46 protein-coding genes and 1 pseudogene are annotated in these 46,751 nt (G+C 70.3%); 17 read left to right on the top strand and 30 right to left on the bottom strand.

From position 1 onward, the window contains the following. The first annotated feature begins 140 nt into the window (after nt 1–140). Nucleotides 141–689 (top strand): GNAT family N-acetyltransferase, encoded by a 549-nt coding sequence (locus Asi03nite_RS32685; RefSeq protein ID WP_203684374.1) that lies wholly within the window; start codon nt 141–143, stop codon nt 687–689. A 222-nt stretch (nt 690–911) separates the two neighbouring features. On the opposite strand, the gene Asi03nite_RS32680 is transcribed toward Asi03nite_RS32685, so the two are convergent. From Asi03nite_RS32680 to Asi03nite_RS32615, 14 genes are all read right to left on the bottom strand, one after another. Next, nucleotides 912–1,682, bottom strand: coding sequence for a DUF427 domain-containing protein (locus Asi03nite_RS32680; RefSeq protein WP_239103089.1), 771 nt, complete (start codon nt 1,680–1,682; stop codon nt 912–914). Then, nucleotides 1,679–2,680, bottom strand: coding sequence for a 2OG-Fe(II) oxygenase family protein (locus Asi03nite_RS32675; RefSeq protein ID WP_203684373.1), 1,002 nt, complete (start codon nt 2,678–2,680; stop codon nt 1,679–1,681). Before Asi03nite_RS32675 ends, Asi03nite_RS32680 begins: the two co-directional genes overlap by 4 nt. Further along, nucleotides 2,677–3,321, bottom strand: coding sequence for an alpha/beta fold hydrolase (locus Asi03nite_RS32670; RefSeq protein ID WP_203684372.1), 645 nt, complete (start codon nt 3,319–3,321; stop codon nt 2,677–2,679). The genes Asi03nite_RS32675 and Asi03nite_RS32670 overlap by 4 nt, the downstream gene beginning before the upstream one ends. After that, the gene (locus tag Asi03nite_RS32665; protein WP_203684371.1) at nt 3,318–5,237 is read right to left on the bottom strand and encodes an ABC transporter ATP-binding protein; all 1,920 of its coding nucleotides are present in this window, start codon (nt 5,235–5,237) and stop codon (nt 3,318–3,320) included. Before Asi03nite_RS32665 ends, Asi03nite_RS32670 begins: the two co-directional genes overlap by 4 nt. Then, on the bottom strand, nt 5,234–6,073 hold the full coding sequence (locus Asi03nite_RS32660; RefSeq protein ID WP_203684370.1) for an ABC transporter permease: 840 nt from the start codon (nt 6,071–6,073) through the stop codon (nt 5,234–5,236). The genes Asi03nite_RS32665 and Asi03nite_RS32660 overlap by 4 nt, the downstream gene beginning before the upstream one ends. After that, the gene (locus Asi03nite_RS32655; protein WP_203684369.1) at nt 6,070–7,020 is read right to left on the bottom strand and encodes an ABC transporter permease; all 951 of its coding nucleotides are present in this window, start codon (nt 7,018–7,020) and stop codon (nt 6,070–6,072) included. The genes Asi03nite_RS32660 and Asi03nite_RS32655 overlap by 4 nt, the downstream gene beginning before the upstream one ends. A gap of 7 nt (nt 7,021–7,027) precedes the next feature. Beyond that, nucleotides 7,028–8,662 (bottom strand): ABC transporter substrate-binding protein, encoded by a 1,635-nt coding sequence (locus Asi03nite_RS32650; protein WP_203684368.1) that lies wholly within the window; start codon nt 8,660–8,662, stop codon nt 7,028–7,030. Nucleotides 8,663–8,782: 120 nt separating this feature from the next. After that, on the bottom strand, nt 8,783–10,093 hold the full coding sequence (locus tag Asi03nite_RS32645; RefSeq protein ID WP_203684367.1) for an NtaA/DmoA family FMN-dependent monooxygenase: 1,311 nt from the start codon (nt 10,091–10,093) through the stop codon (nt 8,783–8,785). Nucleotides 10,094–10,212: 119 nt separating this feature from the next. Beyond that, nucleotides 10,213–10,455: a hypothetical protein gene (locus tag Asi03nite_RS32640; RefSeq protein WP_203684366.1), complete on the bottom strand. Its 243-nt coding sequence runs from the start codon at nt 10,453–10,455 to the stop codon at nt 10,213–10,215. Nucleotides 10,456–10,460: 5 nt separating this feature from the next. Beyond that, on the bottom strand, nt 10,461–11,468 hold the full coding sequence (locus tag Asi03nite_RS32635) for an ABC transporter substrate-binding protein (protein ID WP_203684365.1): 1,008 nt from the start codon (nt 11,466–11,468) through the stop codon (nt 10,461–10,463). Between the two features lie 2 nt (nt 11,469–11,470). Continuing rightward, nucleotides 11,471–11,830 (bottom strand): 4Fe-4S dicluster domain-containing protein, encoded by a 360-nt coding sequence (locus tag Asi03nite_RS32630; RefSeq protein ID WP_203684364.1) that lies wholly within the window; start codon nt 11,828–11,830, stop codon nt 11,471–11,473. After that, entirely contained in the window at nt 11,830–13,422 is a 1,593-nt protein-coding gene (locus tag Asi03nite_RS32625; protein ID WP_203684363.1) for an FAD-dependent oxidoreductase, read from the bottom strand. Before Asi03nite_RS32625 ends, Asi03nite_RS32630 begins: the two co-directional genes overlap by 1 nt. Further along, nucleotides 13,419–14,129, bottom strand: a complete 711-nt coding sequence (locus tag Asi03nite_RS32620; RefSeq protein ID WP_203684362.1) for an ABC transporter ATP-binding protein — start codon at nt 14,127–14,129, stop codon at nt 13,419–13,421. Before Asi03nite_RS32620 ends, Asi03nite_RS32625 begins: the two co-directional genes overlap by 4 nt. A 1-nt stretch (nt 14,130) precedes the next feature. Beyond that, nucleotides 14,131–14,970 carry an ABC transporter permease gene (locus tag Asi03nite_RS32615; protein WP_203684361.1) on the bottom strand — a complete coding sequence of 280 codons (840 nt, stop codon included), beginning with the start codon at nt 14,968–14,970 and terminating at the stop codon, nt 14,131–14,133. A gap of 209 nt (nt 14,971–15,179) precedes the next feature. Here Asi03nite_RS32615 and Asi03nite_RS32610 point away from each other — a divergent pair, with 209 nt between their 5' ends. Genes Asi03nite_RS32610 through Asi03nite_RS32600 form a run of 3 tightly spaced genes read left to right on the top strand, consistent with a single transcriptional unit; the run spans nt 15,180 to nt 17,677 of the window. After that, nucleotides 15,180–15,410 (top strand): hypothetical protein, encoded by a 231-nt coding sequence (locus Asi03nite_RS32610; protein WP_203684360.1) that lies wholly within the window; start codon nt 15,180–15,182, stop codon nt 15,408–15,410. 51 nt (nt 15,411–15,461) lie between these two features. Then, nucleotides 15,462–16,973, top strand: coding sequence for a sensor histidine kinase (locus Asi03nite_RS32605; RefSeq protein ID WP_444978652.1), 1,512 nt, complete (start codon nt 15,462–15,464; stop codon nt 16,971–16,973). Further along, nucleotides 16,970–17,677 carry a response regulator gene (locus Asi03nite_RS32600; protein WP_239103088.1) on the top strand — a complete coding sequence of 236 codons (708 nt, stop codon included), beginning with the start codon at nt 16,970–16,972 and terminating at the stop codon, nt 17,675–17,677. Before Asi03nite_RS32605 ends, Asi03nite_RS32600 begins: the two co-directional genes overlap by 4 nt. Here Asi03nite_RS32600 and Asi03nite_RS32595 read toward each other — a convergent pair. Then, a complete protein-coding gene (locus Asi03nite_RS32595) occupies nt 17,625–18,434 on the bottom strand; it encodes a CPBP family intramembrane glutamic endopeptidase (RefSeq protein ID WP_203684358.1) in 810 nt (269 codons plus the stop codon). The genes Asi03nite_RS32600 and Asi03nite_RS32595 overlap by 53 nt on opposite strands. Nucleotides 18,435–18,977: 543 nt before the next feature. Here Asi03nite_RS32595 and Asi03nite_RS32590 point away from each other — a divergent pair. Beyond that, nucleotides 18,978–19,394, top strand: coding sequence for an SgcJ/EcaC family oxidoreductase (locus Asi03nite_RS32590; RefSeq protein WP_203684357.1), 417 nt, complete (start codon nt 18,978–18,980; stop codon nt 19,392–19,394). Nucleotides 19,395–19,627: 233 nt separating this feature from the next. Here Asi03nite_RS32590 and Asi03nite_RS32585 read toward each other — a convergent pair whose 3' ends face one another. After that, nucleotides 19,628–19,897, bottom strand: a complete 270-nt coding sequence (locus Asi03nite_RS32585) for an Imm8 family immunity protein (protein ID WP_373872196.1) — start codon at nt 19,895–19,897, stop codon at nt 19,628–19,630. 247 nt (nt 19,898–20,144) lie between these two features. Here Asi03nite_RS32585 and Asi03nite_RS32580 point away from each other — a divergent pair. The 3 genes and pseudogenes from Asi03nite_RS32580 to Asi03nite_RS32570 all read left to right on the top strand — a co-directional run. After that, a pseudogene (locus Asi03nite_RS32580) lies at nt 20,145–20,356 on the top strand (IS5/IS1182 family transposase); the annotation flags it as partial. 29 nt (nt 20,357–20,385) lie between these two features. Continuing rightward, the gene (locus Asi03nite_RS32575; protein ID WP_203684355.1) at nt 20,386–22,140 is read left to right on the top strand and encodes a DNRLRE domain-containing protein; all 1,755 of its coding nucleotides are present in this window, start codon (nt 20,386–20,388) and stop codon (nt 22,138–22,140) included. Between the two features lie 375 nt (nt 22,141–22,515). Beyond that, complete coding sequence (locus tag Asi03nite_RS32570; RefSeq protein WP_203684354.1) at nt 22,516–23,133, top strand: hypothetical protein; 618 nt, start codon at nt 22,516–22,518, stop codon at nt 23,131–23,133. A 235-nt stretch (nt 23,134–23,368) separates the two neighbouring features. On the opposite strand, the gene Asi03nite_RS32565 is transcribed toward Asi03nite_RS32570, so the two are convergent. Continuing rightward, nucleotides 23,369–24,064 (bottom strand): TetR/AcrR family transcriptional regulator, encoded by a 696-nt coding sequence (locus tag Asi03nite_RS32565; RefSeq protein WP_203684353.1) that lies wholly within the window; start codon nt 24,062–24,064, stop codon nt 23,369–23,371. A gap of 79 nt (nt 24,065–24,143) precedes the next feature. Here Asi03nite_RS32565 and Asi03nite_RS32560 point away from each other — a divergent pair, with 79 nt between their 5' ends. Beyond that, on the top strand, nt 24,144–25,559 hold the full coding sequence (locus Asi03nite_RS32560; protein WP_203684352.1) for an NAD(P)/FAD-dependent oxidoreductase: 1,416 nt from the start codon (nt 24,144–24,146) through the stop codon (nt 25,557–25,559). Between the two features lie 76 nt (nt 25,560–25,635). Next, nucleotides 25,636–28,410, top strand: a complete 2,775-nt coding sequence (locus Asi03nite_RS32555; protein ID WP_203684351.1) for a M14 family zinc carboxypeptidase — start codon at nt 25,636–25,638, stop codon at nt 28,408–28,410. On the opposite strand, the gene Asi03nite_RS32550 is transcribed toward Asi03nite_RS32555, so the two are convergent. Continuing rightward, on the bottom strand, nt 28,369–29,355 hold the full coding sequence (locus Asi03nite_RS32550; protein ID WP_203684350.1) for a glycoside hydrolase family 113 protein: 987 nt from the start codon (nt 29,353–29,355) through the stop codon (nt 28,369–28,371). The two genes, Asi03nite_RS32555 and Asi03nite_RS32550, sit on opposite strands and share 42 nt — an antisense overlap. Nucleotides 29,356–29,469: 114 nt before the next feature. On the opposite strand from Asi03nite_RS32550, the gene Asi03nite_RS32545 reads away from it, so the two are divergent. Beyond that, nucleotides 29,470–30,057 carry a TetR/AcrR family transcriptional regulator gene (locus tag Asi03nite_RS32545; protein ID WP_203684349.1) on the top strand — a complete coding sequence of 196 codons (588 nt, stop codon included), beginning with the start codon at nt 29,470–29,472 and terminating at the stop codon, nt 30,055–30,057. A gap of 92 nt (nt 30,058–30,149) precedes the next feature. Here the strand turns inward: Asi03nite_RS32545 and Asi03nite_RS32540 are convergent, their stop codons facing one another. After that, entirely contained in the window at nt 30,150–30,539 is a 390-nt protein-coding gene (locus Asi03nite_RS32540; RefSeq protein ID WP_203684348.1) for a TIGR03668 family PPOX class F420-dependent oxidoreductase, read from the bottom strand. Next, nucleotides 30,536–31,366 carry an LLM class F420-dependent oxidoreductase gene (locus tag Asi03nite_RS32535; protein ID WP_203684347.1) on the bottom strand — a complete coding sequence of 277 codons (831 nt, stop codon included), beginning with the start codon at nt 31,364–31,366 and terminating at the stop codon, nt 30,536–30,538. The genes Asi03nite_RS32540 and Asi03nite_RS32535 overlap by 4 nt, the downstream gene beginning before the upstream one ends. Before the next feature lie 351 nt (nt 31,367–31,717). Here Asi03nite_RS32535 and Asi03nite_RS32530 point away from each other — a divergent pair, with 351 nt between their 5' ends. Both Asi03nite_RS32530 and Asi03nite_RS32525 read left to right on the top strand, forming a co-directional pair. Next, entirely contained in the window at nt 31,718–32,713 is a 996-nt protein-coding gene (locus Asi03nite_RS32530) for a zinc-dependent alcohol dehydrogenase (protein WP_203684346.1), read from the top strand. A gap of 20 nt (nt 32,714–32,733) precedes the next feature. Then, on the top strand, nt 32,734–32,898 hold the full coding sequence (locus Asi03nite_RS32525) for a hypothetical protein (protein WP_203684345.1): 165 nt from the start codon (nt 32,734–32,736) through the stop codon (nt 32,896–32,898). 42 nt (nt 32,899–32,940) lie between these two features. Here Asi03nite_RS32525 and Asi03nite_RS32520 read toward each other — a convergent pair whose 3' ends face one another. From Asi03nite_RS32520 to Asi03nite_RS32505, 4 genes are all read right to left on the bottom strand, one after another. Beyond that, nucleotides 32,941–34,173, bottom strand: a complete 1,233-nt coding sequence (locus tag Asi03nite_RS32520) for a flavin monoamine oxidase family protein (RefSeq protein WP_203684344.1) — start codon at nt 34,171–34,173, stop codon at nt 32,941–32,943. A 297-nt stretch (nt 34,174–34,470) separates the two neighbouring features. Further along, entirely contained in the window at nt 34,471–34,929 is a 459-nt protein-coding gene (locus tag Asi03nite_RS32515) for a 2'-5' RNA ligase family protein (RefSeq protein WP_203684343.1), read from the bottom strand. Between the two features lies 1 nt (nt 34,930). Then, nucleotides 34,931–35,158, bottom strand: coding sequence for a hypothetical protein (locus Asi03nite_RS32510; protein ID WP_239103087.1), 228 nt, complete (start codon nt 35,156–35,158; stop codon nt 34,931–34,933). A gap of 150 nt (nt 35,159–35,308) precedes the next feature. Next, nucleotides 35,309–38,323, bottom strand: a complete 3,015-nt coding sequence (locus tag Asi03nite_RS32505; RefSeq protein ID WP_203684342.1) for a discoidin domain-containing protein — start codon at nt 38,321–38,323, stop codon at nt 35,309–35,311. Nucleotides 38,324–38,473: 150 nt separating this feature from the next. Here Asi03nite_RS32505 and Asi03nite_RS32500 point away from each other — a divergent pair, with 150 nt between their 5' ends. After that, entirely contained in the window at nt 38,474–39,016 is a 543-nt protein-coding gene (locus tag Asi03nite_RS32500; protein ID WP_203684341.1) for a DUF305 domain-containing protein, read from the top strand. A gap of 29 nt (nt 39,017–39,045) precedes the next feature. On the opposite strand, the gene Asi03nite_RS32495 is transcribed toward Asi03nite_RS32500, so the two are convergent. Beyond that, nucleotides 39,046–40,431: a DUF1996 domain-containing protein gene (locus Asi03nite_RS32495; protein WP_239103086.1), complete on the bottom strand. Its 1,386-nt coding sequence runs from the start codon at nt 40,429–40,431 to the stop codon at nt 39,046–39,048. A gap of 197 nt (nt 40,432–40,628) precedes the next feature. On the opposite strand from Asi03nite_RS32495, the gene Asi03nite_RS32490 reads away from it, so the two are divergent. The 3 genes from Asi03nite_RS32490 (at nt 40,629) to Asi03nite_RS32480 (ending at nt 42,556) form a co-directional block, all read left to right on the top strand. Next, nucleotides 40,629–41,654: a LacI family DNA-binding transcriptional regulator gene (locus Asi03nite_RS32490; RefSeq protein WP_203684339.1), complete on the top strand. Its 1,026-nt coding sequence runs from the start codon at nt 40,629–40,631 to the stop codon at nt 41,652–41,654. A 118-nt stretch (nt 41,655–41,772) separates the two neighbouring features. Further along, the gene (locus Asi03nite_RS32485) at nt 41,773–41,979 is read left to right on the top strand and encodes a hypothetical protein (RefSeq protein ID WP_203684338.1); all 207 of its coding nucleotides are present in this window, start codon (nt 41,773–41,775) and stop codon (nt 41,977–41,979) included. Nucleotides 41,980–42,025: 46 nt separating this feature from the next. Further along, the gene (locus tag Asi03nite_RS32480; RefSeq protein ID WP_203684337.1) at nt 42,026–42,556 is read left to right on the top strand and encodes a flavin reductase family protein; all 531 of its coding nucleotides are present in this window, start codon (nt 42,026–42,028) and stop codon (nt 42,554–42,556) included. Nucleotides 42,557–42,721: 165 nt separating this feature from the next. Here Asi03nite_RS32480 and Asi03nite_RS32475 read toward each other — a convergent pair whose 3' ends face one another. The 5 genes from Asi03nite_RS32475 to Asi03nite_RS32455 form a co-directional block, all read right to left on the bottom strand. Then, on the bottom strand, nt 42,722–43,387 hold the full coding sequence (locus Asi03nite_RS32475; RefSeq protein ID WP_203684336.1) for a DUF2267 domain-containing protein: 666 nt from the start codon (nt 43,385–43,387) through the stop codon (nt 42,722–42,724). A gap of 346 nt (nt 43,388–43,733) precedes the next feature. After that, nucleotides 43,734–44,783, bottom strand: coding sequence for a YihY/virulence factor BrkB family protein (locus tag Asi03nite_RS32470; RefSeq protein WP_203684335.1), 1,050 nt, complete (start codon nt 44,781–44,783; stop codon nt 43,734–43,736). 73 nt (nt 44,784–44,856) lie between these two features. Beyond that, nucleotides 44,857–45,495 carry a DUF3618 domain-containing protein gene (locus tag Asi03nite_RS32465; RefSeq protein WP_203684334.1) on the bottom strand — a complete coding sequence of 213 codons (639 nt, stop codon included), beginning with the start codon at nt 45,493–45,495 and terminating at the stop codon, nt 44,857–44,859. Continuing rightward, nucleotides 45,471–45,887, bottom strand: coding sequence for a phage holin family protein (locus Asi03nite_RS32460; RefSeq protein ID WP_203684333.1), 417 nt, complete (start codon nt 45,885–45,887; stop codon nt 45,471–45,473). The genes Asi03nite_RS32465 and Asi03nite_RS32460 overlap by 25 nt, the downstream gene beginning before the upstream one ends. Next, the gene (locus tag Asi03nite_RS32455) at nt 45,884–46,636 is read right to left on the bottom strand and encodes a hypothetical protein (protein WP_203684332.1); all 753 of its coding nucleotides are present in this window, start codon (nt 46,634–46,636) and stop codon (nt 45,884–45,886) included. Before Asi03nite_RS32455 ends, Asi03nite_RS32460 begins: the two co-directional genes overlap by 4 nt. Between the last annotated feature and the right edge of the window lie 115 nt (nt 46,637–46,751).

The raw sequence follows: 46,751 nt of genomic DNA, 5'->3' as shown, positions 1-46,751 counted from the left end.
GACGAGCGCGCCGGCACCCGACGAGCCGTCACGCTGCATGTACCCCGCTCCGCGCTGAGCGACGCACCACCATGCCGAGTTGCGCGCGTCGGGGCGGCCCGCCCGGGGCGAGTTCGTTCGACAGCGCGAGAATGTCGCCTGTGACGGTGATCTTGTCCGCGCCGGGCCCCGGATCCGCTCTGCTGCTCAGGCCGTGGCGGTTCGAAGACCTGCCGACGCTGGTCGCGGCGCATCAGGATTCAGGGCTGCGCCGCTGGCTGTCCACCACACTGGCTGACGAGGCCCGAGCTCAACAGTGGCTCGGCGAACAGGCCGCCGGCTGGGCCGCGGCAACGCGGTTCAGTTTCGCCGTGGTGACCGACGTGGATGACCATTCGCCGCTCGGTCACGTGGCGGTGACGGTAGGGGCCGCCGACGTGGCGGAGGTCGGCTACTGGACTGCGGCCCACGCCCGGGGGCAAGGTGTGGCCCCGCGCGCCCTGCAGACCGTGTCCCGATGGGCGCTCAGGACGCAGGAGATCGTCCCGCTCACCCGCTTGGACTTGTTCCACGCGGACGACAACCAGGCATCCTGCCGGGTGGCGATCAAGTGCGGCTACCTCTTGCACGATCTACTCCCGGCCGCACCGCCCGCGTTCCCGAACAGCGGGCACCTACACGTGCACACAGCGGCCGGTCAGGCAATCTGATCCGCGTACAGCAACAGTCGAACCCAGGACAGGGCCATCACTGACGTCACCCTTTGGCCTCCGTCATCGCGGCCAGCATCCGGATCTGCCGCCGATAGCGCGCGTATGGCCCGGTCTCTACCGCGCCCCCGCGGGTGGCCGACACTCGCTGTAGTCGCCGCTGACGACCCAGTGGGCTGCTCCGCCGTGGGGCCAGGTGGGGGTCGGAGGTTAAACGGCAAGTTAACGCCGCAGCCGCTCGGTGAACGAGGTGTGCGGGCGTTCGAGCCGTTCGCCGTCGACCGTGATGTCAGCGACCTCGTTGTAAAAGGCGATGTGCCCGGCGATCGCCCCGACCGCCGGGAGCGGATCCGGATAGCTCCAGGCGATGTTCGGTGGCACCTGATCCGCGTCGTTCAGGGACCAATACCCGGCGGTGCCTTTGTACGGACACCCCGTGCTCAGATCAGTGGGGGTGAGCAGGTCCAGCCGTACGTCGTCGCGTGGCAGGTAGTAGCGGGTCGGCAGACGGGTCTCGAAGACCAGCACCGGCCGGCGCGATTCGGCGACGACGCGGCCACCGATCTCCACCGTCACATGCCGGGAGCTGTGGATCGCGTCGACCCGCTTGTACGGGTCACGCGGGTGCACGAAGATCTCCTCGTCCTCCTCGTACCAATGGTCAAGCCCACGGCCGGTGCGCTCGAACCACTCGAAGGCGAGAAACGCGGCCAGTTGCGGTTCGGCGAACCGCCACGCCGCCGCCTCGCGTACTTCCGGACCCAGAACGAGGTCGTACGAGGTGGCACCCGCCGGACGCAGCAGATCGACGCGCACGTCCTGCTCGGGAAAGGCGTACAGCGGCACAGCTTGACCGGGTAGCCAGATCAGGATCGGACGCCGGCTGTCCACGATCGTCTCGTCGCCGGCCAGGCCCCGGACCCGGCGCTCACTGGGCTCCCAGGTGATGACTCCGTCCGCAACCGGGTGCCGGCGCTTCACAACCGCGGTCACGACTCGTTCACCGCGGCCACATACGGCCGGCCCTGGCGCCACGCGGCCACCTGCTCGGGACGGCCGAACACGGTCAGGTAGTCCTCGACCGCTCGCAGAGCCTCTCCACCGACGTCGTACGGCTCGAACTCGGGGCCGTCCTCGCCGACGAACGCCGGTATCGGCTCGACCACCGTGTCGAGGCTCGGATAGACGAACACGGCCGAGGAACGTCGAGTCACCGTGCCTCCGGCCGCGACCCGGTGCCGCCCTGGGCTGAGTCGGCCGTTGGTCCAGCGGGCGAACAGCGACCCGGTGAAAATCTGCAGGGCGCCGGGAACGATCGGGACCGGGCCCCAGGATCCGTCCGGCCGCTGGGCCTGCAGGCCGGCGTAGTCACCCTCCTGGTGCAGCACGGTCAGCACCGAGTTGTCGGCGTGCTCGAGCAGCAGGAGCTTGTCAGCGGGGTCGTCGTCGTAGGTCCAGGTCGGATAGTTGTTGATCACAAACGTGGTGTACTGCGGGTCCCCGATCGGGAACGTCGAGGCGGGCACCCCGAGCAGCCGGGCGTAGAGGCCGAACACCCGCAGGGCCAGCCCGTGCAGCGCCTCCTGATAGGCGAACGCGACCTCCCGCAGGCCGGGTTCCTGGGACGGCCACACGTTGCCGTGGGCGAAGACCTCGGCGTACCGCTCGGGGACCCCGGCTGCGCGGGCATCCCCGGCGTTGTCGAACTGGCCGATGCTGAAGCGCTCGAGCTCGAGCCGGCCGAAGTCGTCCGGCCATTGCCGCCAGCCCCGGTACGGGTGGCCGGTCGGGCTGGCCAGCGTGGCCTTCTCGGCCCGGGGCAGGTCGAGGACGCGGCCGATACGCCGGTGGAAGTCGGCGATCAGCTCGCCCGGAACGCCGTGGTTGACGACCTGGACGATGCCGATCTGCTCGATGGTCCGGAGCAACTCGGCGGACTCGGCCGAGGGGGCGTCGTCGCGCAGGAGTGCGTCGAGGTCGAACGTGGTCATGAGCTGGCCTCCTGGTCGGTGAGCGCCGCGGCGATCGCGGCCGCCGGCGCCTCGGTTCGTTCGGTGGCGATGTCGTTGATGCGGCCGGCCGGGACCTGCTGCCGGAATCGGGCGAGCGCGTCCTCGCCGACCACGCCAAGGCGGGCCAGGATGAGCAGAGGTGGTTCGGAGAGCGCGGCCAGCGCGGCCCAGTGCCGGTCGTCGGCCGATGCGTCCGGAAGCGTGTCGATCAGTACGAGCCGATGGACGGCGGCCGGGGCCCGTTCGGCCGCGGCCAAGGCGACGAGAGCGCCGAGCCCCTGCCCGGCGATCACGCGATGGTTCGGCGCGAAGGATCGGATGGCCTCGATCACCGGGCGGGCGGCCCGTGCCGGGCGGTCGTCGCCGGCCGGGCCACTGTTTGACCGGCCGTGGCCGGGCAGGTCGATGGCGACCGCCGGAAGGTCGAGGCGCGACAACACGGCATCCCACGAGCGCGCGCTGCCGCCGGCGTCATGGAGCAGGACGACCTCCGGGGCGCCACGGCCCCAGAAGACGCCGCTGAGGTGGCCGCCGGTGACCACGTTCACCCAGCGCCGGTGGACGGCACGGCCGGGCGGCAGGCCGGCGAACTCGTTCTCGATCTGCGTGGGCAGGGTCATGCATACCTCCGGGTGCGGCGCGGAAGGAGGGACGGTTCGAGATGGCAGCGGACGGTGTGGCCGGCGCCGAGGCTGACGACCGGCGGCGGGGTGTTCTCGCACAGGCCGGGAACACGTTGAGGGCAGGCCGCGACGAATCGGCAGCCGCCGGCCACCGGGACGGTTCGGGTCGCGCCTCCCGGCGCCGCCAGCAGCGTCTGGGTGTAGGGGTGGTGCGGACCCTCGAGCACGTCGGCGGTGGTTCCTTGCTCGACGATCTGCCCCCGGTACATCACGGCGACACGGTCGGCGAGATAGTCGACGACCGCGAGGTCGTGCGAGACGAACAGCAAGGACGTGCCGTTGCGGTCACGCTCGGCGGCGAGAAGCTCCAGCACTCCCGCCTGCACACTGAGGTCGAGAGCCGAGACCGGCTCGTCGCAGACGATCACCGACGGATCGCCGGCCAGGCTCCGGGCGATCGCGACGCGCTGCTTCTGCCCGCCGGAGAGCCGCTCCGGGCGCCGATCGAGAAGGCTGGGGTCGATCTGCGTCCGGTCGGTGAGCAGCCGCAGGTCGCGGTCGCCGTGCAGGGTGCGGATCGCCCGCTCGAGGATGTGGCGGATCCGGTGGGCCGGGTTGAGCGCGGCGTCGAAGTTCTGGAACACCATCTGCACCCGCCGGCGCACGGCGACCGGACGCCGGGACAGCCGGGCCGGCAGGGGCACACCGTCGAGCAGCAGTTCGCCGTCGCCGTCCGGGGCCAACCCGGTGATCGCCCGGGCCAGCGTGGTCTTGCCGCTGCCCGACTCGCCGACCAGGCCGAGGATCTCGCCCGCGCCGATGGTCAGATCGACGTGGTCGACCGCCACCGTGCGTCCATACCGGCGGACCAGACCACGAATTTCCAGGAGCGGTTTCGGTTCGGCGGCTTCGGCCGGCGCCGGCTCATCGCCGACCGGTGATGCGCCCGTACGCGGTGAGCTACCCGGACGAATGCAGCGAACTGCCCGCCCGGCCACGGCAGCCTCGTCGAGCACCGGTTCGGCCGCGGTGCACCGGTCGTCTGCCACCGGACAGCGCGCCGCGAACGCGCAGCCGGCGATCGGTTCGCCCGGCGCGGGTGGGCTCCCGCCGATCGGCCGCAGCCTCCGAACCGTCCGCGGGACACCGATGCGGGGCACGCCGTCGAGCAGCCCGGCGGTGTACGGATGGGCCGGCTCGCGCAGCACGTCGGACGCCGCTCCGACCTCGACCAGCCGGCCCGCGTAGAGCACGCCGACCCGGTCGCACACCTGCCCCACCAGCTCGACGTCGTGACTGATCAGCACCACCGCCGCGGACAGGTCGGCAACCAGCTCGACCAGCAGCGCCAGCACCTCACGCTGCACCGACGCGTCCAACCCGGTGGTCGGTTCGTCGAGCACGAGCAGCCGGGGGCGCCCGGCCAGCGCGCAGGCGATGACCACCCGCTGCTGCTGACCGCCGGAAAGCTGATGCGGATAGCGGCGGGCGAGCGCGGCGGCGTCCGGCAGCCGCACCTGCCGCAGCAGCTCGAGCGCCCGCGCCGCGGCCTCCCGGCGGCCGAGCCCGTGCGCGCGGAGCACCTCTTCGACCTGTCGTCCGACCCGCATCGTCGGATCCAGGGAACTGGACGCCTCCTGGTGCACGAACGCGATGCCGGTCGATCGCCAGCGGCTCAGGGCGGCTCCACGCAGCGACAGCACATCGACGCCGTCGACCTCGATCCGGCCGCCGAGTACCCGGGCGCCCGGGTGCAGGTGGCCGCCGAGCAGGTAGCCGAGTGTCGACTTGCCGCAGCCGGACTCGCCGACCAGCCCGAACATCTCCCCCGGCGCCACTGTGAACGACACCTCGTGCAGCGCCGGCGCGTCGCCGTACGCCATCGACAGCCCGTCGACCCGCAACCCGCTCATCGTCCGTCCCATCGCTGACGAAGCACGTCGGCCAGCAGCGCGACGGCGATGACCAGCGAGCCGATGGCCAGCGCGGGGGCCAGCACGGTCCAGGGGGCCAGTTGCAGCCAGACCCGGTTCTCCGACACCGAGGCACCCCATTCCGGCGACCCGGGCCCTTGTCCCAGTCCGAGGAATGACAGGGTCGCGGCGGCGAAGATGGCGTCGCCGAGCCGGGATGTCGCCTCGACCAGCAACGTGCCCCGGATGTTGGGCAGGATCTCCCGCAGCATCAGCGACGCGCGCGGCTCGCCCCGCAGCAGCGCCGCCTCGACGTAGGGCCGCTCCCGCTCGACCAGGGTGGCAGCGCGTACGCTGCGGGCCACGATGGGCACGAACGCCGCCCCGATGACCAGCACCAGGACCACCGTCGAGTGGCCGAGCAGGGCGACGAACAAGACCGCGGCGATCACCGCCGGGAAAACCACGGCCGCATCCAGGACCCGCATGACGATGTCGTCGACCCAGCCGCGCAGCGTACCGGTCGTCAGGCCGATCGCGGCGCCGGCGGCGACGCCGAGCGCCGTCGCCAGCGGCGCCACCGTCAGCACCGGGCGCGAACCGGCCAGCATCCGGGCGAAGACGTCCCGGCCGAACTGGTCGGTGCCCAGCCAGTGGGCCGCGCTCGGCGACCGGAACCGTTCGGCCGGCACCTGCAGAGCCGGGTCCTGGGGCACGAGGTGCGGCCAGAACAGCGCGGCGCCGACCCACAGCAGCAGGACCAGCGCGGCGAGCGCCGCCGCCGGCTGCCCGCGGAGGCGCAGCCGGGCGGACGCGGCGGCCGTCAGGGCGGTCATGCAGCGGCCACCCGCACCCGCGGGTCGAGCAGGCGGTAGGCGAGGTCGGCCACCAGGACCACCGCCATGTAGAGGGCACCGAGAATCATCGCGGTCGCCTGGAGCGTCGGCAGATCCTTGTCGATCGCCGCCTGCAGCAGCAGGGCGCCGACCCCGGGATAGTTGAAGAGCAGCTCGACCACCACGAGGCCGCCGAGAAGGAACTGCAGCTGCACCCCGAGCGCGCTGGTGGCCGGCACGGTCGCGTTGCGCAGCACATGGCGCAGCACCACCTTGGCCGGCGAGGTGCCGCGCAGCCGGGCGGCGCGTACGTACGGTCCCTCGACCACCGCGACCGTGCTCGCCCGCACGTGCCGGGCGACGTAGCCGGTACACAGCACGACCAGCGAGACCGCCGGCAGCGTCAAATGCCAGAGCACCAGCAGCGGCCCGTCACCCGGGGCCGGGAGCGCCGACGCGGGGAACCATTTGAGGTCGACGGCGAAGACGACCAGCAGGACGACGCCGGTGACGAACTCGGGGGTCGCGCCGAACGCCAGGCTCAGCCCGCTGACCAGGCGGTCCAGTAGGGTGTCGTGCCGCACGCCGGCGGCCAGACCGAGCGTCAACGCGACCGGGAGCAACAGGACGAAGGTATAGACGGCCAGCGTGGCGGAATTCTCGAGCCGGGTCGCCACCAGGCCGGTGACCGGCTGGTGCAGGGTGTACGAGTCGCCCCAGTCACCGGTGAGGAAGCGGCCGAGCCACCGCAGGTACCGGACCGTCACCGGCTGATCGAGCCCGAGTTGATGGTCGAGGGCGGCGACCGAGGCGTCGGACGCTTCGCGACCCAGAATGGTCCGGCCGACGTCGCCCGGCAGCACGGTGGTGGCCAGAAAGACCAGCACCGACACACCCAGCAGGGTCAGCGGGATCGCGGTGAGCCGGCGCACCAGGAAGGACCGCATCGGCCGACTACTTCTGTGAGACGGTGCTGAAGTCGACGAACGAGGACGGATGCGCCTGGATCCCGTCGAATTTCTTGCCGTTGTACGCCCGGACCGCCCCGGACCAGTAGGCGATCACGATCGGAACGTCCTCGTGGAGGATCGTGGCGATCGTCTCGGCCTGCGCCTTACGGTCGGCGTCGGTCGAGGCCCGATCGTACGCATCGGCCGCGGCGTCCAGCGCCGGGCTGGCGTACTTCGACCCGTTCCACACGGCCTTCGACTTCACCATCGGGGTGATGAACTGGCTCGGCACCGGGCGTCCCGCCCAGCCGACCAGGTTGGCCGGGGTGAACAGCCACGGGGTGTCCTTGGCCTGGTCACCGCCGTAGAAGTCGGTCGACGAGCGCTGATCGAGGTGGACGGTGATGCCGACCTGTTCGAGCTGGTTCTGGATGGTGACCGCGTAGTCCTTGCTCGGCGGATCGAACGTAAGAGTGAAGCTGAGCTGCGGCACGCCGGCCGCCTGCAGCAGCTGGGCCACCTTCTGTTTGTCCTGGGCGCGCTGCGGGATGCCGGCCGGCGCGGCCGGGAACAGCGGTGCGAGAAGGTGGTCGTTGCCCAGGTCGCCGATGCCGGTGCCGATCGCCTGGAGGATGTCGGGCCGGGCCAGGCCGTACGCGACGGCCTGGCGCACCTCTTTCTTGTCGAACGGCGCCTGGTCGACCCGCAGGCTCAGCACGGTCACCCCCGTACCCTTGACCGTGTCGACGGTGACCACGCCACTCGCCCCCAGTGGCTCGACCAGGGCGGCCCGGCTGAGGATCTGGGTGTCGATGTCGCCGCTCTGCAGGGCGAGCAGATCGGCCTGGTCGTCGGCGTAGAACTTGATCTCTACGCCGTCGAGGTAGGGCTTTCCGCCGTCCCAATACTTCTCGTTCCGCGTCAGCGACGCGCCGGTCGCCGAGTCGTACGACTTGAGGATGAAGGGGCCGGTGCCGATCGCGTTCTTGGTGAAGTCGCCGCCGTAGTCCGCCTTGAGGATGACGGCGTTGTAGTTGCCGGCCGAGACCAGGTAGGGAAAGTCGGAGAACGGCCGGTCGAGGGCGAAGGTCACCGTGGCAGTGCCATCGGTACTCACCCCGCCCGCGCTGAGGATCGACTCGAAGGCCGACAGAGCCGCCGACTTGCTCTTCGGATCCAGCAGCCGATCGAAGGACGCCTTGACGGCTGCCGCGTCCACCAGGGTGCCGTCCGAGAACGTGACGCCCGGCCGCAGCTTGAACGTCCACCGCTTGCCGCCCTGATCGGACGACCACGACTCGGCCAGCTTCGGTACGAGCTTGAAGTCGCGGTCGAGCCAGATCAGATATTCGGCGACCAGCTGGACGATCGCGATCGCGCTGCCGTCGTACATGGTCACCGGGTCCACCGCGGTCGGCGGCGGCGGCGATCCGGCCCGGAGAACGCCGCCCCGCCGCCCGGGTGCACCGGAGGAGGCCGTGGTGGCGGGTGCGGAGCCGGCTGCGTTGCAGGCGGCCAGCACAGCCAGCAGCCCGGCCCCGGCGACCCCGGTGAGCAGACCACGCCTACTCAGCTCGGGCCGGCTCAGCTCAGGGCCCGCGCCCGGCTTAGGCCAGCCCTGACGCGAAGGCGAAACCATCTCGATCCCCCCGGGGTCGACGGGTCGGCGATCTGCTCGACCGGGCGACCATAACCCAGAAAGGCTATCGAATTAATATGCTATTGCGATTCTTATATTTCTACACACATGTATCGAAGATCAGCCGACGGCCGGGCGGGGCAGACCAAGGTTCTCGCGCAGCGTCCGTCCCCGGTACTCGGTACGGTAACGGCCACGCCGTTGCAGCAGGGGCACCACATGGTCGGTGAAGGCCTCGAGCTCGTACGGCAGCGTCGAACCCATGATCGTGAAGCCGTCGGCACCCCCGGCGTCCTGCCAGGTGATGATCTGTTCGGCCAGCTGTTCCGGCGTGCCGACGAAGTGCAGCTGCCCGGCACCGCCGTCGAGGCCCCGAAGGATCTCCCGCAACGGAGCCTCCGGACGCGCGTGGGCGGCCGCGAACAGCCGCTGGGCCCGGCTCGACGGCGCCTGTCCGTCGCGCAGCTCGGCCGGGAACGGCTTGTCCGGATCGAACCCGTCGGGGTCGAATCCGGCGGTGTAGAGAGCGTTCTGCCAGCGGAACTCGTCGCTCGCGAGCTCTTCCAACCGGCGCGCCTTCGCGGTTGCCTCGGCCTCGGTGCCACCCAGGGTGACCATGAGGGCCGGCAGCACCGAGACCTGCTCCGGGTCGCGGCCGGCCGCCGTCACCCGGGCGCGGAGGTCGGCGCGGAAAGCGACCCCGGCATCGAGCGATCCCGGACCGGAGAAGACGAGTTCGGCGTAGCGGGCGGCGAGCCCGAGGCCCGCCGGCGACTGTCCGGCCTGCACCAGCACCGGGTGGCCCTGCGGCGAGCGGGGGAAAGGCAGCACCCCCTCGACGTCATGGAACCGGCCGTGGAAGTGCGGGGCTCCCAGGCGTGCGCGGTCGGCCCAGACGCCCCGGTCACGGTCGCCGACCACGGCGTCGTCGGCCCAGCTGTCCCAGCACCGCTGGACGACCTCGACGAATTCGTGTGCTCGGGCATACCGGTCGTCGTGCCCGAGATGGCCGCGCTCGCCGAAGTTCCCGGCCGCCAGCGGCGTGACGGTGGTGACGATGTTCCAGCCCGCGCGGCCACCACTGAGATGGTCCAGCGTCGCGAACCGGCGGGCGAGGTCCCACGGCTTGCTGTACGTGGTCGACCCGGTCCCGATCAGCCCGATGCGGGACGTCACGGCGGCCAGCGCGGACAGCACCGCGATGGGATCGAACTGGGTTTGGGGCAGATACGTCACCCGGTATTCGGCGATGGCGATGTTGTCGGCCAGGAAGATCGCGTCCATCAGACCCCGCTCGGCGATACGCGCGATCTCGGCGTAGTAGTCGAGCCCGAGGACGCCGTGGACGTCATCGCCGACCACGCGCCAGGCGGACTCGTGATAGCCGTTCGGCCAGATGAAAGCGTTGAAACGCAGCGGACGTACGGTCATGACAGCTACTCCCCGGCGGATCGGCCATATCCCCATTTCCTATCCACATGGTAGGCTATCGGGTCCCCTCGAGCACGAACCGGATCGGATAGCGGTCGACGAACGGGTCCAGCCCGGCCTTATCCAGCGGCAGGAAGTAGTTGGGCTGGGCCCGCCGGGCGAGCGAGCTCGCGCAGTTCCGGCGGAGCCTGGTCGAGGCGCGCGTAGAGCGGTTCGCCGGCCGCCGCCCGCCGGGCCAGGCCCTCCCGGTCCGGCGGCAGCCGTTCGCCCGCCTCGTCGTAGTAGGTGGCGAACTGCATCATCAGGCCTTTGGTGTGGTTGCCGAAGGCCGGCGACAGCGCATAGGCGGCCGAGAACTCCATCCCGCTCAGCTCGGCGCCCACTCGCTCCGCGCGCCGGGGGCGATCCAGTCATCGATCGAGAAGTCCTTCTTCATGATCTTCTGGGCGACCAGGAAGTCCTTGGTGCCGTTGAGCAGTTTCACCCCGTTGTCGGTGAACGGCGTGTCCGGGAGTTGCTCCGGCAACACCGTCTTGGCGACCAGGCCGCGCGGAAACGCCCCGAGCGACGTGTTGAAGTCGAGGTAGTCGCCCCAGTTGGCCTTCGCCCGCTTGGTCGCCTCGTTCTGGGCGTGCTGCCACGCCTCAACGATGCCGGGCTGGTTCTTGAGTACCGCTTCGGTGACGATGGTCGCGCTGGTGCCGAGGTATTGCGGGCGGTTCCTGGACGCCAGTTCGAGCAGTGGGTATCCCTTGCCCTGAAAGAGAAGCGCGTAGTTGGCGGGCACCGCCGCCGCGTCCACGCTCCTCTTCTCCAGCGCCGCCTCGGTGTCGGTGCCGTAGACGTGCACAATCTGCTTCGGGGTGATCTTCAGGTCCTGCAGCGCGCCGAGCAGGTACCGGTGAATGTAGGAGCCGGTCTGGGTGGCGATCACCTTGCCCTGCAACTGCTGCAGCGAGACGACACCGCTCTTCACCGTGACGATGCCGGCGTCGTTGGCCACGTTGGCCTGGCTGATCAGCCGGGTCGGCTGGCCGGCACCCCGGGCGATCAACGCCGGGGTGTCGCCGTAGCTGGCGATGTCCAGCCGGTTGCCGACCAGCGCCTGATTGAGGTCGGGCCCGTTCGGGAAGGTGTAGACCTCGATCGCACCGACCTTGGCCGAGGCGAGCAGCGGTAGCAGCTGGTTCTTGGCGTGCAGGTAACCGGTCGGGCTGGTGAGCTGGTTCTTGCTGCCGATCGTGCCGATCCGCAGGGTCCAGTTGTCGCCGCTGCCGGCCTGCCCTGCGCGGTCCTTCGCCCCGCACGCCGCGGCCACGGCGGCGGCGCCGAGCACGCCGAGGGACAGGACGGACCGGCGGGTCAGGGAGGTCATTATCAGGGGCCTTTCGGTGTGGTTGCGGTCGGTCGGTGAAGGTCCGGCCCGACGGCCAGACGAGCTCCCGGCGTACGGCCATGGCCCCAGCCGATTTCGGCGCGGTAGCTGCCGAGGAGCCCGGCCGATTCCAGGTATTGCTCGTCGCGGAGCGGATCCCCCTCGGCCAGCGGGGCGACGTTCGGCGCGACGAACAGCGCGTCGGTCGGGCAGTACGCCTCACACATGAAGCAGGTCTGGCAGTCGGACTGGCGGGCCACGACCGGCACGCCGTCGGGGCCGCGGTCGAAGACGTTGGTCGGGCAGGCGGCGATGCACCGGTCGCAGGTGATGCACCGGCCCCGGCTGACCAGCTCGATCATCAGGCCACCGCCAGGTCGAGCGGGGTGTGCGGCCGGACCGGGTCGGGCGAGCTCCAGAGCTCGTCGAGGCCGCCGACGATCAGCCGGTGCCGGCGGCCGGGATCGGACTCGGGATGGTCGAGCCGCTTGTGCATGCCGCGCGACTCGGTGCGGGCCAGCGCAGCGGTGTACATCCAGCGGGCGTGGGCAAGCATGGCCGCGGCCTGCCGGGATGCGAGCCGGTCGGCGCCGCGCAGGTGCGCGCGGGCGTCCGCCCAGTGCTCGTTGAGGGTGGCCAGCGAGGCCGTCAGCACGTCGCCGCGCCGCAGGTAGTTCTTGTCGTAGGGGTGCGTCTCGGCCCGGACCGCGCGGACCAGCTCCGCGATCGTGTCGGCCGCCGCGCCGGTGGGCCGCAGCCCGGTGCGGCCGGCGGCGGTCAGCTTGCGGCGCCGGGCGTTCGGGCCGAGCGCGGTCGCGTGCCGGGCTGCCGCCTGTCCGGCCCAGGTGCCGGACGACATCGCCCAGGCCGAGTTGTGCGAGCCGCCGCCGGTGAAGCCGCCGCAGATCAGCTCGCGGGTCGCCACGTCACCGGCGACGTAGAGGCCGGGAATGCCGGTCGAGCAGTCCTCGCCGGCGATCCGGACGCCGCCGGTGCCGCGGACTGTGCCCTCCAGCAGCAGCGTGATCGGGAACCGGTCGGTGAACGGGTTGATGCGCATGCGGTCGAACGGCAGGAAGAAGTTGGGCTGCCCGAGCCGCATCGCGGCCTGCACGGCGGCGTCGGCCTTGTCCAGGCGGGCGAAGACGCGGGCGTGCAGCAGCTCGCGGGCGATGACCGAGCGGCCGCGCTGACTGCCGGCGCCGTCCAGGACCGTGCCGTCCTCGCGGTAGAAGCTGGCGTACGAGTAGTAGGCGGTCTTGGTCACCGTCGAGAATTCCGGCGCGATGGCGTACGCGTTGGAGAACTCCATGCCCGACAGGGCCGCGCCCACCTCGGCGGCGAAGAGCGCGCCGTCGCCGGTGTTCACGTCGCAGCCGAGGGCGCGGGAAAGGAACGCGCAGCCGCCGGTGGCCAGGACGACGGCCCCGGCCCGGACACGGTAGGGCTGGTCGATCTGCCGGCGGTGACCGGCCACCCCGGCCACCGCGCCGGTCGCGTCGGTCATCAGTTCGAGGACCGGGCTGTGATCGAGGATCCGTACGCCGGAACGCTTGAGCCAGGCTCGCATCCGCCGCATGTACTCCGGCCCCTGGACCCCCTTGCGCAGCTCGGCACCATCGGCGTCGCGCGGGAACGGGTAGCGGCCGGCCGCCGCGAGCTCGTTGATGTTGGCGTAGGTCTGGTCGAGAACGCGGGCCATCCACCGCCGGTCGGAGAGGTGGCCGTTGAGGTTCTCCCGGCTGGCCATCGCGGCCTCCCGGGCCTTGGCCTCCGGCTCGACGTACCAGACGCCGGTGCCGGCCGAGGCGGTCGCACCGCTCGTGCCCAGATAGCCCTTGTCCACCAGCAGCACATCGGCGCCGGCCTGGGCCGCCTTGAGTGCCGCCCAGGCACCGGCCGGGCCACCGCCGACCACCAGCACGTCGGCGGTCAGGTCCAGGATGTCGATCACAGTTTCTCCTCTGCGTCGGCGACGCCGAGGCCGGCCAGCAACTGGCGGCGCAGGGCGACGAACCGGGGGTGGCCGATCGACCTCGGCCGGGGAAGGTCCACGTCGAACGTCTCGGCGATGCGGCCGCCGTCGAGCAGCAGCACTCGGTCAGCGAGGAGCAATGCCTCCTCGACGTCGTGGGTGACCAGCAGTACGGCCGGGCGGTGCTCGGTCCACAGCCGCGCCACGAGGGCCTGGGCCTTGAGCCGGGTGAGGGCATCCAGAGCGCCGAAGGGTTCGTCGAGCAGCAGCAGCCCCGGAGTGCGGACCAAGGCCCGGGCGAGGGCCACACGCTGCGACTCGCCGCCGGAGAGCGTTCCGGGGTACGCGTTCGCCCGGGCGGCCAAGCCGACCTCGTCGAGGGCCCGGCGTGCCCGTTCCCGCAGGTTGGTCTCGTTCAGGCCCAGCGTGACGTTGCGCCAGACGCGGCTCCAGGGGAGCAGGCGGTGTTCTTGGAAGACGACGGCGTGCCGGTCGGGCACCTCGTACGCCCCCGTGGCATCGGGGTCCAACCCGGCTATCGCGCGCAGCAAAGTGCTCTTGCCCGAGCCGCTCTGCCCGATCAGCGCGACGAACTCCCCCGGCGCGATGTCCAGATCGACATCTCGGAGGACGGTGCGCGAGCCGAAGCGGCGGCCAGCCTGGCGAACCTTGACTCCCGTGGTCACGTCACACCCCCGCGTATCCGCGGCGCCAGGACAACAGGCGGCGCTCGAGGAGGCGAACGAGGGCGTCGGTGGCCAGCCCGAGCAGCGCGTAGACGACGACCACCACAAACATGACGTCGATCTGCAGGAACTCCTTGGCGTCGTTGATGATCACGCCGAGGCCGGAGGTCGTGGCGGTCTGCTCGGCGACGACCAGCACGATCCAGGCGACGCCGAGCGACTGCCGCAGGCCGACCAGGATCTGCGGCAGCGCGCCCGGCAGGATGACCCGCCGGATCAGTCCCCACGTGCCGACGCCGCAGGAGCGCGCCGACTCGATGAGGCGCTCGTCGACGCCGCGGATGCCGCCGAGCACGTTGAGATAGAGCGGGAACAGCGGGGCGAAGGCGATCAGGGCGACCTTGGACAGGTCGCCGAGGCCGAACCAGATCAGGAAGATGGGCGCCAGGGCGACCGCGGGCAGCATGCGCAGGGCCTGCACGGGGGCATCGACGAAGTCCTCGCCGGCCTTGCTGAAGCCCGCGACCAGTCCCAGCGCCAGGCCGGCGGAGAGCCCGATGGCCAGGCCTTTCGCCACCCGCACCACGCTGACGGCGAGGTTGTCGAGCAGGACGCCGCTGCGAATCAGGTCATAGGCGGCGACGAGCACCTGACCCGGCGTAGGCGTCTGGTTGCCGAGGTCGCCCCGGGCGGCCAGCAGCTGCCAGACGACGACGATGACGGCCAGCCCGACCAGTTTGCGCACGCTGCGCGCCAGTTTCCGCCAGCCCGGTGGGCCTTTCACGGCCGGGGCGTCGGCGGTATTGGCCGCGGTGAGCGGTTCGAGGGTGTGCGAGACCATCGCCGGACTCCTTGTGATCGAGCCGCGTTCGAGATTTCGGAGGGCGTGGCGGCCGACACGTCGTGCGGCGCCGTGAACCTGGTGCCATTGAAAGCAGAGGTCAGGACCCGAGTCAATATCCTTCCTACCCGATGGGATATAGAGACATTTGTTTACACGTGTGTCGATACCCTATCGGAGAACTAGGATCAGGCTCGGCGCCTGGACGAATGGACGCCCGGGAGAAGGCCCACCGCATCCACGCCGTCCTCTCCCAGGGACCCGGCGCCACCGACGACTACGTCGACCTCGGCGCCGACCTGATCTCCATCCGCGGCTACGACAACCTCGACGACCTCAGCTGTCCGGACGGGTCTCAGGATCTCCGCCGCGCTGAAGATCCGCCGATCCGCCAACACCCTCAACGACACCCTGCGCCGGGATCACACGGACGACGATGACGTCGCCGGCTGGCTACAGAGCCAGCAGCTCGGCGTCGCCCTGACGCGCCGATGAGCAACCCGACAGCCGCCTGCGCCGACAGCCGTGACCCATCACAGCGGCCGGAGCCGCTGCACGTGGTCCAACACTCTGGAGGGATCGGCAGTTGGGCCACCGCGATGCGCGTCAAGGCCGAACACGGCACCGACAACCTGATCCTGCTGGCCGCCGACACCAAAGCTGAAGATCCCGACCGGGCGTGTCCCGGGCGTGTGGTGCTGGTTATGGTGATCGCCTATGCAGATCCGTGTGATCGCGCGTCGCGGACCATGGCTAGGCTGGGGCCGGTGAGGCGCCGGCACGGTGGGAGGGCTGTGGAACCAAGTACGGTCCTCGCAGCCCGAGCCGACCGATGGTCGCGGGCGCGTCCACTGCTGGTGGATGGCCTTCTCACCGGTGTGATGTGGCTGGTGTTCGGCGTGTCCAGCGTGCTCGGCGGGCCCGCCGGACTTGTCGTGGGCACCGTGACTATTCTGCCGCTCGTTATGCGACGCCGTTGGCCGGCCGCTCTGCTGGCGTGGTCGGCTGCGATCTTCGTGGTCCAGCTCGTGGTGCTGCCTATTCCGCTGCCGGCCAACATCGCCCAAGCATTTGTGATCTACACGGTCGCCGCGCACGTCCCGTCGCTGCCGATCCGATTGTGTGCGCTCGGCGCAGGGCTGGCCGGCAGCCTCGCAGCCGGCTTCCGATGGAGCACCGAGCCGGACTACACCCGCAACGCCCTGGTCAGCGCCGTGTTTCTCGCCGTGTTCACCGGGTTGATCTGGCTGATCGGGAACGTCGTTCGGGGTCGCGAGACCAACATGAGAGCGCTGAGCGAGGCCTATGCGCGGCTGGAGGAGAACAGCCGGCAGCGCGAGCGGTTCCTGGCACAGCGGGAGCGGGTCGCGGCCGCCCGGGAGATCCACGATATTGTCGCCCACTCGCTCACCGTCGTCATCGTGCAGGCCGACGGGGCCGAGTACGCCGCCGAGCATGCGCAGCCGTGGGACCGTGACCAGGCCCGGACCGCCCTCGCCACGATCGCGCGGACCGCGCGGACCGCGCTGACCGAGGTACGCGGCGTCATCGACGTGCTCCGCGATCCCGAAGCGGCCGACGACCCGGCCGGGCCGCCGGTGGGCCTCGCCGACCTGGAGCAACTCGTTGCGGCGGTCCGGTCCGCCGGTCTGCCGGTCGAGGTCCACGTCGACCCCGCCGTGTTCGAACGCACGCCCGCCGCAGTGCGCTTCGCCGTGCTTCGGGTGGTCCGGGAGTCACTGACCAATGTCCTGAAGCATGCCGGGTCCCAGGCCGTGGCGCGGGTGGCCGTCGAGCGGGCACCGCAGGCCGTACGGGTGCGCATCGACGACGACGGCGTCGGCCGAGCCGTCGGCGTGGTGGCTGCCGCACCGGGTCACGGGCTCGATGGGATGCGGGAACGACTGCGTGCCCTCGACGGTGCTCTGATGGCCGGTCCGCGTCCGGGCGGCGGATTCGGTGTGCAGGCCACCATCCCGGTCGCCGTCCAGGACAGGCGATGATGAGCCGGCCAGAGCCGATCCGGGTCTTCCTCGTCGACGATCAGGACTTGGTCCGTGCCGGTTTCGCGATGCTGCTGGGCGCGACCCCGGACCTGCGGGTGGTCGGGTCGGTCGGTGACGGCCAGGCGGCACTCGACGCGCTTCGGCAACCGGAGCACCGCGCCGATGTCGTTCTGATGGACATACGGATGCCCGGCCTCGACGGGGTGGAGACGACCAGGCGGCTACTCGCCGCCGCGGATCCGCCGCGAGTCGTGATGTTGACGACATTCGACTCCGACGACCTGCTCGTTGCCGCGCTACGGGCGGGCGCGTCCGGATATCTGGTCAAGGACGCCGGCCCCGCGGAACTGCTGTCAGCGATCCGGGCCGCGGCGGCCGGCGAGTCACCTGTCTCGCCACGGCTAGTCCGTCGTCTGATCGACTCGTTCGTCCTCGTGGCGCCGGCCGGGTCCACCGAAGACCGGCCGACCGCCGCGCCGTCCACTCTGACGCGGCTCACCGCCCGCGAACGCGAGATTCTCGCGGCGATCGGGTTGGGGTTGACCAACGCAGAGATCGCCGCACGGCTGCACGTGGCGGAGTCGACCGTCAAGACGCACATCGGCTCGGTGCTGCGCAAGCTGGAGCTTCGTGACCGGGTGCAGGCCGTCATCCTCGCGCAGACGCTCGAAGTGACAGACGGGCCGCTTGCGCCCGGCTGACACCGATCGCGGCAGCGCACGCGGCGGTGCCAAGCATCACGAACAGCCCCGAGTCGCCGCTGAGGTATTCGTTGACCACCACCGGCTGCTCGGTGGCGATCGGGATGGTCAGGGCGGCGAATGTGGCGTTGTGCGTGAAGTGGGCCAGCACGGCTGGCCACACGCTGGCGGACATGGTCCGCAGGTGGCCGATCAGGAACGAGAACGCGATCACGGAGCCGCTGAACAGCGTGAGCACCACGACCCGGTTCCCGTCGCTGTGGTAGTTCGGCGTGGACAGGATGTACGGCAGATGCCAGCCGATCCAGACGACACCGACGGTGAGCATTGCCGCCCGTTCGCCCAGAAAGGCAAGTCTCGGCTGCAGGTAGCCGCGCCAGCCGATCTCCTCCGCGAACGCCAGGACTGGGCCGGCGGCGCACAGCGCGAGCACATCGGCCACCCACGGCTGCTGCGGGGCGGCGAACCGAGCAAAGCCGAACGCGACGACCCCCACGGTCGCGAGCAGGCAGACGCCTGCGGTGGTGGCGATCGTCAGCGGCCAGTAGCGCAGCCCGAGCCGGCCCATCCCGAGCCGACGCCAGCCGTCACGCGTGTAGCCCTCGCGGGTGACTAGAAGGAGCATCACCAATACCACGAGCAGCGGAGACAGGGCCAGGATCAGCCCTCCTGCGACGTCGGCGGTCCCCAGCGAGACCCCCAGAACCAACAGGACGAAGACGATCGACGCGGCGCGATCGGAAAGCCTGGCTAACACGGGCGGACCTGCTTTCAGTAAGGTCCGCCCAGTGTCGGCGAGCGTCCGCCCCCGGCCATCCACCTGCGATCGGAAACATCGAGGCACAGTGCATGCTGCCTCCGCCCAAGGTGCTAGCACCACCGTCGTACGACCCGGCGTCGGCGGACCGCCGAATGTGTGGCCGCCGATACACCGCTGAGAGTCGGCAGAGCCGATCACGCGCGACACGGAATGGGAACGACTCAAGTTCGCGCATGAAGTCACGCGAGCACGGACCGAGTAACGAGTCATTGAGCCGTTTCAGGCTCACGCTGGGGACAGTGGCTCACCCGCCGATCCAGAGACCTGATCGGTGAACAATAAATCGGGTCACGTGGCCAAGATCGGTTTAACTATCATGCCGCCGACCGTGCGAGCCGGCCAGCGGAGCGTCGGTCACGCGGTGTCGGCGCCGGTACGCGCTCGTGCCGAAGTGAGTACGTTCGATCAGCGAACCGGTCTGCGTATTGCTGGTCACACGGTGCTTGACCTGAAGCTTGGTTTACGTTCCACGATCTTGTCATGGACCCAACCATTGACCGTCAAGCCGACATCGCGGGGATCGAAAAAGTCGTCGCCACCGTCACTCATGTCCAGCGCAACGAACTGGTCGAGGAGTTCGTCGCCTTGTTCCGCGAGGACGCCATCTGGACCACGGGAGCCGGCCACTTTCTCGTGGGCAGGGACGCCATCGCCGCCTTCACCCAGCGGGTGCTGCCCGGCGCGATGAAGGATCTAATTCCTTCCTATGAGGTCGTGCATGTCCTTTTCATTCGGCCCGACGTGGCCGCGGTCAAAGTGCGCCAGCGGTACTTCTCGCCGACCGGCGAGCAGGTGACCGAGCTCGGCGAAGGTACTCCGATGTACGTGATGTCCAAGGAAGGCGGCCAGTGGCGACTGACCGCCAATCAAAATACCTTGGTAGCGACCCGCGCATGACATCGCCACGACAACGGGAAGTCCGCTTTCCGCGGCGGCCTGCATCTTGTGGTGTCCATTAAGCAAGAAATGAGTCAATGCCCAGTGCGTGTAGTAGTCGGGCCCCTGCTCGACGGCAGGTGACCCGCCCCCTTACTTTCCCCGTATCCGGCGACCTGCGGCGAAGAGAAGCTCTCCATGATCGAGTGCACTCATTTGCCGCTCTCCGAGTGCGGTCAGGTGATGACCGAACGTCAGGCTCGGTAGTCCTCGAACTCCCAGTAGCCCACCCTGCCGACGCGCTCCCCGATCTCCGCCCAGGTGTCGCCTTCAACCTCCCGCACCCTCGCTGCGAGCCACGCCCGCACCGCCCGAACGTCGAAGTCTTCGACGCTGACTACGAGATGGTGTCGGGGGTTGTAGATACCGCCAAGCTCACGGCAGGTCTTAGCCAGCCACTCCGGCGAGCACACGGTGAGGTCGAAGTACTCCTCGGCCGGTGTGTCCGGTTGGCCGACGATCATGCGAACGAGGAACGCGAACGCGGACGGATCGCCGGGCAGGGTCGATGGGTCGGGATCGAGTTCCAGGCGCTTGAGGACTGCTCGCACGCCCCTGATCCTGCCGTACGAAACGTCGCTCATGCTGGTAGACCTTTAGACTGACCGGCAGTAGGTCCAAGATCCGGACATGCGGGTGCCTGCGGGCAGCAAACAGGCACGGGTCCATTGATCATCAAAGTTCTCTACGCTCTGCAACCAATGGAGTCCCGTGCCTGCGCTGCCATCTTCGTTGTTCGAACCCGTCTGGGTCCAGTTCGCCGCGCTGTGGCCTGAACAACCCGAGTTCGATCCGGCCCACCCGCTGGGCTGCCACCGTCGACGGATCCCGGACCGGGTGTGTTCGAGCACGTCATCGCCGCTCTGATCCATGGATCCGGCTATGAACGCGTCGCGTCGGGTGACTGTTCGGATCGGACGATTTGACTGCGACCGGGTTCCGGCAGCACACGGTGCTCAAGCGGCGGCCGAGCAAGCCGGTCTCTATTACCGTGCCGATGCGATTCGCCGGGTTGACGGCGCGGACCGCGGCCGGTAACAGCACGGAGTTCATCGACACGGCTGGCAAGGTTGTCGGCGTCATGGCGGCTCCGTCCATGTGGGGCTCCGAGCTCGATGCGGTGTCCCAGCTGCCGTCCCGCACGGCGGGAGTGGCTTATACGCTCACGCCGCGCGATTACGGCGTGGATGTCACGCTCACGCCCGACATGGCGTTTCTGACCGATCCGGCCACGCAGTACCCGGTCACGATCGACCCGGACGTGAACTTCAAGGGCACGTTCGACACCTACGTGAAGCAGAACACGACCACCGACTTCTCCGCGAGTTCGGATCTCGCGGTTGGTGTGGACACGAGCGGGAATCCGGCGCGTGCTTTCCTCAACTGGGATCCCGCGCCGATTCGTGGCTCACGGATCGAAGAGGCGCACCTGGGTCTGTGGAACTCGTACTCGGCCACATGTGGGAACCGTGCGATCAATGTCTACTCGGCCGGCCTGGCGTCGGTAGCGACGCGTTGGGCATACAGCGGCAGCGGCAGCGGCACCACGGGACAGCCGTCGATCGCCGCGACGGCGTCCGGAGCGACCAACGGATCGAAGGGGCAGGCCAGCTGCGCCGCCGGCTATATCGCGACGAACCCGCATGACCTCGACCAGTTGGTGCAGGGTTGGGCGAACACCACGTCGGGCCAGATTGGCATGGCGCTCAAGGCACCGTCCGAGACCGATGTCAGCTACTTCAAGCGCATCCTGTCCGGCGACAACGTCAACTACAAGCCGTTCATGTACGTTACGTACAACCCGAACTCGTTCGCGGGAGCTCCTGCTAACGACTCTCGATTCACGGAAAATCTCGACCCCAAACGAACCAGCAACTCCTTCCCTGTCTCGGGTACCTTGAGAGACAAGGCCGGAAACCCAATTCCAAACCTCGATATCACGGTAAGCCTGGACCCCAGCCCGGCCATGCTCATCGCCTCGGAAACCGATCCAGATGCCGCTGTGGGGCTACAGCTCGCAGGCGCTCGCACCGACGCCGACGGTCATTACTCCGTGAAAGTCCCGGCGCTCAAGGACATCAACAAATACATCGACGAAGACGGAAACGTAACGCTGCTCATCACCGGCTTCGGGTCGGCGGACCTTGTGCAGCGACAGCTGGTCAAGCTGCCCACCGGCACACAAACACAGGCCACGTCGGCCATCGCGCTGCGCAAGACGTCCGACTCTGAGCCTGGAGCCGTGGAGCCGGAGCCGGAGCCGGAGCCCAGCTCTAGCGAAGCCGCAGCCCAGGTGACGGTTCGGCAGATGTCCGTGGCGGGTGACGGCAGCCCTGACCCCTCCGAAGAAGCGCAAACCCTGGACAACCTCGATCTGGCCGCCACAAAGAACCAGAGTGATTCCGGGAACATGTCCGCGTCAAGCGTGAATCCGGCCACTGAATGCAAGCGCGCCATGGGCAACGTGCCGTGGTCAAACTACAAGTGGCAACGCGAATTCAATCCCATTCGGCAGTGGGTGCCTGTTCAGCGGGTGCAGACCAAGGGCCGAACTACACTTTGTTCTGCCAAGTCTCTGGAGATGCCACCAAGTGGCGCTGGTCCGGCGTTCGTGAAATTCGCCCATACGCGTTCAAGGGTTTCACGCGGAAATCAACCTACAGTGGATCCTACAAGTGCACCAATGCAAATTTCAAGGGCGGCTTGAGTGATGAGCTGTGGGTAAGTAGAACGGCGACGACGGAGCTCAGCCTTAAGGCTGCCTTCGGTGGGGACTGGGACGGGATCGGGTCAAAAGCCACAGCCGAGGCCCAGCAAAAGAACAGCAGCTCTTATAAGAAGATCTATACCGCGACCGCCAGTGGCGCTAAGCTCTGCGGGCAGAACAACGACCCGACTCTCACCGAGAAGGTAATGGAAGTATACTAGGATAGTCGGACGCGCCGTTGACTGCAGGGGATCGTTTTTGCAGTCAACGGCGCTGTTGCAAACCATAAGAACAGTTAGTTCACTATAATTGCGGCGACCACACTGACCGTGACTCGCCTACCGCATCGGGCCAGAAATACATACGGAGCGAAAGTTGGCACCGAAACACAGGCGTGCGCTGGTAGTGATCCTCGTGGCGACTGTCGCCGTTGCTGGGACGATTGTCATTACGACGTGGAACCGTCAGAAGACTCAGCCCGCCCCAGCCGGTGACGAGTTGGAAACGGCGATAATGCAGCCGTATGGCTGGTCGGGATCGAAATCGATAGGTACGCGATTCACCGACGGGCTTATCCATCTGAGGATTTCGCCCAATAATGCGGAGCCTATTAAGATTATCTCGGTTACGCCGATAATGGACAACGATACAACCCTTCGGGTCGTCGGAGTGCTGGCCAGGGTTGTGCCAGATATGCTCCCCGCAGGTCATGAGGTGGGATGGTTTCAGCAAGATAAAGAGTTCCCGCCGGCGGACCATGATAATTCTGGTGGTATCGACCCTCGTGGCCTGCTGGTTCAGAACTCCGAACGCGGCGACGATTTTTCAGTCGAATTCCAGATCGGGTACGATGTCGTCGGCAATGGCAAGACGAGCAGAAGCGGTGTTGAAGTCGTCTACCAGTACCAAGGGAAGACGAGACGCTTCGTCATTCCAAGCCACTTGTCAATCTGCGCGCCCGCATCGGTGAAGTGCTCACCGGAGGACGACTAAGGATCAGATGCTTTCCACCCGCGGCGGCTGTCAGCAACAGGCTTCGGCGGCGGGGAACGCTGCCCACTGATCACCGATGACGAACCTGCCCGCCTGGTCCGGTAAAGCAGGGGTTTTCGGGGGACGGTTCAAAACCGAACGGGCAAAAGCAAAAGCCCTGACAGCAACAATGCTGGTCAGGGCTTTTCACTGGTCGGGCTGACAGGATTTGAACCCGCGACCCCTTGGCCACCGGTCAATGTGAAGACCGGGGGACGGCTTCCGACAACGCGGCGATCAGTTTGTCGAGGACGCCGGGGAACGGGGACGCGGTGATCTGCCGCAGATGCGGCCGGACCGCGGCGAGGTGCGGATAGTCCTCGTCCGGGAACGTGGCGTACACCTTGGCCAGCGCGCGTTTGTCCGCCTCCTCCTGCCCCGGCGCCAGCTCGGCGGCGTCCATCGCGGCCAGCGCGAGCACCGCGTCGATGAAGTCGCCGAAGTGCCGGACCGCGTCCGGCGCCGAGAACCCGGCGCTGAGCAGCAGCCCGATGCCGATGTCGTCGACCCGCAGCTCGTTGGGTCCGGCGGTGAACCGGATGGCGCGCAGCTGCGCGAGCCGCGGGTGCCGCAGCATCGAGTCGTGCACCCGCCGGGCCATGTCGCGCAGCGAGTCGGCCCAGTCGGGTCCGGGCACGAAGCCGGCGAGCGTCTCGCCGATCAGCCGGTCGGCGATCGCGATCAGCAGCGCGTCCAGGTCGCGGAAGTAACGGTAGATCGCCGAGGGGTCGGCGCCGAGCTCGACGCCGAGGCGACGCACAGTGAGCGCGTTGCCGCCGGGCGCCTCGATCAACCGCAGCGCGGCATCGATGATCATCTCAGGTTCGAGGATCACGCCGCTGCGTGTCGGCCGCCGCCGGACGCGGCCGGACCCGGCCCGGGTCGTCGCCATCGCGCAACTCCTTATGTCAACGCATTGACCTAAGCGTAGCGCATGACGTTTGCTGGGGCCCTGACCAGGGAGGATCAGCATGCGGGCGGACACACCGGCCTACGACCTCGACATCCGGACCGACGAGAAGCGCATCCGCGCGGCCCTCGCCGACGCGGCCCAGACCCCGTTCTGGCTCGAGGACTCCGGACGGCCCGTCCCTCGCCCGGCGCTGATCGGCAGCATCCAGACCGACCTGCTGATCGTCGGGGGCGGTTACTGTGGGTTGTGGACCGCGTTGCAGGCGAAGGAGAACGACCCGGGCCGCGACGTCGTGCTCGTCGAAGGCGAGGAGATCGGCTGGGCGGCGAGCGGCCGCAACGGCGGCTTCGTCGAGGAGAGCCTGACCCACGGCGCCCGGAACGGGCAGCGCCACTTCGCCGGTGACCTGGCCGTTCTCACCGCGCTCGGGGAGCAGAACTTCGCCGGGTTCCGGGACTCGCTGACCCGGCACGGCATCGACGCGCAGTGGGAGGAGGCCGGCACGCTCGATGTCGCCACCGAGCGCCACCAGATCGCGGAGCTGCGCGCCGAGCCGGGCCGCTTCTACGACCGGGAGCAGCTGACCGAGCTGATCCGCTCGCCGCTCTTGCGGGCCGGGTCGTTCCGCGCGACCGGCTCCGCGCTGGTGCACCCCGCGAAACTGGCCTGGGGCCTGCGCCGGGCCTGCCTGGACCTGGGCGTGCGGATCTACGAGCACACCCCGGTGACCCGGCTCACCGAGCACGGGCACACCGTGCGGGCCACCACCCGGATGGGCCTGATCCGGGCCCGCGAGGTGGCGCTGGCCACCAACGGCTTCCCGTCGCTGCTGCGCCGCAACCGGATGCTGACGCTGCCGATCTACGACTACGTCCTGATGACCGAGCCGCTGACCGGCGCGCAGCTGGACGAGATCGGCTGGCACGGGCGGTTCGGGATCGGCGACTGCTCCCGGCAGTTCCACTACTACCGCAAGACCGCCGACAACCGGATCCTGTGGGGCGGTTACGACGCGGTCTACCACCGCGGCGGTGGCGTCCGGCCGGAGTTCGACCAGCGCCCGGAGACCTTCGCCCGGCTGGCCGACCACTTCCTGCGCACGTTCCCGCAGCTCGGCGACATCCGGTTCACCCACGCCTGGGGCGGCATGATCGACATGTCCACTCAGCTGACCGCGTTCCAGGGCCTGGCGATGGGCGGTAAGGTGGCCTACAGCAGCGGTTTCACCGGTCTCGGCGTGGCCGCGACACGGTTCGCCGGCGCCGTGATGCTGGATCTGCTGTCGGGAGCGGCCACCCCGCGTACCCGTCTGCGGATGGCGACCAAGCGGCCACTGCCCCTCCCACCGGAACCCCTCGCCTACCCCGCGGTTCAGGTGATCCGCCGGGCGATCGCCCGAGCCGACCGCAACGGCGGCCGCGACGGCCTGATCCTGCGGACGGCCAATCTCCTGGGGTTCTCCTTCGACTCCTGATGCATTGACCGCCGCAAATGCGACCCCCTAGGCTTCTGATCGTTTCGAGTCGATCCCGGGAAGGGACGAGGACACGATGCGGTTTGCCGAAACCCCACCCCACAAGGTGCTGGCGGTCATCCTGACAGCGGCCCTGACCCCGGCGCTGATCAGCGACGCGGCCGGGGCCACCCCCCAGCGGCCGGCCTGCGGCACCGCCGCGTCCGTGCACCTGAGCACGGTGCCGAGCCCGGAGACCTTCCTGGGATTCCCGCTCGGCACCGGCCAGCAGCGGGTGGTCACCAACACCGAGATCCGCGACTACCTGGACGCGGTGGACCGCGCGTCCGACCGGGTGACCACCGGCACGATGGGCTCCAGCGTGCTCGGCCGGCCGTTGCGCTACGCCGTGGTGACCAGCGAGCGGCAGGCCGGCCGCAAGGAGCTGGAGGAGATCGCCGGCGAGATCCGCGACCTGCGGGACCCCCGCCGGACCCGGGCGAACCAGGCGCGCCGCACCGCCGCCGGGAAACCGGCCATCGTGTGGATCGTCGGGAACGTGCACGGCGGCGAGACCAGCGGCGCCGACGCGTCCCTCAAGACGCTGTACGAGCTGGCCGCCGGCCTCTCCTGCGAGGTGCGGGCACGCACCGACAACCTGATCACGGTGATCCTGCCGACCCAGAACCCGGACGGCCGGGAGGCCGGCCGGCGGCAGAACGAGTTCGGCTTCGACCTCAACCGGGACTGGTTCGCGCGCACCCAGCCGGAGACCGACAGCAAGCTCGAACTGCTCCGGCGCCTCCCGCCGCAGGTCTTCGTCGACGCCCACGAGATGGGCGGGCAGCGGTACTTCTTCCCGCCCAACGCCGACCCGATCCACCACGAGATCGCCGGCGAGCCGGTCGACTGGATCAACCGGATCGGCGCGGCCAACAAGGCCGCGTTCGGCTACCACGGCGCCTGCACCGAGACGGTCACCGCCGAGTGCTACTTCAACTACGACGTGTACGACATGTTCTACATGGGATACGGCGACACGGTCCCGGCCACCGGGTTCGGCGCCGCCGGCATGACCTACGAGAAGGGCAGCGCGTCGGCCGTCCAGGACCGTGTGCAGCAGCAGTTCACCACCCAGTGGGCGACGCTGGGCTGGGCGGCCGCCAACAAACGCGAGGTGCTGGCCGGCTACTACCAGATCTGGACGGACGCGCTCGCCGAGGGCCGGGCCGGCCGGCTGGAGCCCAACGAGGTCGTCCAGCCGGCCAACCAGGTCCAGTTCCCGGTCCCGGATCTCCGGATCAGGTCCTACTTCCTGCTGCCCGGGCGCCAGCTCGCCGACGTGCGCCGGCTGGTCGAGCGCCTGCGGCGGATGGACGTCGAGGTGTACGAGGTGACGAAACCGGTCACCGTCCGCCACGCCCGGATCTTCGGCGGCCGCACCGGCAGGAACGTCACGGTGCCGTCCGGCGCCTACTGGATCCCGATGGACCAGCCGCAGAAGCACTGGATCCAGGCGATCATGGGCGAGGATCCGTACGTCCCGTTCCCCTACTTCTACGACGTGTCGTCGTGGAGCAATCCGCTACTGATGGGCGTCGACACGATCTACACCGGGGACGAGGTACGGCCCCGGGCCACCCCGGTCCGCCGGATCGCGGGCGGCCGCGCCGGCATCGCCCCGCGCACCGGCTCGTACACCTGGACCGCGGACTCCGCCTCCGCCGCCCAGCTGACCTTCCAGCTGCTCGGCCGGGGGGCCGCAGCGGTCCGCGACGCGGGCCTGGTGCGGGTCCCGGCCGCCGCCGTCACCCCGGCCGTCGACCGGCTTGCGCGATCGCTCGGCGTCACGCTCGCCCCGTCGAGCAGACCCGCCCGCGGTACGGCGATGCGGCGCCCCGACGTCGGGCTGTTCCAGGGCGCCGGGATCTCCACCACCGCAGGCTCCCACGGCGAGGCCCGGTACGTGCTCGGGCAGCGCTGGGGCCTCGACCTCACACCGGTGACCACCGCCGACATCAACGACAACACGCCCGCCTTCACCGGGCGCACGGTGCTGCTCGTGCCGGACGGCGGCGACCCGACCGGCGGGCTCACCGCCGCCGGCCGGGCCAACCTGCGGAACTGGGTCGCGCGCGGGCACACCTACGTGGGGCTGCGCAACGAGGGCACCCGCCTGGCCCGAGCCGCCGGCCTGACCTCGACCACCGAGAAGACCAGGCCGGACGACTACCTGGTGATCGGCTCGCACCTGCGGGTGGACGTGGACCACAGCAGCCCCGTCGCGGCGGGGCGGCCGGCCGAGGACTTCGAGTTCAACAACGGCGACCCGATCCTGACCCCGAGCACCACAGGCGTGAACGTCCTCACCTACCCGGCCGGCGACTCTTTCTGGCACAACGGGTACACCGTCCACGAGGACGTCCTCAAGGGCACGCCGGCGCTGGTGGACGAGCCGGCCGGGGCCGGGCGGGCGGTGCTGTTCGCCTTCAACCCGCTGTTCCGGGCGTACAACGAGAGCGGTCTGCAACTGCTCGCCAACGCACTGCTCCACCCGGGCGGCCCACCGGCGGCGCCGCGCGCCGAGAGCACGGACCGGGCCCGGGCGGCCGCGGCGGCCCAGCCGGCGCCGGCCGCCCTCGGTGGCGAGTGGCGGCCGGCCCGCATCCAGGTGGCTGCCGCCGACCTGAGCCGCGCCCGGGCCGTGGTGGCCCGTTACACCGGGGCCGCGACCGTCGCGACCGTGGGCGACTCCGCCTACCTGACCATCCCGAACCCGGACGGCCTGGCCGTCGACGAGCACCCGTTCCTGCGCGATCTGATCGCCGGGCTACGCACGGCAGGCGTCCCGCTCCGCTCGGTCGTGGCCTGAGTAGGCCTCGGCGACCGCGCGGAACGCCAGCTTCGGTGTCCAGTCGCGGTCGTCGAGGACCCGCACGATGCCGTAGCTGGCCAGATCGAGGTCGCCGGGGTAGTCGTGCAGCGCGAACGTGAAGACGAACGCGCTGTCCACACCGGCCGCCTCGAACTCGGCCAGGTTCTCCCGCAGGTACGCCGCCTGGCCCGGCTCGTCGCGTTCGTACTCGCCGGTGAGGCGTACCGGGGCGCGGTTCTCGTCGTACTCCACGATGTCCAGGCCCTCCGCGCCGCGGTCGGCGGCGCCGCGGAAGGTGGCGCAGCCGAATTCGGTGATCGCGACGGGTTTGCCCTGGGCGACCAGCTGGCGCAGGGCGGCGGCGAACTGGTCGGCGATCGCGGCCGAGCGGTAGAAATCGAGGGCGAGGATGTCGAAGGGCGTCCAGTCGACCTGCTCGAACGGGACCGCGGCGTAGGTGACCCGGCCGCCGAACCGCGCGCGGACGGCGGTGACGGCCCGGGCGAGGAACGCGTTGACCCGCGGGCCGACCGCGGCCGGGTTCTCCCGGAAGGCGGCGATCCGCTGGTGCACGTCGTCGCCGGGCAGGAAACCGCGGTTCATCAGGCTGAGCTCGGCGCCGGCCACGAAAACCACCTCGGCGCCGCGGCCACGGAGCCGTTCGGCGCGTTCGGCGCAGTCCTCGAAGAGCGTGAGCATCTCCTCCTCGGTGAGCTCCAGAGGGTACGGCGAGAACCACACCTCCAGGCCCAGGTCGGCGGCGACCGTGGCGGCGAGCTCGATCCGCTCCGGGTCGCCGCCCATCACGCGGACCGCGTCGCAGTGCAGCTCGTCGCGGATGACGCGGAGGTCCCGCGCACACGTCTCCGGTCCGAAGCCGGGCCGGCCGACCTGGTCGCCGACCACCCAGCCGGTGTCGTAGCTGATTCCGTTGGCGCGCATCCGGCACCACCTCCTTAAGGTACAAGCAGTACCTTAATCACCGTCGTTCCCGATCGGCAAGCGGTCCTCGGCTGTGGCTCCGGGCCGACTTCGGGGAAGGTACGATCGGTACCCATGGCGGAGGGGCAGACACGGCGGCGCGGGGCGGCGCTGGAGGAGGCGATCCTGCGCGCCGCGGCCGACCAGCTCACCGAGACCGGGTTCGCCGGCCTCACCATGGACGCGGTGGCCCGGCGCGCCGGCACGAACAAGAACGCCATCTACCGCCGCTGGCCGGACCGGTTGGCGCTGGGTATCGCGGCGTACCGCCAGATCGCCCGCACGGTCCAGCCGCCGGACACCGGCAGCCTCCGCGCGGACGCGCTGGAGATGTTGCGCCGGGCCAACCAGCACTGGAGCTCGCCGCTCGGCGCCATCCTGCGCGAGCTGCTGGCCGCCGCCGGCGGAACGCAGGAGCTGCTGACCCAGCTCGCCGACCAGTCGGCCGAGTCGGTGGCCGCACCCTGGTTGATCATCATCGGCCGGGCGGTGGCACGCGGGGAGGCCCCGCCGGAGGCGCTGCACCCGCGGGTGGCGACAGTGGCGATGGTCCTGCTCCGCAACGAGTTCGTCACCCGGGGCACGCCGACCGCGCCGGATGAGACGCTGGTCGAGATCGTCGACGAGGTCTACCTGCCGCTGATCCGCAACCGCGCCCCCTGACCCGGCCACCCCCGGCCGGCCGCTCGAGGCTGGCGCCAGAGGTCCCCCAAGGCCGGCGACCGGCCTCCCGCCGCCAGCCGGGCGGCCGGGGATCAGGAGTCGGTGGCGGACCAGCCGTGCCAGGACGTCACCTGGATGCGCAGGAACGGTCCGGGCGGCGGCTGCGCCGCATACTGCGGGTACCTGTCGATCAACGCCGCCGACGCGACGTCACCGACCGTGGCCACCCCGTCGGCCCGTACCCACCACAACCGCGACCAGTCGTCGTCGTAGAAGTCCGCGAGCACGCTCACCCTCGGCTCATGCGCGATGTTCGCCAGTCGCCGCAGGTTGCCGTGCCGCTTCGGCTTGCTGTCCACCGCGGTGTGGATCTCGTCCCCGACCAGCGCGAACACGATCGGGACCAGGTGCGGCGCACCGGACGGGGAGACCGTGGCCAGGCGCGCCACCCGTACCGTCGCGAATCTCTGAGCCGGCGTCATCGGCGCCCGAACTCACCGATCGCCCGCTCCCACTCCTCCAGCTCCTGCTCGATCACGCTCCACGGCCCGGACGGCAACCAGGTCGAGGCGCGATGCACTCCCGCCGCCTCCAGCTGTTCGAGCGCCTGCGGGTCGGCAGGCACCCCGAGCACCTGGATCTGCAGCGGCCGGGTGGCTTTGTCCCGCAGTTCGGCGATCCGCGCCAGCAGGTCCTGGTCGTTGTAGTTGGGGAACCACCCGTCCCCCCACGCCAGCACCCGATCGAAGACGGTCGGCCCGTACCCGCCCACGAGCACCGGCGGCCACGGCTTCTGGGCCGGCTTCGGCCACGACCAGATCCGCTCGAAGTTCACGAACTCGCCGGCGAACGAGGCCTCCTCCGAGGTCCAGATCGCCTGCATGGCCCGCATCCGCTCGCCGAACAGCCGCATCCGGGTCCGCGGGTCGGTCCCGTGGTTCGCCATCTCCTCCCGGTTCCACCCGGCGCCGACCCCCAACTCCAGCCGCCCGCCGGAGAGGTGGTCGACCGAGGCCACCTCCTTGGCCGTGATGATCGGGTCCCGCTCGACCACCAGGCACACCCCGCTGCCGACCCGCAGGCGCGAGGTGGCCGCGGCCGCATCGGTCAGCGCCACGAACAGGTCGTAGGTGTGCCAGTACTTACGGGGTAACCCCGGCCCGCCGTCCCACTGGCTCTCCCGGCTCGCCGGGATGTGCGTGTGCTCCGCGAAGAAGAGCGCGTCCTGACCGCGCTCCTCGACCCGCCGGGCCACCTCACCGGGCCGGGCGGCGTCGTGGGTAGGGAAATATCCGACACCGAACTCCATACCCACACCCTAGGTCCGCGGCCACCCTCCACCGGACGGAAACGGCGAAAAGCCGGGATGCCACCGACATCGGCGATCGACCGGATATGACCGGGCCTGCGGTCAGCCCGCCGGCTCCGGGCTGACCGGCTCGCGTAGCGCCCGCGGGCAGGCGTCGAGGGCGTTCGTCGCGCCGCCGGTCGTGCCCGCGACGGTCGGCCGTTCACTGCCGCGTTCCTGGCCCTGCCGCTACCGGGAAGAGATGGTATGCGTCGTGGTGGAGGTGTGCTCGCCGAACGCGGTGCTGTCGATTCTGGTCATGATCTCGTTTTACGCTGAGCACCGATCCGCTGACAACGAAAGGCTTCCCCGATGCGTGCGCTGGTCTTCACCGGTCCCGGCCGGGCCGAGGTGCTGGCCGTGCCCGAGCCGGTGGCCGCGGCGGGTCAGGTGATCGTCGAGGTGGAGCGGGTCGGGGTGTGCGGCACCGACGTGGAGCTGTTCACCGGCGAGATGAGCTACCTGCACACCGGCGCGGCCTCCTATCCGCTGCGGCCCGGCCACGAGTGGTCGGGCACGGTGCTCACCACCGGCCCCGGCGTGGATCCGGGCTGGGTGGGCCGGCGGGTCACCGGCGACACGATGATCGGGTGCGGGACGTGCGTGCGCTGCCGCGCCGGCCGCCACCACGTCTGCCCGGCCCGGCACGAGCTGGGCTGCCGCGACGGCCTGCCGGGCGCGCTCGCCGAACGGCTGGCGTTTCCCGCGGCCTACCTGCACGCGCTGCCCGACCCGGTGGACGCGACGCTCGGCGCGCTGGTCGAGCCGGGCGGGAACGCGCTGCGGGCGGTCCGGGCCGCGAACGTCGCGCCGGGCGAACGGCTGCTGATCCTGGGCACGGGGACGATCGGGTTGCTGGCGGCGAGGTTCGCCCGGGCGCTCGGCGCCGAGGTGCACCTGCTCGGGCTCGGCGACGAGCCGCTGGCGGGCGCGCCGGTGTGGACCCGTGCCACGCTACCCGGCCTGGCGTGGCACGGGGTGGTGGACGCCACGAACGCGGCCACGACGCCGGGGCTCGCGGTGGAGCTGGTGGAGCCGGGTCGCACGGTGGTCTACATCGGCCTGGCCGGCACGCCGAGCCTGGTGGACACCCGCGAGATCGTGCTCAAGGACGTGACCACGGTCGGCATCCTGGGGGCGTCGGCCGGTCTGGCCGGGGCGATCACCGCGTACGCGGACCGGAGCGCCGACCCGCGTCCGCTGGTCGCCGCCACGGTCAGCCTCGAGGAGATCGTCGACGTGCTGGCCGGGAAGCGCCCGGAGGGCGCGGGCCCCGGCCCCAAGTTCCACGCCGACCCACGCCGGTGAGGTGTCACCAGGTCGCCGGTGTGCAGCACGTCCAGGCGGGAGACGGCCCGGGCGTCCTGGCCAAGGAGAACTGGCGCCGGCTCAGCGCCGGGGAGTCCGCCGACTCGGTGCATCCGGCCGCGGCCGCCGCCGCGGATCGCGCCTTCGCCCAGTTACGCGGCGGGCTGGCGCTCCGGCCTCGCTGACACGCGTCCGGAAACCGTCCCGGCCACCCGGCCGGAACCGCCTCAGGAAGCCGTCCGGGCCGCCGACCGGAACACCTCGGCGGCCCGGACGGCGATCTCCTCGTCCGACCCGGCCCACACATTGTCCAGCCACGGCCCGGCGAAGAGCCCCACCAGCGTCGGCGTGCCGTCCGCCACCGTCGCGTCCAACCACTCGCTGATGCACCTCTCCGCGGGCCCGTGCACCCGGTAGTACCCGTGCTCGGGCCAGAACCGCTCGTCGAACCGCAGGATCACCTTCTCCACCCGTCCCGCGCCCAGGCGGCGCAGAGCGGCCCGGTGCCCGGCCGGCAGCGGCGGCTCGAACCCGATCGACCCGCCGGCGAGCACCGGCACCGGCACGGTCACGATCACCGCGTCGTACGTGACGTCGTCGCCGTCCAGGCGGACCCCACCGGCGCCGGCGCGGATCCGCCGGACCGGACGACCCAGGCGGATGTCGAGGCCGGCCGCCAGGTGCTCGGTGAGCAGCCGGTACCCGCCGACGATCCACCTGTCGCCCTCCCCCACGCCCGGCTCGAACCCGTGCCGCGCGCTGAGCCAGGACAGCGGCGCCCCGGCGTCCATCACGATCTCCGCGTCGACGAGCCGGTGGATCTGCTCCCGGGTCCACGGCGCCGGGTCCCGCAGCCACTCGTCGAGGGCGTCGGCCATGCCGGCCCCGGGCGCCGCCGCCGCCAGCCGCGTCCGCAGGTCCTCCTCGACGCCGTCCGGGATCGGCGCACCGCCGCCCAGCACGAGCGGATCGTTGAAATCGGTCACCACCATCGTGAGCCCGAGCCGTTCGGCGAGCCGCGCCAACACGTTCTCGTCGTACTGCTGCAGCCAGTTGGCTCCCAGGTCGAAATCGCCCCCGGCCACCTCGGCCCCGGCGGTCCGCCCGCCGATCCGGTCGCGCGCCTCCCGGACCCGCACGTCGGCGCCGTGCTCGGCGAGCGCCCGCGCCGCGCCGAGCCCGGCCATCCCGGCGCCGACCACCGCGACCCGCCGGTGGCCGAGCCCGATCGCCCAGTGCGCCGCGGCGACTCCCTGCTCGTACGCCCCGTGGGTCATCCCGGCCCGGACCGGATGCGTGCCCTCGCCGGCGATCCGCAGCCGCGTGCCCACCGGCGTGCCCAGCGTGATCCGGTCCTGCGGGGTGCCGTGCCGCCCGATCAGGCTCCACGATCCGAGCGCCCACGGATCGGCGCTCCACCGCGACACCGCGGACCCGAGCAGCCGCCCCTTGATCGACATGGCTCGCACGGTAACAGCAGTCCCACCCGCCCCCACGCGAGCAAGGCCCCCCGCCGGCACCGACAGTCCCCACCCAGCCGGTCAGCGGCACCGTCACCTACGTCTGGGGCGACCGTGCCGGCGAGTCCAACGGCTCGGTGGTCAACTTCGTGTCGGGTTCGAGCCTGGTCAAGGCGGCGGCGACGAGCTCCAGCATCTACTACATCCTGCGCTGGCTGGTGCCCGGGTACTGACCGCCCGGCCGCGCCACCACCACCGTGGGCCCCAGCTCGGCGGACCGGGCTGGGGCCGTGGTCTCTACCCGGGCACGATGGGGTGGACGGTGCGGGTCACGGTGTCGTAGCTGCGCGCCGCCACGAACTGGCCACGATCGCCGCCGGCGGGCAGCGCGGGCACGTCCGGCAGCGGAAACCGGAGCGCCAGGCTGACGTGCGGCACCCACTCCCCCGGCGGCGGCCACGCGTCGGGCAGCGCGGACCACACCCGGAAATGCAGCTCACGCAGCTCCGGGGTGGGCGTCACCTGGCGCACCAGGGCCCGCCCGAGTTTGCGTGCCGGCCCGAGCTCCGCGGCCAGCGGCACCGGCAGCGCGGGCAGGCCGGCCAGCGACGACGCCCGGACCACGGTCAGGTGCGGGCGGTTGGTGGGATGCGGATGGCCGGCCAGGCTCGGCAGTCCGGCTTCGAGCAGAAAATCCCATTGCCGGCGTACGGCGTCAGCAAGCTCGTCGTCCAGGAGCAGTTCGACGGTGTGCACGTCAGAACGCGTAGCGCACGCGGCGGTAGGGTGTCCGCGCGGCGATCGGGTCGAGCAGCGTGGCGACGTACCGCCGCCCCTCGGCGCCGGTCCGGTAACGCACCTTCCACGACCCGTTCTGGGAGCGTTCCGGCTGCTGGAGGTCGGGGCGCCGGATCAGCTCCTCGGCCTTGCGATGCCACCCGAGGTTGACCTCGTGCGGGTCCCGGTTGTGGGTCAGGAAGATCACCTCGGCGGCGGGTTGGGCCTTCGCGGCGGGCCCGATCGCGGCGTCGAGCTGGTCGAGCAGGCCAGCCGGGGCTCGACGTGGACGCGGCGGATGTCCAGCAGGTCAGCAGTCATGACATGTCCAGAATATCCGCCGCATCCGACGATGCCACTACGAGCGGTAGACGCCGAACTCGTAGAGCGAGTAGCCGTACGCCGTGGCTCTGGCGGTGTTGTTCACCCGGACATAACGCCCGGACCCGGAGATCGCCAGGTGGTCGAACCCGCCGTCACCGGCCGTCGTGGCGTAGGCGGTGGTCCAGGTGCTGCCGTCGTTCGACGTCTGGATCTGGTACGACCTGGCGTACGCCGCCTCCCACGCCAGCAGCACGTCGTCGAAGGACTGCACCGAACCGAGGTCCACCTGCAGCCAGGCCGAGTCCACCCACTCGCTGGCCCAGCGCGTGCCGTAGTCGCCGTCGACCGCGTACGACGGCAGCTGCGGCCCGTTCGTGCCGGTCGGCTGGTAGCTGGAAGCGGTCACCGTCCTGCCCCGCGCCAGGTTCGTGCCGGGCAGAGTGGGCGGCACCACCTTGAACGAGCGCTGCTCGATGCCCACGTTGCCCTGACCGTCGTAGGCGTAGACGTAGACCTTCCAGACTCCGAGGGTCTCCGGCGCCCGGACCGTGAACTGACCGTTCCCGGTCTGGGTGAAGGTCAGGTACCGCAGACCCTTGTTGCCGTTGAGGTGCTTGTCGCTGGCCATCAGGTTGTACCGGATCGCATCGCCCTGCGGGTCGGAGGCGGTCGCGCTGACCGTGAACGTCCCGCCCGCCGGCACCGCCGTCTGGTTGGACACCGTCATCGCGGAGATCTCCGGCGCGGTGTTCGGCGCCGGCTGCCCGGTGTACGCCTCGCGCAGCGCCGCATAGCCGAGCCGGCGCCAGCCACCGGTCGTGGTGTTCAGCCACACCCCGCCGAAGTCGTTCTCCAGGCCGTAGTGGAACTCGGTCGCCCCGAGCGCGACGCCCGGGTGCCCCTTGATCGCGTTCCAGCTGTACGTGTACCCGGCCTTCTTCTGCAGGTCGGACGGCTCCGTCGGCACCCCGTTCACGTCGTTGGGCACCTCCCACTCGCCGGCCGGGCCACCCTCGGTGAGGATGTACGGCTTGGTGTAGCCGCCCGCGATCCAGTCCCGCTTCACGGTGTCGATCGCCCCGTACGAGTTGACCGCGAGCAGGTCCAGCGCCGGCGAGTACTGCTTGTAGTAGGTCCACGCGTACGTGTACGCGTCCGTCGAGGTCACCGGGTGGTTCGGGTCCGCGCCGTGGATGGCCTCGGCGAGCTCGTCGACGAACTTGGCGTAGCCGACCCGCCGCGCCTCCACCTCGGCCGCGGAGAGCCCGTAGTTCTGCATCTCCAGAATCACCTCGTTGCCGACGTCCCAGAGCAGCACGCCCTGCCGGCCCTTGAGCTGGTTCACCCAGTTGAGCACATCCGCCTTGGCCGCGGTCTTGTAGGCGGTGTCGTTGACGTAGTCGGCGCCGTGGTTGAGCCAGAGCCCGACGATCACCTTGATGCCGAACCGGGCCGCGGTGTCGAGCAGGATCGGCGTGTTCGCGTCCGGTCCCCAGATCCGGATGGTGTTGACGCCCATGTTCTTCAGGTCGCGCAGGTATCCGTCCGCGGCGGCCTGCGGCGGCCCGTAGGTCATGCCCTTGACCTGCCACGGCGTGCCGTTGACGGTCAGCGTCCAGTTGCCCTGGGTCCCGGTGACCTTGACGACGCTGGGGCCGGCCGGCACGGCGGGATCGGTCATCGCGGCCGGGGTGGCTCCGGTCGCCCGGGACACCGTGACCGAGTCGACGCTGAGCACGCCGCCGGAGGTGGTGTCCGCGGCCGGCGTGGTGATCCCGGCGACCGCGTTCGGCAGCGAGCCGCCGATGGCCAGGTCGAGGCGCAGGTAGAAGCCGTGGTGCACGGCCGCGTTCCAGGCGGTGACGCCGACCTGCGACTCGCGGACCACCCAGGTCTGCCTGCCGTCGAGGTAGAAGCGGATCTCCTCATCGGTCTTGGTGCGGTCGACGACCTGCGCGTACTCGTGGTAGCCGGCCTGGCAGCCGACGCAGGACGCGAAGCCGGACGAGCGCCCGGTGTACTCGGCGCACGGGCCGTCCGGGGCGGTGCCGCAGTGCAGGGTCTGGGCGAGCTGGTCCCGGCCGTTGACGTCGGTCATGATGTCGGTCTCGCCGACCGATGGCCAGTTGTTGAAGTTTCCGCGGTACGCGGCGCCGGTCGCGCGGAAGCCGGGCCAGTAGCCGAGGCCGTTGGCGACGCCGGGCTGCTTGAGCACCGCGCTGAACTTGAGCATCTCACCCGGCTGCGGCGTGAAGTCGGCGCGCTGCGTCTCGATCCGGCCGGAGGTCCACTTGCCGGCGCCGTCGCGGATCGCCGTGATGCTCAGCCGGCCGGCGCCGTCGAGCGCGACGTTCGCCGTGGAGTCGCTGGCGGTCTCGACCGAACCGGTGCCCCAGTTGGCGGCGCCGCCCGGGTACTGGGTGCCGGTGCGCAGCAGCCAGTTCGCGCCGGACGGGGAGGTGCCCGCGGCGCCGTCGAAGTTCTCCTGCCAGACGGTGCTGAAGCCGGGGTCCGGCGGCGGGGTCGTGGTGCCGCCGCCGGTCGTGCCGTAGACCTTGAATTCCCAGAGCGAGTAGCCGTAGCCGGAGGACCGCGCGGTGCCGTAGAGGCGGACGTACCGCCCGGAGGCCGGGACGGTCAGCGTCTCGGTGCCGCCGGCGCCGCTGGTGGTGGAGTAGGCGGTGGTCCAGGTGGCGCCGTCCGCCGAGGTCTGGATCTGGTACGCCTTCGCGTACGCGGCCTCCCACTGCAGGACCACCCGGCTGATCGTGGCGGTGGCGCCCAGGTCCACCCGGATCCACTGCGGGTCGGCGAACTGGCTGGACCAGCGCGTCCCGTCGTTGCCGTCGAAGGCGTTGGCCGGCCCGACGTCGTTGCCCTCCTGCGACGACGCGGTGGCGGGTCTGCCCTGCGACAGCAGGGTCTCCGCGGCGCTGGCCGCGGTGGTGACGGCCACGGTGGTGACGGCCACGGTGGCGAGGCCGAGCAGCCACGCCAGGACGGCCGAGGTGAGGGTCGTTCTGCGGCGGGCGCGCAGTGTCTGACTCATGATCACACCCAATGGGGACTGTTGCCGGACGAAGGCCTGTTCCAGGAACAGGGAAAGCGCTCTCCAAGCGAAAGCGATTGTTTCGCTCATGTTGCCGGAGGTCAATAGTTCCCATTGACATGGCTGGTTCCGGAACTGCAAGCTCCGCTCGTGTTCACGAATCCCCGCATTCTCGCCGCATCCCTGCTGCTCGGGCTGGCCGCCTGCGCCGGCCCGGCCGATCCCCCGCCCGCGCAGCCATCGAAGTCCACCTTCGGCGGGACCGATCTGGCCTGGGTCGAAATCAACATCGCCATGAACGAGGAGCTGCTGCCGCTGCTGGACCTGGCCGGCACGAAGACCGCCGACCCCGGCCTGAAAGACCTGTCCGCGCAGGTCAGGACGTTCACCACGGAGGAGCTGGGCACGCTTCGGGAGCTGCACGACGAGGCCGGCCTGCCGTCGGAGAACCCGCACAAGGGGATGCCGATGCCCGGGATGGTCACACCGTCCCTGCTCGCCGAGGCGTCCCGCCAGCGCGGCGAGAATTTCGACGACCTGCTCGCCAAGAGCCTCCGGGAGCACCTGGAACAGGGACAGAAGCTGGCCACCGGCGAGCAGGCCAGCGGCGCGGAAACGCGCACGAAGGAGCTCGCCGCGCGCATTCTTCGAACGCGCGCGGCGACTCTGGAAAAACTACGGGAAGATTACTGAGAAAGCGTTATCGGCAGTGGCCGGGAACGTCAGGGCAGTTCGTAGTTCTCGTTGAGCGCGGCCCCGCGGTCCGGCTTGTACTGGTCGAAACCGCGCGGGTTGCACTGCAGGCCGCCGTTGATGCAGTGGCTGGTCAGCGCGGCCAGGACCCGGGTGTCCCAGGCGTTGTAGACGTCGTAGTGGAACGAGTACCCGCGTCCGCTGGAGAAGTGCACGTTCGCCATGTTCCCGCTGACCGGCCAGGCCATCTTGAACTCGATCATCGGCACGGCGACCGGGTGGTCGGCCGGGCAGACGCCGACGATCGGGTACGCCATGTGGCTCTTGTGGTCCGGCGTGTCCAGGTGGATGCCGTCCCAGCAGCTCGGCGCCTGGAAGCGGACGTTGAGCTGGGAGCCGGCCACGCAGTTGGCCGGGATGTCCCAGTTGCGCACGCTGTCACCGCACTCGAAGCCCTCCACCGCGCCCGGGTGGTTGCGGAACTCGTCGAGCGTCGAGGTCGGGTTGCCGACGACGTAGCGCAGGCCCGGCGGGAACGGCCGCACGCTGGTGTAGTCGATCACGCCGCTCTTGTAGTAGATGACCTGCGGCCCGTCCGGCTGCACCGCGGTGCTGCCGTTGAGCAGGGTCGGCATCCAGTAGCCGGTCCGGTCCCCCGGCGTGATACAGGACGTGGCCCCGGCCTGCAGCGACGCGAGGGTGGTGCCGGCGTTGGTGGTGCGGTTGCCCATGAAGGTGTGCGAGTGCGAGGCGCCCGGCAGGCCCGGGAAGACGATCGGGTCGTCGTTCAGGTTGGTCCGGCTCACCGAGCAGTTGGCCTGGAACTCGTGGTGGGTGACCGGCGGATTCTGCGCGGGCGGCACCTTGGTGGACGGGACGACGCCGGTGACCGGCGGGTTCGCGTACACGTAGCCGGGGCCGCCGCTGGGCGGCGGCGTGGCCGAGGACGTGCCGTAGACCTGGAACTCGTACAGCGAGTAGCCGTAGCCGGTGCCGCGCTGGGTGCCGTAGAGCCGGACGTAGCGGCCGGAGCCGTTCACCGCCAGCGTCTGGTTGCCGCCGGTCGCCGTGGTGGTGCTGTAGATGCTGGTCCAGGCGTTGCCGTCGGGCGAGGTCTGGATCTGGAAGGCCGTCGCGTACGCCGCCTCCCACTGCAGTTTGACCTGCGTGATGGTGGCGGTGGCGCCGAGGTCGACGCGGATCCACTGCGGGTCGGCCCACTGGCTGCCCCAGCGGGTGTCGGAGCGGCCGTCGAACGCGGCGATCGCCGGGGCCTCGCCGTTCTCCGTCGACGACGCGAGGGCGGGCCGGCCCTGCGAGAGCAGGGTGTCGGCGGCGTAGGCCGACTGGCCGGCGGCGGCCAGCAGGGCGCCGGCCAGGGCCAGGGCGCTCAGTGGCGCCACGAGCCGTCTCAACGTTCTTCTGTGCACGGGGATCTCCCAAGGCTTGGAGGACGGGACGCTTGGAGAGCGCTTTCCAGTGTTCGAGCCGCTCACGACATACGTCAATGGTTTGGGGTTCCGGAACATCGCGGACCGCCCAGCCGGCGGCAAACCGGCGGCTCTGATCGCACCCAGCGGAAAGCGCTCTCCGCCCGTGCTATAAAAGCGGCATGCAGAGCCACCGGCTACCGACGCTCGAGGACGTAGCCCGCGTGGCGGGCGTCTCGCGGGCCACCGTCTCGCGGGTCGTCAACGGCGTCCGCAACGTCGACCCGCAGCTGCACGAGCTGGTCTGGAGCGCCGTCGAGCAGACCGGTTACGTGCCCAACCAGGTGGCCCGCTCGCTGGTCACCCGGCGCAGCGGCACGGTGGCCCTGGTCGTCTCCGACTCCGAGACGCACGACGACGACCCGTTCATGAGCCGCTTCTTCGCCGATCCCTACTTCGGCCGGGTGGTCGGCGGGCTGATGAGCGTGCTGCGCCCGGCCGGGATCCAGCTGGCGCTGCAGATGGTCGGGGCACCGGGTCACAAGCGGCTGGTCGGCGACCTGCGCAACGGGCAGGCCGACGGCGCGGTGGTGCTGTCGCTGCCGGCCCGGGACCCGCTGCCCGGCCTGCTCGCCGAGGCCCGCATCCCGGCCGTGCTGATCGGCCGGCCCGCCGAGCCGGTCCCGGTCAGCTACGTGGACCTGGCCAACGAGGCCGGCGCCGCGCTGGCCGCGGACCGCCTGGTCGAGCGCGGCTGCCAGCGGATCGGCATGATCTCCGGACCCGCGGACGTGCCGGCCAGCCAGGACCGGATCACCGGCTTCCGGCGCGCGATGGCCCGGCACGGCCACGCCTGGGTCCCGTTGCGACAGGGCAACTTCACGCAGGACAGCGGCGAGCAGGCGATGCGCTCGCTGCTCGGCGAGCGGCTGGACGGGGTGTTCGTGGCGAACGACCTGATGGCGCTCGGCGTGCTGCTGGTACTGCGGGACGCCGGTAAGCGGGTGCCGGAGGACGTCGCGGTGGTCGGCTTCGACGACAGCAGCGCGGCGCTCGCCGCCCGGCCGGCGCTCACCACCGTGCGGCACCCGCTGGAGGATATGGCCGCCGAGGCGGCGAAACTGCTGCTCGCCCGGATAGCGGACCCGGACGCGCGGGTAAGTTCGGTCATCTACGAGCCGACCCTGGTGACCCGCCAGTCGGCGTGATCGACGCGGACTGTGACGTCCCTGATACTTCCGAAACCCTATAGGAACGCTATAGATTAGGGTCGGTCGTCGAGGGGAGGTCAGTGATGCGACCACTCGTCCTGCTGGTCCTGGGCCTGTGCGTCCTCCTCCGGCATCCCGGCCAACACCCGCTCGCTGCTGCGCAGCGACTCCGATCGGGGAGCCGGACACCGTCCGGTACGCCTGCTACCTCGCCATCGCCGCGATCTGGCTCGCCGCGTTCGCGTACACCGTGCACCAGTACCGGCTCCACCGGGACGAGGACCGTCTCGTCGTGGCCGAGGCCGCCACACGGGCCGCCTGACCCTCTCCGGTAGTGCCCGCCTCTCCGCCTGGTAAGGAAGACCCTGATGACCCTCTCGCAGACTCCGGCGACCTTCGTGACCAACCAGGACCTCGACCCGATCCGGCTCCGCCGCGCCTTCGGCGTCTTCCCCAGCGGCGTCGTGGCCGTGGCGGCAAGCGTCGACGGCCGGCTGGTCGGCCTCGCCGCCAGCTCGTTCACCTCGATCAGCCTCGACCCGCCGCTGGTGTCCTTCTCGATCGCCAACACCTCCAAGACCTGGCCCGACCTGCGCCGCGCCGACCACCTCGGGGTGACGGTGCTGGCCGCCCACCACGGCGCGATCTGCCGCCAGCTGGCCGGCCCGGTCGCACACCGCTTCGACGGCATCCCGGCGTCGGTCAGCGAGGACGGCGCGGTCACCATCGACGACGGGCTGGCCCGCTTCGACACCACCGTCTACCGCGAGGTGGAGGCCGGCGACCACACGATCGTCCTGCTCGAGCTGCACGCCGTCGACCATCCGGCGGACCAGGCGGACGAGCTGGGGCCGCTGGTGTTCCACCGGTCGACGTTCGGCCGCCTCAGCGCGGAATGACCACCCGGGCTGAGACGCGGTTGGGGACCACCAGCCCCCAGCCCGACCTGCCGAGCTGGCGCCCATGGTGGTGACAAGACACGACCGTGGCAAGCGTAGCCGTTTCGGGGAACGCCGCTGGATGGCGTAGCCGTCGCCAGCAGCGCGGCGGGGGCCTGGGACGAATCAGACCTTCTCCGCGGTGGGCATCCGCATCGTGGTCTCGCCGGCCGCCATCCGGCCCGCCGCCTCAGCGGTTGCCATCCGGCCGGTCCTGCGGACCAGCGTTTCCATGCCGGAGACGCCGGAGAGTCCGCAAGCGCCGGGCAGAGCCGAAGCACTCGACAGGACCGAAGCACTGGACACGACCGAAGCGCCGGCGAGCCGGGAGGTGTCGGAGACGCTGGAGGTCGCGGAGACGCTCATGGTGGCGGAGACACCGGCCGTGCCGGCGACCCATGGGATCAGGGGCCGGGAGCGGAACAGCGGCCGCAGGTCCATCGGCACCAGATGGGCCAGCTCGGCCGGCGACACGCCGCCCGCCCCCTCGTTCAGCTCCGAGAGGACCACCCGTACCAGGAACGCGGCGTCCCCGCCGTCGGCGTAGAGCCGGTCGGCGATCCGGGTGAGGAACCGCCGGCAGTCCACGATCTCCACGATCCGGCCGATCTCGGCAGCGGGCAGGCGCTGCCGCAGCTCTTCCGGCAGTGCCGCGGTGAGCCGGCGGTACGCCGACGCGGGCAGCAGCTCGCTCAGCGCGCCGAGCACCGTGGCGGTGATCCGGCGGCTCTCGTTGCGCCCGTGCAGGCGCCCGCTCTTCTGGATCCGGGTGAGCAGATCGTCCTGGTCCATGGGGTAGCGCCTCCTTGCGCCCCGGGCTACGGCGCGTCCGTGCCGGGGCGCACCCGGGTACCCCGCCCCTACCACTCCAAACCGGACTGTCAGCTACTTCACCGAAGGGTCTGGTTCCGCACGGCGAACCGACACGATGGGCTTCCCGCCTGTTCACCGAGCGTCAACATCACATCGGGCGGGAGCGCGGCGAGCCGCGCGAGGGCATCACGGTCGGCACCGTCAGCCCTCGACGCCGGTGGCGGTGTGCGGGGGAGCCGACCGGCTTCGACTGTGACGGCTCGCGCCGGCGCGGACAGATCCGCCAGGATCGCCCATTCTCGATCACCGCCCGCTCGCCGCATTCTCAATCGATGCTGAGCCCTTTTTCGCTGCCTTTCTTGATTTTCCGGTCGTCGCGCAGTTCCAGGAACGGCTCGTCGGCCGGATCGTGGCCGGCCGCGATCGCCCGGCCGCGTTCCAGTTCCGCGTCGAGCTCGGCGCCGAGCAGAACGGCGATATTGGTGATCCACATCCAGACCAGGAAGGCGATGACGCCGCCCAGCGTGCCGTACGTCTTGTTGTAGTTCGCGAAGTTCGCCAGGTAGATGGCGAAGGCCACCGAGGCCAGGATCCAGAGCACCACGGCGGACAGGCCGCCGGGACTGACCCAGCGGAACCCGCCGGTCCGGGCGTTCGGCGAGGCCCAGTACAGAATCGCGAACATGAGGCTGACCAGCACCAGCAGGACCGGCCACTTGGCGATGTTCCAGGTGGTCACGGCGGCGTCGCCGAGGCCGACCCGGTCACCGACCAGACGGGCCAGGTCACCCGTGAAGATCACGATGGCCGCGGAGACGATCAGCATCGCGCCGACGACAGCGGTGACGGCGACCCGGATGGGCAACGTCTTCCAGATCGGACGGCCCTCCGGCACGTCGTAGACCGCATTGGACGCGCGCATGAACGCGCCGACGTAGCCGGACGCCGACCAGAACGCGGCGAGCACACCGAAGATCGCCGCGAGACCGGCCGTGCCGGGGTCCCTGACCTGGGTGAGCACCGTGTCGACCAGGCTTCGTAGCTGCTCGTTGGGGGCCAGCTGGTGGGCGGCGTCCTGCACCACCTGCTGGCTGTTGTCGCTGAGCAGGCCCAGCAGCGAGACGATGACCAGGATGCCGGGGAAGATCGACAGCACCCCGTAGTAGGTGAGCGCGGCGGCCCAGTCACTGAGATTGTCGACGGAGAACTGCTTGACGGTACGGCGCAGCGCCGCGAACACTCCGCGACCGCGCAGCTCCGCCGGGCTGTCCGGCCCGGCCCCGGGCGGAACGGGGGACAGACGGGCAGGCACGTCCTCGCCGGTGCGGGTGGTCGCGGCCGCGTCGATGTCCGGCGCGTGGGGACGACGGCTCATGAGTTCTCCTCGCGGTAAGGGCGGTGGACGAAGCTGCCCGCCGGCGTCACCGGCGGGCAGCTGTCTCGCGGTTTCAGGAAGCGGCCTGCCGGGTCTGCTCCGTGGCGTGCCGAGCGGAGTCCTGCGCCTGCTCCCTGGTGGCCTGCACGGCCTCCTGCGCGGTGCCCTTGACCTCCTGGGCGGCGTGCTGCACGGTGCCGGTGAGCTCGTCCTTGACCTCGGCGGCGACGTCCTTGACCTTCTCGGTCAGCTCGCCGCTGTTCTCCTTGAGCTGCTGCCCGGCCCGGCGCTCCACCTCGGTGACCGGGAGCAGGCCGGCGGCCAGCATCCCGACGCCGAACGCGATGACGCCGGCGGCCAGCGGGCTGCCCTGGGTCTGCTGGGCCACCACGCGGGGCGCGCTCCGCACGGCCGCGGCCGCGTCGTGTGCCTTCTCCCCCACGCTGTCGCCGAGCTGCGACGCCTTGTCCTGCACGGCTCCGCCGAGCTGGGACGCCTTGTCACCGACGGTGCCCACCGCCGACGACGTGGTGTCCGTCGCCACCTGCTTGGCGTGATCCGCAGTTCCCATGACCTTCTCCTTCACCGCGGTCCACCGCCGCTTCGCGACTCTGCTCGGGCTGGTCTTCTCGGCGAGCAGATCGACGTCCCGGGTCAGTGACGCGCGGGTCTGCTCGATGTTCTGCCTCAGCCGGTCGGGTTCTTCAGCCATTGCGCGTCCTCCTTGATCGTGTCGACGGTGCGCCGCGGCATCGGGTCCACGGTCTTGAGCCTGTTCTTGCCTGTCACGTAGAGGACCGCGGCGACGATCCCCCAGACCGCGGCGACGATCAGCGCGGCCCAGCCGGCCGGCATGACCGCGTCCAGTCCGTAGACCGCCGCCAGGCTGAGCAGCAGCACGGCCAGGTAGCCGGCGAATCCGGCGCCGCCGAGCATCCCGGCGGCCTTGCCGGCCTTCGTGGCCTCCTGCTTGATCTCCGCCTTGGCCAGTTCGACCTCCTGGCGGAACAGCTGCGACAGGTCGTCGCTGATGTTGCCGATCAGCTCGCCGATCGAGGTCCGTTCGGCCCGATCGGAGTGATCCGGGGGGTACGGGGTGGTCACGGCCGCGGCTCCCGCGTCCCGACCGGGTACTCCTCCTGGACCGGCAGCGGGGTGCCGGTCCCGGTGCTCAGGTAGTCCGCGCCGGCACCGGTGCTCGGGTAGTCCGCGCCGGCGCCGGTGGTGGCCGCGTAGTCGGTGCCCGGGGCCGGCGACGGCGGCACCACCGGCGCCGCCGGGGCGGCGGGCGTCACGGGGACGCTGGGCGTCACCGGAGCGTACGGATCGGCGGCGGGACGGCCGGAGCCCGGGTCCGCCTTGGCCACTCCCTTGCCGAGGCGGCCGACCACGAACCCGGCCGCCAGCGCGGTGGCCAGGAACGCGCCCGGACGGCGCCGGGCGAAGTCCTGCACCTCGGCCAGCACGCCCTCGGGGCCGTTGCGGTCCAGGTAGTCGGCGAGCTGACGGCCACCGTCGGCGACCCGGGCGACCACCGCCGCCGCCGGGGTGCCGGCCCGATCGCCGCGCATCTCGTCGAGGTGGTCGGCGGTCTGGCGGATGCCGCTGACCACCTTGTCGCTCTGGGCGCGGGCCTGCTCGCCGAGCTTGTCGCGCACCTCGCCCGCCACGTTGCGGGCCTGGGCGCCGACCTCGGACGTGACGCGCTGCACCTGCTCGGCGGCGGTGTCCTTCACTTCGGACACCGCCTGGCCGGCCGCCTGCTTGCCTTCCGTGGCGACCTGCTTCGCCTTTGATGAGTTGTCACCGGAGAGATCGCCCGGCGCGTACGCACCGGTCGTTAGGTCACTCACGTTGCCTCCCTGTCAGCGGTCGTTCGACAATCCAGATGCCGGCGGATTCAGGCGGTCGTAGCATTTTGATCTTGGCGGATCGGCGGGACAGGATCCCCGCCGTGCGCAACATGCT

It is taken from the genome of Actinoplanes siamensis, from assembly GCF_016862395.1.
Lineage (GTDB): Bacteria > Actinomycetota > Actinomycetes > Mycobacteriales > Micromonosporaceae > Actinoplanes > Actinoplanes siamensis.
Note: the sequence above shows the minus strand (reverse complement) of the source record. Positions and strands in the feature narration are given on the sequence as shown.

What these genes read in the sequence shown, in the direction of transcription:
- Asi03nite_RS32675 (WP_203684373.1), bottom strand. Translation starts at nt 2,680, where the DNA reads ATGACCACGTTCGACCTCGACGCACTCCTGCGCGACGACGCCCCCTCG.
- Asi03nite_RS32670 (WP_203684372.1), bottom strand. Translation starts at nt 3,321, where the DNA reads ATGACCCTGCCCACGCAGATCGAGAACGAGTTCGCCGGCCTGCCGCCC.
- Asi03nite_RS32665 (WP_203684371.1), bottom strand. Translation starts at nt 5,237, where the DNA reads ATGAGCGGGTTGCGGGTCGACGGGCTGTCGATGGCGTACGGCGACGCG.
- Asi03nite_RS32660 (WP_203684370.1), bottom strand. Translation starts at nt 6,073, where the DNA reads ATGACCGCCCTGACGGCCGCCGCGTCCGCCCGGCTGCGCCTCCGCGGG.
- Asi03nite_RS32655 (WP_203684369.1), bottom strand. Translation starts at nt 7,020, where the DNA reads ATGCGGTCCTTCCTGGTGCGCCGGCTCACCGCGATCCCGCTGACCCTG.
- Asi03nite_RS32650 (WP_203684368.1), bottom strand. Translation starts at nt 8,662, where the DNA reads ATGGTTTCGCCTTCGCGTCAGGGCTGGCCTAAGCCGGGCGCGGGCCCT.
- Asi03nite_RS32645 (WP_203684367.1), bottom strand. Translation starts at nt 10,093, where the DNA reads ATGACCGTACGTCCGCTGCGTTTCAACGCTTTCATCTGGCCGAACGGC.
- Asi03nite_RS32640 (WP_203684366.1), bottom strand. Translation starts at nt 10,455, where the DNA reads ATGGAGTTCTCGGCCGCCTATGCGCTGTCGCCGGCCTTCGGCAACCAC.
- Asi03nite_RS32635 (WP_203684365.1), bottom strand. Translation starts at nt 11,468, where the DNA reads ATGACCTCCCTGACCCGCCGGTCCGTCCTGTCCCTCGGCGTGCTCGGC.
- Asi03nite_RS32630 (WP_203684364.1), bottom strand. Translation starts at nt 11,830, where the DNA reads ATGATCGAGCTGGTCAGCCGGGGCCGGTGCATCACCTGCGACCGGTGC.
- Asi03nite_RS32615 (WP_203684361.1), bottom strand. Translation starts at nt 14,970, where the DNA reads ATGGTCTCGCACACCCTCGAACCGCTCACCGCGGCCAATACCGCCGAC.
- Asi03nite_RS32610 (WP_203684360.1), top strand. Translation starts at nt 15,180, where the DNA reads ATGGACGCCCGGGAGAAGGCCCACCGCATCCACGCCGTCCTCTCCCAG.
- Asi03nite_RS32605 (WP_444978652.1), top strand. Translation starts at nt 15,462, where the DNA reads ATGAGCAACCCGACAGCCGCCTGCGCCGACAGCCGTGACCCATCACAG.
- Asi03nite_RS32600 (WP_239103088.1), top strand. Translation starts at nt 16,970, where the DNA reads ATGATGAGCCGGCCAGAGCCGATCCGGGTCTTCCTCGTCGACGATCAG.
- Asi03nite_RS32590 (WP_203684357.1), top strand. Translation starts at nt 18,978, where the DNA reads ATGGACCCAACCATTGACCGTCAAGCCGACATCGCGGGGATCGAAAAA.
- Asi03nite_RS32585 (WP_373872196.1), bottom strand. Translation starts at nt 19,897, where the DNA reads ATGATCGTCGGCCAACCGGACACACCGGCCGAGGAGTACTTCGACCTC.
- Asi03nite_RS32565 (WP_203684353.1), bottom strand. Translation starts at nt 24,064, where the DNA reads ATGGCGACGACCCGGGCCGGGTCCGGCCGCGTCCGGCGGCGGCCGACA.
- Asi03nite_RS32560 (WP_203684352.1), top strand. Translation starts at nt 24,144, where the DNA reads ATGCGGGCGGACACACCGGCCTACGACCTCGACATCCGGACCGACGAG.
- Asi03nite_RS32555 (WP_203684351.1), top strand. Translation starts at nt 25,636, where the DNA reads ATGCGGTTTGCCGAAACCCCACCCCACAAGGTGCTGGCGGTCATCCTG.
- Asi03nite_RS32550 (WP_203684350.1), bottom strand. Translation starts at nt 29,355, where the DNA reads ATGCGCGCCAACGGAATCAGCTACGACACCGGCTGGGTGGTCGGCGAC.
- Asi03nite_RS32545 (WP_203684349.1), top strand. Translation starts at nt 29,470, where the DNA reads ATGGCGGAGGGGCAGACACGGCGGCGCGGGGCGGCGCTGGAGGAGGCG.
- Asi03nite_RS32540 (WP_203684348.1), bottom strand. Translation starts at nt 30,539, where the DNA reads ATGACGCCGGCTCAGAGATTCGCGACGGTACGGGTGGCGCGCCTGGCC.
- Asi03nite_RS32535 (WP_203684347.1), bottom strand. Translation starts at nt 31,366, where the DNA reads ATGGAGTTCGGTGTCGGATATTTCCCTACCCACGACGCCGCCCGGCCC.
- Asi03nite_RS32530 (WP_203684346.1), top strand. Translation starts at nt 31,718, where the DNA reads ATGCGTGCGCTGGTCTTCACCGGTCCCGGCCGGGCCGAGGTGCTGGCC.
- Asi03nite_RS32520 (WP_203684344.1), bottom strand. Translation starts at nt 34,173, where the DNA reads ATGTCGATCAAGGGGCGGCTGCTCGGGTCCGCGGTGTCGCGGTGGAGC.
- Asi03nite_RS32505 (WP_203684342.1), bottom strand. Translation starts at nt 38,323, where the DNA reads ATGAGTCAGACACTGCGCGCCCGCCGCAGAACGACCCTCACCTCGGCC.
- Asi03nite_RS32490 (WP_203684339.1), top strand. Translation starts at nt 40,629, where the DNA reads ATGCAGAGCCACCGGCTACCGACGCTCGAGGACGTAGCCCGCGTGGCG.
- Asi03nite_RS32480 (WP_203684337.1), top strand. Translation starts at nt 42,026, where the DNA reads ATGACCCTCTCGCAGACTCCGGCGACCTTCGTGACCAACCAGGACCTC.
- Asi03nite_RS32475 (WP_203684336.1), bottom strand. Translation starts at nt 43,387, where the DNA reads ATGGACCAGGACGATCTGCTCACCCGGATCCAGAAGAGCGGGCGCCTG.
- Asi03nite_RS32470 (WP_203684335.1), bottom strand. Translation starts at nt 44,783, where the DNA reads ATGAGCCGTCGTCCCCACGCGCCGGACATCGACGCGGCCGCGACCACC.
- Asi03nite_RS32465 (WP_203684334.1), bottom strand. Translation starts at nt 45,495, where the DNA reads ATGGCTGAAGAACCCGACCGGCTGAGGCAGAACATCGAGCAGACCCGC.